The 51,025-nt window shown below is 62.3% G+C and carries 47 protein-coding genes and 2 pseudogenes; 26 read left to right on the top strand and 23 right to left on the bottom strand.

What is annotated here, in order from left to right; translation table 11 throughout:
• Together AC19YT_RS21410 and AC19YT_RS21415 are read left to right on the top strand one after the other, a co-directional pair.
• Positions 1-4,907, top strand: a 4,907-nt coding sequence (locus AC19YT_RS21410) for an immunoglobulin-like domain-containing protein (RefSeq protein ID WP_500610934.1), incomplete at its 5' end; no start/stop codon positions are given.
• A gap of 149 nt (positions 4,908-5,056) precedes the next feature.
• Positions 5,057-5,395, top strand: coding sequence for a tryptophan synthase subunit beta (locus AC19YT_RS21415; protein WP_095110086.1), 339 nt, complete (start codon positions 5,057-5,059; stop codon positions 5,393-5,395).
• A gap of 129 nt (positions 5,396-5,524) precedes the next feature.
• Here AC19YT_RS21415 and pdxY read toward each other — a convergent pair whose 3' ends face one another.
• Entirely contained in the window at positions 5,525-6,397 is an 873-nt protein-coding gene (gene pdxY / locus AC19YT_RS21420) for a pyridoxal kinase PdxY (protein WP_095110088.1), read from the bottom strand.
• A gap of 114 nt (positions 6,398-6,511) precedes the next feature.
• Here pdxY and AC19YT_RS21425 point away from each other — a divergent pair, with 114 nt between their 5' ends.
• Complete coding sequence (locus tag AC19YT_RS21425; protein ID WP_095110090.1) at positions 6,512-6,907, top strand: DUF3301 domain-containing protein; 396 nt, start codon at positions 6,512-6,514, stop codon at positions 6,905-6,907.
• 1 nt (position 6,908) lies between these two features.
• Here the strand turns inward: AC19YT_RS21425 and blaOXA are convergent, their stop codons facing one another.
• The 3 genes from blaOXA to zigA are packed head-to-tail and all read right to left on the bottom strand — an operon-like array spanning position 6,909 to position 9,995.
• Positions 6,909-7,715 (bottom strand): class D beta-lactamase, encoded by an 807-nt coding sequence (blaOXA, locus tag AC19YT_RS21430; RefSeq protein ID WP_500610935.1) that lies wholly within the window; start codon positions 7,713-7,715, stop codon positions 6,909-6,911.
• A gap of 54 nt (positions 7,716-7,769) precedes the next feature.
• On the bottom strand, positions 7,770-8,741 hold the full coding sequence (locus tag AC19YT_RS21435) for a CobW-like GTP-binding protein (protein ID WP_095110358.1): 972 nt from the start codon (positions 8,739-8,741) through the stop codon (positions 7,770-7,772).
• A 54-nt stretch (positions 8,742-8,795) separates the two neighbouring features.
• The gene (zigA, locus tag AC19YT_RS21440; protein WP_500610936.1) at positions 8,796-9,995 is read right to left on the bottom strand and encodes a zinc metallochaperone GTPase ZigA; all 1,200 of its coding nucleotides are present in this window, start codon (positions 9,993-9,995) and stop codon (positions 8,796-8,798) included.
• A gap of 158 nt (positions 9,996-10,153) precedes the next feature.
• On the opposite strand from zigA, the gene folE2 reads away from it, so the two are divergent.
• The 4 genes from folE2 to AC19YT_RS21460 are packed head-to-tail and all read left to right on the top strand — an operon-like array spanning position 10,154 to position 14,012.
• On the top strand, positions 10,154-11,050 hold the full coding sequence (gene folE2, locus AC19YT_RS21445; RefSeq protein WP_500610937.1) for a GTP cyclohydrolase FolE2: 897 nt from the start codon (positions 10,154-10,156) through the stop codon (positions 11,048-11,050).
• Positions 11,047-11,607 (top strand): gamma carbonic anhydrase family protein, encoded by a 561-nt coding sequence (locus AC19YT_RS21450; protein ID WP_095110098.1) that lies wholly within the window; start codon positions 11,047-11,049, stop codon positions 11,605-11,607. Before folE2 ends, AC19YT_RS21450 begins: the two co-directional genes overlap by 4 nt.
• A 2-nt stretch (positions 11,608-11,609) precedes the next feature.
• Positions 11,610-12,947: a dihydroorotase gene (locus AC19YT_RS21455; RefSeq protein ID WP_500610938.1), complete on the top strand. Its 1,338-nt coding sequence runs from the start codon at positions 11,610-11,612 to the stop codon at positions 12,945-12,947.
• A 39-nt stretch (positions 12,948-12,986) separates the two neighbouring features.
• Positions 12,987-14,012, top strand: coding sequence for a His/Gly/Thr/Pro-type tRNA ligase C-terminal domain-containing protein (locus AC19YT_RS21460; RefSeq protein ID WP_500610939.1), 1,026 nt, complete (start codon positions 12,987-12,989; stop codon positions 14,010-14,012).
• A gap of 39 nt (positions 14,013-14,051) precedes the next feature.
• Here AC19YT_RS21460 and AC19YT_RS21465 read toward each other — a convergent pair whose 3' ends face one another.
• A complete protein-coding gene (locus tag AC19YT_RS21465; protein ID WP_095110103.1) occupies positions 14,052-14,573 on the bottom strand; it encodes a DUF3617 domain-containing protein in 522 nt (173 codons plus the stop codon).
• Positions 14,574-14,704: 131 nt separating this feature from the next.
• On the opposite strand from AC19YT_RS21465, the gene cls reads away from it, so the two are divergent.
• Complete coding sequence (cls, locus tag AC19YT_RS21470) at positions 14,705-16,144, top strand: cardiolipin synthase (RefSeq protein WP_500599429.1); 1,440 nt, start codon at positions 14,705-14,707, stop codon at positions 16,142-16,144.
• Here the strand turns inward: cls and cfaB are convergent.
• From cfaB to bufA2, 4 genes are all read right to left on the bottom strand, one after another.
• Complete coding sequence (gene cfaB / locus AC19YT_RS21475; RefSeq protein WP_500610940.1) at positions 16,141-17,325, bottom strand: C17 cyclopropane fatty acid synthase CfaB; 1,185 nt, start codon at positions 17,323-17,325, stop codon at positions 16,141-16,143. The two genes, cls and cfaB, sit on opposite strands and share 4 nt — an antisense overlap.
• A gap of 87 nt (positions 17,326-17,412) precedes the next feature.
• Entirely contained in the window at positions 17,413-18,198 is a 786-nt protein-coding gene (locus tag AC19YT_RS21480; protein ID WP_500610941.1) for an HvfC/BufC N-terminal domain-containing protein, read from the bottom strand.
• On the bottom strand, positions 18,195-19,034 hold the full coding sequence (gene bufB, locus AC19YT_RS21485) for an MNIO family bufferin maturase (RefSeq protein ID WP_095110110.1): 840 nt from the start codon (positions 19,032-19,034) through the stop codon (positions 18,195-18,197). The genes AC19YT_RS21480 and bufB overlap by 4 nt, the downstream gene beginning before the upstream one ends.
• Positions 19,035-19,102: 68 nt before the next feature.
• Positions 19,103-19,357 (bottom strand): BufA2 family periplasmic bufferin-type metallophore, encoded by a 255-nt coding sequence (gene bufA2 / locus AC19YT_RS21490; protein WP_095110111.1) that lies wholly within the window; start codon positions 19,355-19,357, stop codon positions 19,103-19,105.
• 289 nt (positions 19,358-19,646) lie between these two features.
• Here bufA2 and AC19YT_RS21495 point away from each other — a divergent pair, with 289 nt between their 5' ends.
• From AC19YT_RS21495 to AC19YT_RS21520, 6 genes are read left to right on the top strand one after another with little or no spacing between them, the layout of a single operon-like run.
• A complete protein-coding gene (locus AC19YT_RS21495) occupies positions 19,647-20,270 on the top strand; it encodes a CDP-alcohol phosphatidyltransferase family protein (protein WP_095110112.1) in 624 nt (207 codons plus the stop codon).
• 10 nt (positions 20,271-20,280) lie between these two features.
• Positions 20,281-22,038: a bifunctional alpha/beta hydrolase/class I SAM-dependent methyltransferase gene (locus tag AC19YT_RS21500; protein WP_095110114.1), complete on the top strand. Its 1,758-nt coding sequence runs from the start codon at positions 20,281-20,283 to the stop codon at positions 22,036-22,038.
• A complete protein-coding gene (locus AC19YT_RS21505) occupies positions 22,035-23,372 on the top strand; it encodes a phosphatase PAP2/dual specificity phosphatase family protein (RefSeq protein WP_500610942.1) in 1,338 nt (445 codons plus the stop codon). Before AC19YT_RS21500 ends, AC19YT_RS21505 begins: the two co-directional genes overlap by 4 nt.
• Entirely contained in the window at positions 23,362-23,802 is a 441-nt protein-coding gene (locus AC19YT_RS21510; RefSeq protein ID WP_095110118.1) for a hypothetical protein, read from the top strand. The genes AC19YT_RS21505 and AC19YT_RS21510 overlap by 11 nt, the downstream gene beginning before the upstream one ends.
• 9 nt (positions 23,803-23,811) lie before the next feature.
• Positions 23,812-24,432 carry a lysophospholipid acyltransferase family protein gene (locus AC19YT_RS21515; RefSeq protein WP_500610943.1) on the top strand — a complete coding sequence of 207 codons (621 nt, stop codon included), beginning with the start codon at positions 23,812-23,814 and terminating at the stop codon, positions 24,430-24,432.
• Positions 24,433-25,365 carry a phosphatidate cytidylyltransferase gene (locus tag AC19YT_RS21520; RefSeq protein ID WP_095110121.1) on the top strand — a complete coding sequence of 311 codons (933 nt, stop codon included), beginning with the start codon at positions 24,433-24,435 and terminating at the stop codon, positions 25,363-25,365.
• Between the two features lie 76 nt (positions 25,366-25,441).
• Here the strand turns inward: AC19YT_RS21520 and AC19YT_RS21525 are convergent, their stop codons facing one another.
• The 6 genes and pseudogenes from AC19YT_RS21525 to AC19YT_RS21550 form a co-directional block, all read right to left on the bottom strand.
• On the bottom strand, positions 25,442-27,577 hold the full coding sequence (locus tag AC19YT_RS21525) for a hypothetical protein (protein ID WP_095110123.1): 2,136 nt from the start codon (positions 27,575-27,577) through the stop codon (positions 25,442-25,444).
• On the bottom strand, positions 27,564-28,766 hold the full coding sequence (locus tag AC19YT_RS21530) for a DUF3142 domain-containing protein (protein WP_500610944.1): 1,203 nt from the start codon (positions 28,764-28,766) through the stop codon (positions 27,564-27,566). Before AC19YT_RS21530 ends, AC19YT_RS21525 begins: the two co-directional genes overlap by 14 nt.
• 139 nt (positions 28,767-28,905) lie before the next feature.
• Entirely contained in the window at positions 28,906-30,072 is a 1,167-nt protein-coding gene (locus AC19YT_RS21535; protein WP_500610945.1) for an acyltransferase family protein, read from the bottom strand.
• Positions 30,069-30,872 (bottom strand): class I SAM-dependent methyltransferase, encoded by an 804-nt coding sequence (locus AC19YT_RS21540; protein ID WP_500610952.1) that lies wholly within the window; start codon positions 30,870-30,872, stop codon positions 30,069-30,071. The genes AC19YT_RS21535 and AC19YT_RS21540 overlap by 4 nt, the downstream gene beginning before the upstream one ends.
• 78 nt (positions 30,873-30,950) lie before the next feature.
• Positions 30,951-32,216, bottom strand: a pseudogene (locus AC19YT_RS21545) (glycosyltransferase); the annotation flags it as partial.
• Positions 32,216-33,793 carry a glycosyltransferase family 1 protein gene (locus AC19YT_RS21550; protein ID WP_500610946.1) on the bottom strand — a complete coding sequence of 526 codons (1,578 nt, stop codon included), beginning with the start codon at positions 33,791-33,793 and terminating at the stop codon, positions 32,216-32,218. The pseudogene AC19YT_RS21545 and the gene AC19YT_RS21550, both read right to left, overlap by 1 nt.
• 429 nt (positions 33,794-34,222) lie before the next feature.
• Here AC19YT_RS21550 and AC19YT_RS21555 point away from each other — a divergent pair, with 429 nt between their 5' ends.
• Genes AC19YT_RS21555 through AC19YT_RS21590 form a run of 8 tightly spaced genes read left to right on the top strand, consistent with a single transcriptional unit; the run spans position 34,223 to position 43,233 of the window.
• A complete protein-coding gene (locus AC19YT_RS21555; RefSeq protein WP_500610947.1) occupies positions 34,223-35,137 on the top strand; it encodes a GDP-mannose 4,6-dehydratase in 915 nt (304 codons plus the stop codon).
• Positions 35,134-36,105 (top strand): GDP-mannose 4,6-dehydratase, encoded by a 972-nt coding sequence (gene gmd, locus AC19YT_RS21560; RefSeq protein WP_500599412.1) that lies wholly within the window; start codon positions 35,134-35,136, stop codon positions 36,103-36,105. The genes AC19YT_RS21555 and gmd overlap by 4 nt, the downstream gene beginning before the upstream one ends.
• A gap of 3 nt (positions 36,106-36,108) precedes the next feature.
• The gene (locus AC19YT_RS21565; protein ID WP_500599410.1) at positions 36,109-37,551 is read left to right on the top strand and encodes a mannose-1-phosphate guanylyltransferase/mannose-6-phosphate isomerase; all 1,443 of its coding nucleotides are present in this window, start codon (positions 36,109-36,111) and stop codon (positions 37,549-37,551) included.
• Positions 37,552-38,349, top strand: coding sequence for an ABC transporter permease (locus AC19YT_RS21570; RefSeq protein WP_095110131.1), 798 nt, complete (start codon positions 37,552-37,554; stop codon positions 38,347-38,349). It begins immediately after the preceding gene.
• The gene (locus AC19YT_RS21575; protein WP_095110133.1) at positions 38,349-39,620 is read left to right on the top strand and encodes an ABC transporter ATP-binding protein; all 1,272 of its coding nucleotides are present in this window, start codon (positions 38,349-38,351) and stop codon (positions 39,618-39,620) included. Before AC19YT_RS21570 ends, AC19YT_RS21575 begins: the two co-directional genes overlap by 1 nt.
• Positions 39,617-40,990 (top strand): glycosyltransferase family 4 protein, encoded by a 1,374-nt coding sequence (locus AC19YT_RS21580; protein WP_095110135.1) that lies wholly within the window; start codon positions 39,617-39,619, stop codon positions 40,988-40,990. Before AC19YT_RS21575 ends, AC19YT_RS21580 begins: the two co-directional genes overlap by 4 nt.
• Positions 40,974-42,101, top strand: coding sequence for a glycosyltransferase family 4 protein (locus tag AC19YT_RS21585; RefSeq protein ID WP_500610948.1), 1,128 nt, complete (start codon positions 40,974-40,976; stop codon positions 42,099-42,101). The genes AC19YT_RS21580 and AC19YT_RS21585 overlap by 17 nt, the downstream gene beginning before the upstream one ends.
• Before the next feature lies 1 nt (position 42,102).
• A complete protein-coding gene (locus tag AC19YT_RS21590) occupies positions 42,103-43,233 on the top strand; it encodes a glycosyltransferase family 4 protein (RefSeq protein ID WP_095110138.1) in 1,131 nt (376 codons plus the stop codon).
• Between the two features lie 359 nt (positions 43,234-43,592).
• On the opposite strand, the gene AC19YT_RS21595 is transcribed toward AC19YT_RS21590, so the two are convergent.
• From AC19YT_RS21595 to AC19YT_RS21630, 8 genes and pseudogenes are all read right to left on the bottom strand, one after another.
• A complete protein-coding gene (locus AC19YT_RS21595) occupies positions 43,593-44,231 on the bottom strand; it encodes an antitoxin Xre/MbcA/ParS toxin-binding domain-containing protein (protein ID WP_080370514.1) in 639 nt (212 codons plus the stop codon).
• Positions 44,232-44,244: 13 nt separating this feature from the next.
• Positions 44,245-44,487 (bottom strand): hypothetical protein, encoded by a 243-nt coding sequence (locus AC19YT_RS21600; RefSeq protein ID WP_500610953.1) that lies wholly within the window; start codon positions 44,485-44,487, stop codon positions 44,245-44,247.
• A pseudogene (locus AC19YT_RS21605) lies at positions 44,459-44,584 on the bottom strand (TolC family protein); the annotation flags it as partial. The pseudogene AC19YT_RS21605 and the gene AC19YT_RS21600, both read right to left, overlap by 29 nt.
• A 99-nt stretch (positions 44,585-44,683) precedes the next feature.
• Positions 44,684-45,025 carry a hypothetical protein gene (locus AC19YT_RS21610; RefSeq protein ID WP_454841839.1) on the bottom strand — a complete coding sequence of 114 codons (342 nt, stop codon included), beginning with the start codon at positions 45,023-45,025 and terminating at the stop codon, positions 44,684-44,686.
• Between the two features lie 73 nt (positions 45,026-45,098).
• Entirely contained in the window at positions 45,099-46,037 is a 939-nt protein-coding gene (copD, locus tag AC19YT_RS21615; RefSeq protein ID WP_500610949.1) for a copper homeostasis membrane protein CopD, read from the bottom strand.
• 3 nt (positions 46,038-46,040) lie between these two features.
• Positions 46,041-46,424, bottom strand: coding sequence for a copper homeostasis periplasmic binding protein CopC (gene copC / locus AC19YT_RS21620; protein ID WP_052966037.1), 384 nt, complete (start codon positions 46,422-46,424; stop codon positions 46,041-46,043).
• A gap of 370 nt (positions 46,425-46,794) precedes the next feature.
• Complete coding sequence (locus AC19YT_RS21625; RefSeq protein WP_050683277.1) at positions 46,795-48,183, bottom strand: heavy metal sensor histidine kinase; 1,389 nt, start codon at positions 48,181-48,183, stop codon at positions 46,795-46,797.
• Positions 48,180-48,869 (bottom strand): heavy metal response regulator transcription factor, encoded by a 690-nt coding sequence (locus AC19YT_RS21630; RefSeq protein WP_050683278.1) that lies wholly within the window; start codon positions 48,867-48,869, stop codon positions 48,180-48,182. Before AC19YT_RS21630 ends, AC19YT_RS21625 begins: the two co-directional genes overlap by 4 nt.
• A 205-nt stretch (positions 48,870-49,074) precedes the next feature.
• On the opposite strand from AC19YT_RS21630, the gene AC19YT_RS21635 reads away from it, so the two are divergent.
• The 4 genes from AC19YT_RS21635 to AC19YT_RS21650 all read left to right on the top strand — a co-directional run bounded on the left by AC19YT_RS21635 (position 49,075) and on the right by AC19YT_RS21650 (position 50,905).
• Positions 49,075-49,428 (top strand): co-regulatory protein PtrA N-terminal domain-containing protein, encoded by a 354-nt coding sequence (locus AC19YT_RS21635; RefSeq protein ID WP_500610950.1) that lies wholly within the window; start codon positions 49,075-49,077, stop codon positions 49,426-49,428.
• A gap of 164 nt (positions 49,429-49,592) precedes the next feature.
• Entirely contained in the window at positions 49,593-50,129 is a 537-nt protein-coding gene (locus AC19YT_RS21640; protein WP_050683279.1) for a cupredoxin domain-containing protein, read from the top strand.
• Between the two features lie 93 nt (positions 50,130-50,222).
• Complete coding sequence (locus tag AC19YT_RS21645) at positions 50,223-50,474, top strand: DUF2933 domain-containing protein (RefSeq protein WP_050683280.1); 252 nt, start codon at positions 50,223-50,225, stop codon at positions 50,472-50,474.
• Positions 50,475-50,476: 2 nt separating this feature from the next.
• Entirely contained in the window at positions 50,477-50,905 is a 429-nt protein-coding gene (locus AC19YT_RS21650) for a YHS domain-containing protein (protein ID WP_500610951.1), read from the top strand.
• Positions 50,906-51,025: the final 120 nt, after the last annotated feature.

A 51,025-nucleotide genomic window follows, 5' to 3' on the forward strand; every position in this document is an offset into this window, starting at 1 on the left:
AAGTGGTCGCCACCCTGACTGTGGATAAAACCACCGTCACCGAAGGCGGCGACGTGACTTACACCGTCACGCTGACCAACAAAGCCGGCCTGCCGATGGAGAGCCATGGTCCGCTGACTTTCACCCTCAGCGACGGCACCAAAATCTCCGTCAAAGCAGGCGAAACCACCGGTACTGCGGTCGTCCAAACCACCAATGACGTGTTCACTGGCGGCCAACCGTCCCTGGTGAACAAACTGGTTGGGGTTGAAGGCGCCGATGACTTCGAGAAACTGACCCTCGATCCGAAAGAACACACCACCACCGTTACCGATCAGCCAACCGGCGAAGGCGACAAGGTGACTGTTTCGATCACTGGCGACGGCCCGGTCTTCGAGAACCAAGCACAGAAATTCACCGTTTCGGTCAGCCAAAAACTCGACCATGACCTCACCGTGACCCTGAAAAACGGCGCAGTCGTGGTTATCAAGGCTGGCGAGTTGAGCGTTCCGTACGAGCGTGCCGCGCAAGGCGATGACGTCTATAAAGACGGCGAAACCGTGCCGATGGGCATCCAGACCGCCACCGTTGCCGGCAAGTCCTTCGAGAACCTGGTGATCGGCAACGACACCTCGGTGAAGGTTAACGACACCGAAACCGAAGTCACTGCCAAGCTCACCGTGGACAAGTCCTCGGTGGCCGAAGGTGGTGCAGTGACTTACACCGTGACCCTGACCAACGCCGCCGGCATGCCGATGGCTAACCACGGCCCGCTGGAGTTCAAGCTCACCGACGGCACCATCGTGCGTATCCCGGCCAACGGCACCAGCGGCAGCGCTACTGTCTATGCCAAGGATGACGTGTTCACCGGCGGCCAACAGCCGATGGTCAACAAGCTGGAAACCGTCACTGGTGAGGGCGCGGATCGCTTCGAGAAACTGACCCTCGATCAAGCCACCAAAACCACCACGGTCACTGATGAACCGACCGGCCAGGGTGACAAGGTCACCGTCAGCATCACGGGCGATGGCCCTGTGTTTGAAAACCAGGCACAGAAATTCACCGTCAGCGTCAGCCAGAAACTGGATTACGACCTCACCGTGACCCTGAAAAACGGCGCAGTCGTGGTTATCAAGGCTGGCGAACTGAGCGTTCCTTACGAGCGTGCCGCGCAAGGCGACGACGTCTACAAAGACGGCGAAACCGTGCCGATGGGCATCCAGACCGCCACCGTTGCCGGCAAGTCCTTCGAGAACCTGGTGATCGGCAACGACACCTCGGTGAAGGTTAACGACACCGAAACCGAAGTCACTGCCAAGCTCACCGTGGACAAGTCCTCGGTGGCCGAAGGTGGTGCAGTGACTTACACCGTGACCCTGACCAACGCCGCCGGCATGCCGATGGCTAACCACGGCCCGCTGGAGTTCAAGCTCACCGACGGCACCATCGTGCGCATCCCGGCCAACGGCACCACGGGCTCAACCACGGTTACTGCCAAGGATGATGTCTACACCGGTGGCCAAGCGCCGATGGTCAACAAACTGGAAACCGTTACTGGCGAGGGCGCCGATCGCTTCGAGAAACTGACCCTCGACCAAGCCACCAAAACCACCACGGTCACCGATGAACCGGCCGGCCAGGGTGACCTGGTGACTGTCGGCATCTCCGGCGACACGTCGGTGGTTGAAGGCGGCACCGCCCATTACACCTTGACCCTGAGCGACAAGCCGCTGGCCGATGTCACGGTGACCCTGCGCTACAGCGGCACCGCGATCGATGGCACCGACTTCACCGGTGTGGTGACCGTCAAGATCCCGGCCAACAGCACCAGCGTCGGGTTCAACGTGGCGACCATCGATGACAAGCTCGTCGAGGGTTCCGAGAACTTCAAGGTCACCATCGACTCGGTCAGTGGCGGCAAGTTCGAGAACATCGGCATCGACGCGGGCAAGTCTTTTGTCGATACCGTCATCATCGACAACGACCACGCGCCTGTGGCCGTCGGTGGCCAGGTGACTGGCGTGGAAGACACCACGCTGACGCTCAAGTGGGGTGATTTCCAGGTCAGCGATGTCGATGGCGACAGCCCGCTGAGCATCACCATCACCGACCTGAACAACGCCGCCGGCAAGCTCACGCTCAACGGCGTGGCGGTCAGCGCAGGCCAGACCATCACCCAGGCGGATATCGCCGCGGGCAAGCTCAAGTTCACTCCGTCCGCGAACCAATCGGGTGCCGATGGCTACGGCGGCACCGGCGTGGGCAACAAGCAGGCCGACTACGCGCAGATCAAGTACAAGCCAAACGATGGCTTCAACCTGGGCAACGAAGTGACCCTCAAGGTCGACATCACGCCGCAGGCTGACGCCCCGACGCTGAACATCACCGGCAACAACGTGGCCTCCATCGGCCTGACCAAGGAAGTCTGGACCGGCCTCGCCGGCCTGGGCACCAACGGCAACGGCGCGCCTTCGGACACCCTCAAGTCGGTGATCGACGCCGCGGGTAAACCCAACAGCAGCACCCTGGTGACCAACGTGCAGTCCAGCGCCGATGTGGCGGCGGGCACCGCGTCGAAAACCTCGGGCTTGATCTTCCTGGAAGCGGGCAAGACCTACACCTTCTCCGGCACCGGCGACGACAGCCTGTTGGTGACCATTGGCGGGCAGAAAGTCGCCAGCGCCCTGTGGGGCAACGGCGGCGCGCTGACCGGCGAGTTCAAGCCAACCACCAGCGGCTACTACACCCTGGACGTCTACCACCATAACCAGAGCGGCGCGGGCAGCTATGACGTGAACCTGTCGATCAACGGCAGCACGCCGGTCGACTTGGGCAAGGCCAACCTGCCGATGTACCCGACGGTCACTGACCTGGTGAACGCCGGCGTGTCGGTTTCTGACCTGCACGGTGCCAATGGCGAGGGTTACTACGAGGGCTACAAACTCAACGAAGGCGCGGAAAACGGCCAGGTGAAGATCTCCCCGATCACCACCGCGCTGACCGACACCGACGGCTCCGAAAGCCTGAGTGTGAAAATCAGCGGCTTCCCCAAAGGCATGGTGCTCAGCGATGACGCCGGTCATACCTTCACCGTGGGCGACTCCGGCGAAGCCAACGTCACCGGTTGGAACCTGGGCGGCCTGACCCTGACGCCACCGCCGTACTACAACGGCAAGTTCGACCTGACCGTGACCTCGACCTCCACCGAGTCCCTCGGCGGTTCGGCCGTGAGCACCGGGACGATTCCGGTCACCGTGCACCCGGCGGTGTACAACCCGGTCATCGGCACCACCAACGACGACACCATCCCCGGCACCGATGGCAACGACATCATCGTCGCCGACATCGGTGGCCTGAACGTGGTGCAAGGCAAGAACTACAACATCGCGTTCATCATGGACACCTCGGGCAGCATGGACGACTCCATCGCCGCCGCCAAAACGTCCATGACCAACATGTTCAAGACGTTGCAGGACAGCCTGGGCAGCAGCACCTCGGGGACGGTGAACATCTTCCTGACCACCTTCTCCGACCAGGTCAATTCCAGCATCGCGATCAACCTGAAGGACCCACTGGCCCTGAGCAAACTGGGCGACATCATCAAGGGCATGTACGCCAACGGCGGCACGAACTATGAAGATGCGTTCAAGACCACGGCCAACTTCTTCCAAAGCACCATGGCCAAGGGCAACGCGGGTGCGGAAAACCTGACCTACTTCATCACCGACGGTAAGCCGACGTTCTACCAAACCGGCGAATCGCCCAACCCTATCGTGGCCGACTCCTACAGCGGCACCGATATGCGTCTGGACGACTACCTGAACGTGAACAACTACAAGTTGGGTGACACCGCCTACATCAACCTGGGCGGCACCAACTACGTGCTGGTCACCAGCAGCGGCAAGGTCAACAGCTACTCCCAGGACTGGAGAGGCAACTGGTACAAGGACAGCGGCAACCTGGGCACCATCCGCGCCCAGGGCGATGGCACCTATGAAATCTCGCGCCAGGCAGGCGCGGGCAGCAGCACCGACTACTGGACCGGTCAAGATTCGGCCAGCAGCTTCCTGTTGCTCAAAGGCTTGTCCACCGTCGAGGCGATTGGCCTGAACAACAGCATCAAGCCCGGTGACCTGAGCCCGTTCGACAGCGATAACAAACCGCAAACCAACATCAACCCGAACGACCTGGCCAACGCCATCCTCGGCCACACCGAGGCCACCCTGCCGGGTGCCGACAAGGTCAGTGGCGGCGATGGCAATGACATCATCTTCGGCGACCTGGTGAGCTTCGGCGGCATCTCCGGCGAGGGTTACCAGGCGATGCAGGCGTATGTCGCGCAGAAGTCCGGGGTGGACGTCAGCAAAGTCAGCGCCAGCAATGTGCACCAGTACGTCACCGAGCATTACAACGAGTTCGACGTCTCTGGCGCCCATGACGGCGCAGACAACCTGCTGGGTGGTGCCGGCAACGACATCCTGTTCGGCCAGGGCGGCAACGACTACCTGGACGGTGGCAAAGGCAACGACATCCTGCTCGGCGGCACGGGCAACGACACACTGATCGGCGGCCAGGGCAATGACATCCTGATCGGCGGTTCGGGTGCCGATACCTTCGTCTGGCGCGCGGGTGACACCGGCAACGATGTCATCAAGGACTTCAAGGCCGGTGAAGGTGACCGTATCGACCTGCGCGACCTGTTGCAGGGCGAAAGCGGCAGCACCATCGACAACTTCCTCAAGATCACCACCGTGGAAGGCGTCTCCACCCTGCAGGTCAGTTCCGAAGGCAAGCTCAATGATGCCGGCGGCATGGCCAACGCGGATGTGACGATCAAACTGGAAGGCAACAACTGGTCTAACGTGAACCTCAACTCACTGATTTCCGGTAACGACCCGACCATCAAGATCGACCACAACAACAACTGATCGAGCCCCTGCGGCCGCCCACCCGGGCGGTCGCCGGCTTCGCTCGCCGCGTCACGTCCGTGACGATCGGCGCTTTGCACCGCATACTCGCGTCCAGTTGGCCTATGCTGCTGACAGCACGACGCTGGTCCATACATGAGGGATGCTCAATGTTCTACGTGCAACGCGATGCTCAAGGGCAGTTGATCCGCGTGGAAGCCACCGCCTATGCCGAGGCGACGGAAACCCTGCCGGCCGACAACCACGAAATCCAGGACTGGTACGCCAACGAAGCCGTGGAAGTCAGCCTCAAGCAACTCAAACAGAGCGACCTGGACATGATCCGGGTACTCGACGACTTGATTCAGGTGCTGACCAGCAAGGGGGTGATTCGCGTCACCGACCTGCCGCCGGCGGCGCAGGCCAAATTGATGGACCGCACCCAGGCGCGGGAAGCCTTGGGTGGCCTGGGTGGCCTGATTAATGACGATGAAGCCGGGCTGATCTGACGGCCGCTACTGCATTGCAACACAACCCCTGTGGGAGCGAGCCTGCTCGCGATGCCTGTATCACCGCCAAACGTGGCGGGCCGATACACCGCTATCGCGAGCAGGCTCGCTCCCACTGTTTTTTGCGCGTTACAAACTGATCGCCGTCGCCTCGAACCGCACACGCGGATGGGCGATGCGGTCCTGGGCGCGTACCAGCTCCAGCTCATAGCTGGCGCAGGCCTGGGTTTCCAGCAGCACTTCATGCACCGCCGCCGCGGTGAACTCGAACGCCGCCAGCAAGCTGTCGCCCAGCAGCACCCGGGCGAGGAACAGCCCGGAGGTCAAATCCCCCACCCCCACCGGTTGGCGCGGAAACGCCAGCAGCGGCCGGCGCAGGTGCCAGTTGCCGTCGGCCGTCACCAGCAGCATTTCAAAACCGTCCGCGACCTTGCCCGGATAATCCAGATGCTTGACCAGCACCGCTTTAGGCCCGCGCGCCAACAGCGAGCGCGCCATCGCCAGGCAATCGAACAACGACTGCGGCTTGCGCCCGCAAAAGCTGTCCAGCTCCAGTTGGTTGGGGCACAGAAAATCGGCCATGGCCACCGCCTCTTCCAAGAGGAAATCGCTGACCTCGGCGGGCACGATGCAGCCCTTTTCCGGGTGGCCCATCACCGGGTCGCACAGGTACAACGCCTTGGGGTTGATCGCCTTGATCCGCGCCACGCCCGTGAGGATCGCCCGCCCCTGGGCCGCACTGCCCAGGTAGCCCGACAGCACTGCGTCGCAATGGCCCAATTCGCCAATGGCGGCGATGCCCTCCACCAGCGCGGGGATCTGCTGCGGCGCCAAAACTTCGCCCGCCCACTGGCCGTATTGGGTGTGGTTGGAGAACTGCACGGTGTTGAGCGGCCAGACATTCACCCCAACCCGCTGCATCGGGAACACCGCGGCACTGTTGCCGGCGTGGCCGAAGACTACGTGGGACTGGATAGCGAGCAAATGGGGCGTACGTTTCATGGGTAACTTCCGTAAACCGGTGACATTCAAGCCGCGCAGTATGCGACTAAACACAGCCTGTACGACAGAGCGCGCAGGCAGTTAAGCTGGCGGCAACTTGTTGGAGCGAACCACATGCTGACCCTGGGAAATATCTTCGTGCTGATGCTGCTGGCCACCGGCGGCGCCTGGCTGTGGCACAACCACGGCTTGCGCGAGCGCGCACTGGAGCGGGTCAAGCAGCATTGCGCCAAGCTCGACATCGAGCTGCTGGACGGCAACGTCGCCCTCAAGCGCATCGGCATCGTCAAGGACGCCAATGGCCGGCGGCGCCTGGCGCGCATCTACACCTTCGAGTTCACCGTCACCGGTGAAGCCCGCCACAACGGCACCATCACCCAATTTGGCGCCCACAGCGCGCACATCGAACTGGCGCCCTACCCGATCGTGGTCAAGGAACCGCCGCCGCCCAGCGCCGACGTCATCGAACTGAGCCAGTGGCGCCAGGAACACACCAAGTGGCGCCAGTGACTCAAGGCGCCAGCAGCCCCAGGGCCTTGAGGCTGGCCTTGCCCACCGCCACACGCTTGGGCGCGTCGGCCATGCCGTTGGGCATGTCGATGTTCAGCGCAAAGCTGTAGACCTTGCCGCCCTGCTCCACCCACCCCACCCACCAGCCCAGGCCAGGCGTGTAGCGGGTGTTCCACCCGGTCTTACCGTACAGCGTCCAACCCGGGCCTTTTTCCAACTCAGTGATTTCACGCACGCTGGCCTGCGCCTCGGCCGGGAACGGCAATTGCCCCTGGGCCAACGCCGCCAAAAAGCGCGCCTGCTCCACGGCGCTGATCTGCAACGGCCCATCGAGCCAAAAGGTCTCGACGCGGGTGCCAACCTCACCATTGCCATACCCCAATGCCCGCACACCCGCCTGCATGCGCGCCAGGCCTATGCGCCGGGCCAGTTCCTTGTACACCGCCAGGTTGGAGATTTTGATGGCCTCGCGCAGGCCCATGTCCTGCTCCCAACTCTTGATGAATTGCGGCTGGCCGCCGTAGGGCAGCACCTCGTCAACACTGCTCACCGCGCCGCTGGCCAGGCCGATCAGGCTGTTGGGGATCTTGAAGGTCGAGGCCGGGTAATACCGCGTGGCGGCGCGCTCGGCATCGACGCCGGTGAAGGTGGCGGCGCTGACGTCGTACAGCACGAACGTGCCCTTGACCTTGGCCGCCGCGAAAATCCCCGCCACTGCCGGGCTGGATTTGAACTCCAGCGCCTGCACGGACGTGGTGAACAACGCGGCAAGGATCAACAGCCCGCTTGCTACAAAGGACTTCGCCATGGGCAATCCTCAAAAATACGCAGAGGCGCACCTTACTCCAACCCTGGCGGGCGCTTAAAGCGGACCTAGCCGAATGGCCACCAGGGCACGAGTCAGCGCGACCGTATCTTGCTCCCGATCGAAAATCAGCTCGATGCGCGAGTCCTGGCGCCATTCGCTGGGCTGCCATGCCAGGTTTTCGCGGTCCAGTGCATTGGCCGACCTCCACCCCTGCGGGCTGTGGACAATCAACTTGGCCCGCCGCCACGCAAGCCCCGCCAACCAGGCGTCCAGCCCAGCGCAGTCAAATACCTGGCTCGGGTGCCAGCGCCAGCCAATGCTCCAGCCACCCTCCTGTTGCTGGCTGAGGCAGATCGGCACGTCCACCGCGCGCCAGATCGCCGGGAGCTGCGCCAGCCCTTGGGGCACCGCGAAATGTGCCAGGGGCGCGCCCGCTGTCGCCTGCCCACCAGGAAGCTCACTCAAGGCCAACGCCGCTTGGCGGGTCCAGCGCAGCGGTACAGAGGGCAATTGGCTGGCAATGCGCTGGCGATCAGCCTCCAGCAAGCCTTCGTCCTTGTTCAACACCAGCAACCCGGCGCTGCCCAGCGCTTGTTGCTGGGCGTCGGGCAGGGGTTTGCCGCGGGCCAACGCCTGGGCATCGAGCACCAGCACGCACGGCTGCACCGCCAACACGCCCTGCCACGGCGCCTCACGCAACTGGCGCAACAACTGCGCTGGGTGGCCCAGGCCCGAAGGCTCGATAAACAAGCGGTCCGGCCGTGCCTTACGCAGCAAGCGGCCCAGCCCCACCTGGAACGGTGCACCGTTCACACAGCACAAACAGCCCCCGGCGACTTCCCCCAGGGCCACGCCATCCTCATCCCGGGTCAGCAGGGCCGCGTCCAGGCCGATCTGGCCAAACTCGTTGATGAGCACCGCCCAGCGTTCATGGGCCGGGCGCTGGGCCATCAAGTGCCGGATCAGGCTGGTTTTGCCGGCACCCAAAGGCCCGGCAATCACGTGGGTGGGAATGTTCTGCAGCATGGCGTGCAACTGTCTGCGCAAGGGGAAGGGAGCCGATGCTACGCCCATCACGCCTCAGGCGTCGAACCAGGGGCCAAAGGGGTCGGCCAGTGACCGCCAACCCTCAACGCCCATGGCCATTTCAGCGTCATTGAGCAGGCAGTCATCCAACTCGGCATTGAGCCGAGCAAAATCGATGTGCTGGCCGATAAACACCAGCTCCTGGCGGCAATCGCCGGTTTCGGGCAACCAATTGGTCATGATCGCCGCCGTGCTTTCGGCGTCCTCGGGCCACTGCTCGCGCGGTACAAAACGCCACCAGCTACCGGCAAAGCCATGGCGCATCAAACCGCCAGCCTGGGACCAACTCGCCGCATCCTCGGGCTTGCTGGCCAGCCAGAAGAACCCCTTGGAGCGCAGCAATTTGCCATTGAGCCAGGGGCCCTCGATCAAGTCGTAGAAGCGCTGCGGATGGAACGGCCGCCGCGCCCGATAAACGCTGGAGGCAATGCCGTACTCCTCGGTTTCCGGCACGTGCTCGCCGCGCAGCTCCTTGAGCCACCCCGGCGCCAGGGCCGCGCGCTCAAAATCGAAACGCCCGGTGTCGAGGATTTTCCCCAACGCTACCGCGCCCATGACCATGGGCAGAATCTCGGCGTGGGTGTTGAGCCGGCGCAAAATCGCCATCAATTCCTCACGCTCATTCTGGCCAATCAGGTCGATCTTGCTGATGAGGATCACATCGGCGAACTCGACCTGCTCGATCAGCAGGTCGGTGATGGAGCGTTCGTCATCTTCCCCCAGGGTTTCGCCTCGGGAGGCGAGGCTGTCGGCGGCCTGGTAGTCCAGCAGGAAATTCAGGCCATCGACCACCGTGACCATGGTGTCCAGGCGCGCCAGATCCGCCAGGCTCTGGCCCTGTTCGTCGCGGAAGGTGAAGGTTTCCGCCACCGGCAGCGGCTCGGCGATGCCGGTGGATTCGATCAATAAGTAATCAAACCGCCCCTCGCGGGCCAGTTTGCTGACCTCTTCGAGCAGGTCTTCACGCAGGGTGCAGCAAATGCAGCCGTTGCTCATCTCCACGAGTTTTTCTTCGGCGCGGTTCAGGCTGACATCGCGCTGGACTTCGCTGCCATCGATGTTGATCTCGCTCATATCGTTGACGATCACCGCCACCCGCAGGTTGTCGCGGTTGCGCAGCACATGGTTGAGCAGCGTGCTCTTGCCGGCGCCGAGAAAGCCGGACAGCACGGTAACGGGGAGGCGGTGGGGCATGGGGTGTTCCTCATCGGGGCGGCCGGTCGGCGTACAGGGATGACACGTGCGCGGCGCAGGAAAGGCTAAACGTTACTTCATAACAGTAAGAAATTTTCCACCGAATGGAAAGTTATAATGTAACATTCGCAAATTCCCGCCACGACGGACCTCCCCCCATGAACGCGCTGACTCTGCCGGATATCGCCGCGCAGGCCTCACGCCAAGCCTTGCCACTGGACTGGGTAGGCATGTGCGGCATTGCCCTTCCCGTGGTGTTCGACGGCCAGCGCATCAGCGCCAGGGCCGACGCGGGCGTGAGCCTGGACGACGGCCAAGCGCGAGGCATTCACATGTCGCGCCTGTACCTGGCCCTGGAAATGCTCGAACAGCAAACCCTTTCCCCCGCGCTGTTGCGTGAAGTTTTGCAGCGGTTTCTCGATAGCCACACCGGTTTATCCAACGCCGCGTCTTTGCGCATTCACCTCGACTTACTGCTCAAACGGCCCGCACTGGTCAGCCCCTTGGCCGGTTGGAAAACCTACCCGGTGGTCATCGAAGCGCGGCTAGAAAACGCAATGTTCCACGTGGAACTAAAAATCGACGTGGTTTACTCCTCCACTTGCCCCTGTTCGGCGGCGTTGTCGCGGCAGTTGATCCAGCAGCAGTTCGTCGACGACTTCGCGCAAAAGCCCCTGCACCACGCCGATGTTCTCGCGTGGCTCGGCTCCACCCAGGGCATTCTCGCCACGCCCCACAGCCAGCGCAGCACCGCCCGTTTGCACCTGCGCCTGGGCGATTACCTCGACGGCCTGCCGCTGATCGCCCTTATCAACGACGCCGAAGCCGCCCTCGGCACCGCGGTGCAAACCGCAGTGAAACGCGCCGACGAGCAAGCCTTCGCCCTGGCCAACGGGCAAAACCTGATGTTCTGCGAAGACGCCGCGCGGCGCCTGCACCTGGCGCTGAAGCGCTCGCCCGGGGTCAACGGTTTTCGCCTGCGGGTAACCCACGCCGAAAGCCTGCACGCCCACGACGCCGTGGCCGAAAGCCGCTGGAATTGGGGCGCGCCATGATCCGCAAAAACCCGTCCGGCGATTTGCCGGTGATTGCCGAATCCGCCTACGTGGACAAGACCGCGATCATCTGCGGCAAAGTGGTGATCGGCGAAAACGTCTTCGTCGGCCCCTATGCCGTGATCCGCGCCGACGAAGTGGACGCCCAAGGCGCCATGGACCCGATCACCATCGGCGCCAACTCCAACATCCAGGACGGCGTGGTGATCCACTCTAAATCCGGCGCGGCGGTGACCATCGGCCAGTTCACCTCTATCGCCCACCGCTCCATCGTTCACGGCCCGTGCTCGGTGGGCGACCGGGTGTTCATCGGTTTCAACAGCGTGCTGTTCAACTGCGCCGTGGCCGACGGCTGCGTGGTGCGGCACAACTCGGTGGTCGATGGCCGCGACCTGCCACCGGACTTCTACGTGCCCTCCACCACCCGCATCGGGCCCAATACCGACCTCTCGCAGTTCGCACCGGTCAGCGTCAGCGCCTCGGAGTTCTCCGAAGACGTGGCGCGCACCAACGTCGATCTGGTGCGCGGCTACAAAGCCCTGCAGAACGAGTTTTGACCATGGCCAGCGTGCTGATCCGCAACGCCAGGTTGGTCAACGAGGGCTGCGAATTCGACGCCGACTTGTGGGTGGATCACGGCCGCATCGTGAAAATCGCCCGCAGCATCAGCGGCGCAAACGCCCAGGTGGAAATCGACGCCCAGGGCCAATGGCTGCTACCGGGGATGATCGACGACCAGGTGCACTTTCGCGAACCGGGCGCGCCCGACAAAGGCAGCTTCTACAGCGAGTCGCGGGCCGCCGTGGCCGGGGGCATCACCAGCTACATGGACATGCCCAACACCGCGCCCGCCACCCTGAGCCTGGCCGCCCTGGACGACAAAAAGCGCCGCGCCGCCCTGCACTCGGTGGCCAACTACGGTTTCCACTTTGGTGTCAGCCACGACAACCTCGACACCGTGGCCGCCCTCGACCCGTGCACGGTGGCCGGGGTGAAGGTGTTCATGGGCGCCTCCACCGGGCAGATGCTGGTGGACGACCCCCAAGTGCTGGAGCGCCTATTCGCCAACGTGCCCACTGTGCTGCTGGCCCACTGCGAGCACACGCCGAGCATCCAGGCCAACGAGGCGAACCTGCGGGCGCTGTTCGGCGAGCGCATCCCCGCCGCCGCGCACCCGTTGGTCCGCAACGCTGAGGCGTGCTTTCGCTCCTCGTCCCTGGCGGTGGACCTGGCCAAGCGCCACGGCACCCGGTTGCACGTGCTGCACCTGACCACCGCCCGCGAGCTGGCGCTGTTCGAGGACAAACCCCTGGCCCACAAACGCATCACCGCGGAGGTGTGCCTGCACCATTTGCTGTTCGACGACCGCGACTACCCGCGCCTGGGCAACCTCATCAAATGCAACCCAGCGATCAAAAGCCTCGCCGACCGCGATGCCCTGCGCCAGGCACTGCTCAGTGATCGCCTCGATGTGATCGGCAGCGACCACGCGCCCCACACTTGGGCGCAGAAGCAACTACCCTATTTTGATGCGCCGGCCGGGCTACCCTTGGTACAACACGCCCTGCCCGCGCTGCTGGAATTGGTGGCCGATGGCCTGTTGCCGCTGACCACACTCGTCGCCAAAACCAGCCACCGCGTGGCGGATCTGTTCCGGATTCCCGATCGCGGTTACCTGCGTGAAGGCTACTGGGCCGACCTGGTACTGATCCGGGCCGAGCCCACACCCGTGGCGTTGGCCGACCAGCCGATCCTTGCCCAGTGCGGCTGGACGCCTTTCGCCGGGCGAACGTTTCGCCATCGCGTGGCCACCACGCTGGTAAGCGGGCAAATTGCCTGGCATGACAACCGAATCCATGACGGCTGTCAGGGTTTGCCTTTGCGGTTCATGGGTTAAATCCGTTCTACCGACCACCGTTACCGAGCGCCTTAGACCATGATCCGCATCACCCTGCCAGACGGCTCCTTGTGTGAATACGATCAGCCCCTTTCCGTGTTTGAGGTGGCGGCCAGCATCAGCCTGCCCCTGGCCCGCGCAGCGGTGGCCGGGCGGGTGGACGGCGTGCAAGTGCACAGTGCATTCATGATCGAGGGCGACGCCCGCGTCAGCATCATCACCCCACGCGAGCCCGAGGGGCTGGAGATCCTGCGCCACTCCTGCGCGCTGCTGCTGGCCATGGCCGTCAAGCAGCTGTACCCGCACGCACGCTTGCGCGCCGGGGCGGTGCTGGGGGATGGGTTTTCCTATGAATTCGCCTGCGACCAGGCCCTGGACGACGCCGCGCTGACCGCCCTGCAAGCGCGTATGCAGGCCCTGGCGGCCACCAACCACGCCTTTCACCGCGAACCGACAAGCCGCGAGCAGGCCTTGGCGTTGTTCCGCCAGCGCCGTGAGCCGTACTTCGTGGAGCAACTGCACGCCCTGGCGGATGACGCACAGGTGACGCTGTATCGGCTCGTCGATTTCATCGCGCCCCACCCCGGCCCGCTGATTCCATCGAGTACGATCCTGCAAGCCTTCAGCCTCACCCACCTGCGCAGCCTGCATTCGGCCAGCGGCGTACTGCACCGCATCTACGGCACTTGCTGGCCGTCGCCGGCGGAACTGCACACCTGGAGCCGCCCGCCGCTAGCCGTGGTGCTGAGCATCAACGAGGACCAAGCCGAGTACGCCCAAGGGATAGTCGAGGCCCTGCGCCGCGCCGGCATCCAGGCCAAGGGCGACCTGCGCGACGAGAACATCAGCCACAAACTGCGCGAACACCGTGCCCTGCACGTGCCCTACCTGCTGGTGGTGGGCGAGAAGGAGCAGAACGCCGGGTTCGTCAGCGTGCGCAGCCACGAGGGCGAAGATTTGGGGCGCATGAGTGTGGAGGGCTTTGTGCAGCGGCTCGCAGGCGGGGGCGGCCGCGCGAGAGTGTGCGGCGCGCCTGAACCGCTGTGTCGCGCGGAGGATTTTTAGGGCTGCTGCACAACCCCGGCTGCCCCACGGCGGCGAACATCAGGCGCGGGGTTTGACCGCCCCGCATTCCTGCCCCAACCAAACGGCGCGGGTGTCGAGGCTGCCTTTTTGCTGTTGGCCGACAGCGTTGAAGGTGCCGCTGACTTTAGTGGTGAACTCCCGGTCGCTGAGGAAATGCGCCACGCCCGTGCCCTGGGCCTTGGGGCAACTGAAGCGGAACTTCCACTGCTGGCCGTTACGCTCGGTCACTTGCTGCTGGCAGCCCGATTGCGGGTCTTGCAGCGGAATGCTGTCGGTTTTTACCTGTTCAGGGGTCAGGCACACGCGGATGCCTTTGCCGCCCATGGTGATGCCCTGTTTCTCCAGCATCGCCTGCTGCTCGGGGGTCATCTGGTTCTTTAATTGGCCAAGGATCAACTGCAAATCCGGCAGGTTCTGGTCGTCGACCTTCATGTTGCTGGAGGTCAACTCCCACAAACCTGGTTGCAGCATCTGCGCCTGGGCGGCGACAGGAAGCGACAAGCCAACAGCCATGGCCAAACCCAGCAGACGAACGTTCATCGCATGACTCCTAGAAGATAGTGGCCGTTAGACGCCGGCCACGGGCTTAGGTTGCACGGCCAATTAAATAGCGACATCGGCCGTGGAACATGGTCTGTTAGGCATTGAATCTTCAGGAGCAAGGTTGCCCCATGGATTACTTCGGCCCGCATGTGTTCGGCTATCTGATCGCGATCATTCACCTTCTGGGGATGATCGCCGCGATCCACGCCGTGTTGACCGTCAGGACCGCCCAAGGCGCCATTGCCTGGGCCATGTCGCTGTTGTTCATTCCCTATTTCACCCTGGTGCCCTACCTGATTTTTGGCCGCAGCACCTTCGACGCCTACATCAAGGCGCGGCGCCAGGCCAACACCGAAATGCACAAAGCCATCATCGCCCTCAACTGGCGCCCCTGGATCGAAGAAGCCCTCGCCGCCCGTGCCTCGAACGCCTACGCCTCGCTGCGGGCGATGCCCAAGCTTGGGCGTATGCCATGCCTGGCGAACAACCAGGTGCGCCTGCTCATCAATGGCGAGGCGACCTTCGCGGCGATTTTCGAGGCCATCGGCCAGGCCCGCGAAGCGGTGTTGATCCAGTTTTTCATCATCCACGACGACCGCCTCGGCCGGCGCCTGCAAGCCCTGCTCCGGAAAAAAGCCGCCGAGGGCGTCGCGGTGTACCTGCTCTACGACCGCATCGGCAGCCATTCCCTGCCCCACGCCTATGTGCAGCCGCTGCGCGATGCCGGGGTGCAAGTCAAAGCCTTCGCCACCCGCAGCGGTTGGCTCAACCGCTTCCAGGTCAACTTTCGCAACCACCGCAAAATTGTGGTGGTCGACGGCGTGCTGGGTTTTGTCGGCGGCCACAACGTGGGGGATGAGTACCTGGGGCAAAAACCGCCCCTGGCACCCTGGCGCGACACCCACGTGCAGGTCAGCGGCCCGGTGGTGGCGTGCCTGCAAGAGTCGTTCGCCGAAGACTGGTTCTGGGCCGCGCGGCAACTGCCGCCGCTGATCCTGCCCCAGGCCTACCCGGATGACGGCGTGCTCTGCCAGGTGCTGGCCAGCGGCCCAGCGGATGACTTTGAAACCTGCTCGCTGTTTTTCGTCGAAGCCATCCACGCCGCCACCACGCGGGTGTGGATCACCAGCCCCTACTTCATCCCCGATGAAGCAGTGTTCGCGGCGCTGCGCCTGGCCGTGCTGCGCGGCGTCGATGTGCGCCTGCTACTGCCGTCGCGCCCGGATCACCGGGTGGTGTACGCGGCCTCCAGCCTGTTCGCCTTTGAAGCGGTGCGCGCCGGGGTGCGGGTGTTCCGCTACCTGCCGGGGTTCCTGCACCAGAAAGTGGTGCTGGTGGACGACGAAATCAGCGCCATCGGCAGCGCCAACCTGGATAACCGTTCGTTTCGCCTGAACTTTGAAGTGATGCTGCTAACCGTCGACCCGGCGTTCGCCAGCGAGGTGGAACACATGCTCAACGAGGACTTCGCCCAGGCCCGGGAAATCGCCAAGGAAGAAAGCCGGGAAACCCACCGCCTACAACAACTGGGCATGCGGGTCGCCCGGCTGATTTCGCCGATTCTCTAGCGGTAGATGTCGTCGCGGGTCCACGGCAATTCATGGCCGCCGTCGGCGTGGGGTTTGACGGCGAGGATCTGGTGCAGGTTGATCCAGCCCTTGGCGAAGGCATAGGCGCACCCGGCCAGGTACAGGCGCCAAATACGCAGCGCCTGTTCCGGCACTTGCCGGGTGGCGGCTTCCAGGTTGTCTTCCAGGCGTTCGCTCCAGTGGTCCAGGGTGCGTGCGTAGTGCAGGCGCAGGCTTTCAACGTCAACGATTTCCAGCCCCGCCTCGCTGATTTCGGCGCTTATCATCGCCAGGTGCGGCAGCTCGCCATTGGGAAACACGTAGCGCTCGATGAACTCACCCGCGCCCCTCCCTACTGGCCGGCCGTCGGTGTGTTTGGCGGTGATGCCGTGGTTCATCACCAACCCGCCCTCGCGCACCGCGCCGAACAAAGTGCGGCAGTACTGCGCCAGGTTAGCGTGGCCGACGTGCTCGAACATGCCAACACTGACCACTTTGTCGAAGCGACCGTCCTGGGGCAGGTCGCGGTAATCGAGCAGCTTGAGTTCGACCTGGCCTTGCAGGCCTTCGGCCGCCACCCGTTCTTGGGCCATGCTCAGTTGCTCTTTGCTCAGAGTGATGCCGAACACCTGGGCGCCGAATTCCCGCGCGGCGAACCGCGCCAACCCGCCCCAACCGCAGCCTACGTCCAGCAGGTAATCGCCCGGTTGCAGGCGCAGCTTGCGGCACAGGTGGCGGAACTTGGCCTGTTGGGCTTGCTCCAGGCTTTCGCTGCCGGTTTCAAAGTAGGCGCAGGAGTAGGCCATGTCGCTGTCCAGCCACAGCTGATAGAAGGCGTTGGACAGGTCGTAGTGATAGGAAATGGCCGCCGCGTCGGTGGCCTTGTCGTGGTGGCTGCGCACGGGTTGGCCATGTTCGTCTTCGGCCACCAGGGCCTGGCTCCACTCGTCGCAAACGCGGATCACCTCATTGATCGAGCCTTCGAGTTCCAGCTTGCCTTCGACGAACGCGGCCCCGAGCAGGTCCAGGCTGGGGTGGTTGAATTGGGTCACCAACTGCGGGTCCTTGACCACGATAGTGACGCTGGGCTCCGGGCCCAGGTTGAATTCGTGGCCATCCCAGAGCCTAAGGCGCAGCGGTAACTGCAGATTCTGCAAGGCCGGCGGTAGTTGCGCGAGCATGGCAAACCTCCCTTGTGTCAGACACCTGAAAAATGAGGGTAGACCATCCGGAAAAAACAGCGGCTCACGAACTGGCCGCAAACCGGGTCAGACTCTGCGTTGCAGCAGGCCATCGTGCACCCACTGCTTGAGCCACGTTGCCGCTTGCAGCGGGGCCTCCTCGCTATAGGTGACTGCCAATTCGCAGCACAGTTCGGAAAAACTCCAGCGCCCCTCGACCATCGCACAAAAGGCCCACGCCTCAGGCGCGGGAAGGCTGCGGTACTGGCAGTGGCGCTCGGCGCGCCACACCAGGCAGGTTTCGGCGGTGGGCAAACGATGGCTGCCGGGAAACTCGGTTTGCGCCTTCACCGCTTGCCACAAGGCGAGGCTGTTGTAGTGGCATTCAAGCAGTTGCACGCTGGGGTGGCGCTGTACCCGCAGGCCCGGCCATTCGACAGGCGGCAAGCGAGCCATCTGTTCCAGGGTCAAGGGCATGCCGTTGTGCGCGTCGAAGGCCAAGGTAAAAGCCCACTCCAATTGCGCCAACTCCGCCAGCGGCGCGCCCTGCTCGGGCACCAGGTGGCGGCTGATGAATTGTGCGAACCCCCGGCCCAGCCAGCGCAGGCTGAAGTGCGCCGACGGCGACTGGCGCACGTAGGCCAGGGCCAGTCGATCGAACTCTTCGTCCCCCAGCCAATGGTGAACGGTCGGATAGTCGCCGCGCAGCACCTCCAGCAACCGCGCCTGGTAGGCGTTGTGGTAAATCGCCAGCCCCCCGCTCACGTCCAGGCTCGGGCCGCCGATCAGGCTGCCAATCAGCGCCGGGGCGGCCGTTGCCGATTGGCCCAGCAGGTACTGTTCAAAAGCCTGTTGCCATTCGTTCAAGCTCATTGCGATCTCCCCGCCAATGCCGCTTGCCCCAGTTCACGGGCGGTTTGCAGTTCTGCCAGCAATTCTTCGAAGGGCGGGAAATGGTCGTCGCGCTCCAGCAACGTGGCCACCGGCCCCAGGTGCGCAAGGGTGCGTTGGTAGAGCGCCCACACCGGGTCGCTGACCGGCGCGTCGTGGGTGTCGATCACGTAGTCGCCATAGTCGCTGTGGCCCGCCAGGTGCAGTTGGCGGATGCGGTGGGCCGGCAAGGCCTGGATAAACGCCCAAGGGTCAAACCCATGGTTGCGGGAGCTGACGTAGACGTTGTTGACGTCCAGCAGCAGCTCACAGCCACTGAGGTCACTGAGGGCGGCGAGAAACGCCCACTCGCTGAACTCGTCGGCGCCTGCACGCACATAGCTGGAAACGTTCTCCAGCACCAAGGGCCGCTGCAACACGTCCTGCACCTGGCGCACCCGCGCGGCGACGTAGTGCAGGCTTTCTTCGGTGTAGGGCAGCGGCAGCAGGTCATGCAATTGGTGCGCGTCGCCACGGCTCCAGCACAGGTGATCGGACACCCAGGCCGGCCGCACGCGCTCAGCCAGGTGCTGGAGGCGATCGAGGTAATCGCGGTCCAGGGCATGGGGCCCGCCAATGGACAAGGACACACCGTGCATCACCACGGGGTAGCGCTCGACGATGGCGTCCAGGTAGTACAAGGCCTTGCCACCCTGGACCATGTAGTTTTCGGAGACGATCTCGAACCAGTCCACCGGCGGCGATTGCTCCAGTATCTGCGCGTAGTAGGCACTGCGCAGGCCCAGACCGTAGCCCGGACCTGGAAGGGAAACAGACATGGGGGGAATTCCTTGAATAAAAAAGGCGCAGGGGCGGATTCGCCGCTGCGCCACCACCGAGGTGTGGGTTACTCGCCGACTTTGCCACCGGCTGCGTCGCACTCTGCCTTGGTCATGCTCTTGAAGCCCTGGCCTTTGCAAGCTGCCTGGCCTTTGCAGGAGATGTCGCCGGTCTTGCAGTCGTTCATGCCTTTGCAGGAGGTCACACCGTAGCAATGCACCTTGGCGTCGTCAGCAGCCTGAGCTTGGGTGGCGACACCGGCAAATAGCGTGGCAGCAGCGAAGGCGAGAGCGGCGCCAGTAGCGGTGGTTTTGATGGTCATGGGGTGAATCCTCGATAAGACGTTGGGAAATCGACCGAACCCAATGTTCGGTTGCGACAGAGCTCTAGAGAGAAGCCCTATCCGCCCGTTACAGGCCCCTGAAAAAATGTGTTCCACGTGGAACGCTCCGAATGCTCTGTGGCTTGAATGCCGTGTGGATCTGCCTTTTCCTCGCCAGCGAGCGTCGTACTGACAGCCCGCCACCGTTGGTAGTTTTTAAACACCGCGTGCCGGGCATTTGTGGCAATAATCCACGCTCGTTTGCGCAAGACAAGGAAAGGTCAAACCCATGCTCTCCATCTACCAACTCAAGCCCCGCTTCCAGAACCTGCTGCGCCCCTTGGTACAACGCCTGTACGACAACGGCACCACCGCCAATCAGGTCACGGTGCTGGCCGCAGTGGTGTCGGTGCTGATCGGCGTGCTGATTGCCTGCTTTGCCGATCACCTGTGGCTGTTCGCCCTGGTGCCGCTGTGGATGATTGTGCGCATGGCGCTCAACGCCGTGGATGGCATGCTCGCCCGCGAATTCGGCCAGCAATCGCCCTTGGGCGCGTACCTCAATGAACTGTGCGACGTGGTGGCCGATGCCGCGCTGATCTTGCCGTTCGCCTGGGTGCCTGGGGTCAGCCCGATGCTGGTGGTGGCAGTCGCGCTGTTGGCGGCGTTCGTCGAATACGCCGGTGTGCTTGGCCCGATGGTGGGTGCCAGCCGCCGCTATGACGGGCCCACGGGCAAAAGCGACCGCGCTTTTCTCTTCGGCTTCATGGCCACCGCCATCGCCCTCGGCTGGTACTCCACCGGTTGGCTCAATGGCCTGTTGCTGGCAATTGCCGGCCTGTCGGTCGTGACGCTGGTCAAACGGGTCCGCGAGGGCCTCAAAGAAGCTTCCCAAGCCAAGCCTTGCGCATAAGGACATCGCCATGCGTGACACCCAACAGTTGACCTTCACCACCCACGACGGCGTAGAGCTGTTCTACCGCCATTGGCCCGCGATCACCCAGGAACCCGGGCAACCGCGCCAAGCGGTGATGTTGTTCCACCGTGGCCACGAACACTCGGGGCGCATCGCCCACCTGGTGCAGGAACTCGACCTGCCCGGGTTCGACTTTTTCGCCTGGGACGCCCGCGGCCATGGCCAGTCCCCTGGCGCCCGTGGCGACAGCCCAAGCTTCGCCACCAGCGTGCGCGACGTGCAGACCTTCTGCGATCACCTGGGCGCCAGCCACGGTATTGGCGAAGAAAACATCGCCGTGATCGCGCAAAGCGTCGGCGCGGTGATCGCTGCCACTTGGGTGCACGACTACGCGCCGCGTATCCGCGCCCAAGTGCTGGCCTCGCCGGCCTTCAAGGTCAAGTTGTATGTGCCCTTCGCTCGCCCGGGCCTGGCGTTGATGCGCAAATTGCGCGGCAACTTCTTCGTCAACAGTTACGTCAAGGCGCGCTTCCTCAGCCACGACCCGGAGCGCGTCGCAAGCTACGACAGCGACCCGCTCATCACCAAGGCGATCTCGGTGAATGTGCTGCTGGGCCTGTACGAGGCCGCCGACCGAGTGGTCGCCGACGCCCAGGCGATTCAGGTGCCCACCCAGTTGCTGATTTCCGGCAGCGATTTCGTCGTGCACCGCAAACCCCAGGAGCAATTCTTCCAGCGCCTGGGCAGCCTGCAAAAAGAGCAGCACATCCTCCCCGGTTTTTTCCACGACACCCTCGGCGAGCGCGACCGCGCCTCGGCGGTGGCCAGTGCGCGGCGCTTTATCCTGCACAACTTCGCCCGCCCGCTGAGCCGCCCCAGCCTGCTGGACGCCGACCGCGTTGGCGTGTTGTGCGCCGAGTCCGAAGCCCTGGCCGCGCCCCTGCCCCACAACTCACTGCGCGACCTGTACTGGCGCATGACCCGCGCCAGCATGGGCCTGGGCAGCAAGCTGTCGGCCGGGGTGAAGCTGGGTTTTGACACCGGTTTCGACTCCGGCAGCACCCTGGATTACGTCTACCGCAACCGCCCCACCGGGCACACCGCCCTGGGCCGGATGATCGACCAGAACTACCTCAACTCCATCGGCTGGCGCGGCATCCGCCAACGCAAGTTGCACGTCGAAGAACTGCTACGCCTGGCCATGCAACGCCTGCGCGACGCCGGGCAAGCCGTGCGCATCGTCGATATCGCCGCCGGCCACGGCCGCTACATCCTTGAAGCCTTGCAGGGTGTAAGCCCGTTGCCCGAATCGATCCTGTTGCGCGACTACAGCGACATCAACGTGCGCGACGGCAGCGCGCTGATCGAAGAAAAAGGCCTGGGCACCATCGCCCGCTTCATCAAGGCCGACGCCTTCGACCGCGCCGACCTCGCGGCCCTGGAGCCCAAGCCAAGCCTGGCGGTGGTTTCCGGTTTGTATGAGTTGTTCGCCGATAACGCCATGGTCGGCCAGTCACTGGCCGGGCTCGGCGACGCGGTGCCGGTGGGCGGTTACCTGGTGTACACCGGCCAGCCGTGGCACCCGCAACTGGAGCTGATCGCCCGTGCCCTGACCAGCCACCGCCAGGGCCAGGCCTGGGTAATGCGCCGCCGCAGCCAGGCGGAAATGGACCAATTGGTCGAAGCCGCAGGCTTTCGCAAACTCACCATGCGCGTCGATGAATGGGGGATTTTCAGCGTGTCCCTGGCACAGCGGGTGCAATGATGGGCGCCACTGCCCGCGAACCCGGGCTGTTCAAACCGGCGCTGCTGTGGCTGCTGCTGTTGGCGCCGCTGTTCTTCACCACCTACGGTTTCGCCACGTGGGTCACCGCCCAGCGCAGCGATGTGCCGAGCCTGGTGTTCGCCTGGGAAAGCCATATGCCGTTCTGGGCCTGGACCATCGTGCCCTACTGGTCCATCGACCTGCTTTACGGCTTTTCCCTGCTGCTGCCCAACAGCCGTGCCGAACTCAAGCGCCACGCCTTGCGCCTGCTCAGCGCGCAAGCCATCGCGGTGAGTTGCTTTTTGCTCTGGCCGTTGCGCTTCACCTTCCAGCGCCCGGAACTGGACGGCGTGTTCGGTTGGTTGTTCGACGTGCTCACGGGGTTCGACAAGCCGTTCAACCAGGCGCCGTCCCTGCACATCGCCCTGCTGGTGGTGCTGTGGGTGTGCTTTGCGCGCCACACCCAAGGGCTGTGGCGGTGGCTGGTGCATGGCTGGTTCGCGTTGATCGGCGTCTCGGTGCTGACCACTTACCAACACCACTTCGTCGACGTGCCCACCGGCGCCCTCGCCGGTTGGCTGTGCGTGTGGCTGTGGCCGCTGGACCGGCCCAGCCCACTGGCGCGCCTGCGCCTGAGCGCAGCCCCGCAGCGGCGCCGGTTGGCCGTGCGCTATGCCCTGGGCGCGGCGCTGTTCGGTGCGCTGGCGGGGTTGCTCGGCGGCTGGGGCCTGTGGCTGATCTGGCCCGCCGTGGCCTTGCTGCTGGTGGCGCTGAACTACGCCGCGCTCGGCGCCGAAGGCTTTCAGAAAGACGCCGATGGCAACTTGAGCGCCGCCGTGCGCTGGCTGCTGGCGCCGTACCTGGCCGCGGTGTGGATCAATTCGCGGCTATGGACCCGCGCCCATCCGCAACCCGATGAAGTGGTCGATGGCGTGTGGCTGGGGCGCATTCCCACCCCGGCAGAGCTGGAAGCCAGCCCCTTCAGCGCGGTGCTGGACCTGTGCGCCGAGGCCTCGCTGCCGGCCCGTGGCGTAGCTTATTGCAGCGTGCCGGTGCTGGACCTGACGCCGCCCAGCGTCGAGCAGTGCCTGAGCGCCGCGCAAGCCATCGACCGCTTGCGCCAACAGGGCCCGCTGTTGGTGTGCTGCGCCCTGGGCTACTCGCGCAGTGCCACCGCGGTGGCGGCTTGGCTGCTATTCAGTGGCCGTGCCGTCAGCGTCGAAGCGGCGCTGATCCAGTTGCAACGCGCCCGCCCGCAGGTGGTGCTGCACGCCGCCCATCGCCAGGTGCTTGCGCAGTTTGCCGCGCAGTTGGAGAAACCCCATGGCCACTGACATGACCCTGTTCAGCGTTGCCGCCCTGCTGCGCCAAGGCAGAGGCTTGGATCACCTGGCCACGGCGCTGACGGTACTGGCCGTGGCCGGCGCGTTGGCCCAGGCCTGGCTCGCGCCGCCCAACCCTTGGCTGCTGGCCTGGAGCGCGGCGCTGCTGGTGCTGGGCTTGCTGGAGAAGTACTGGGCCCTGCGCGTGGCCTTCGACGCCGAGTTGTTCCAGCGCCTGGCGGACGACCCGCAAGCGCTGGCGGAAAAAACCCGCGACCTCGATCAAGCCTTGGTCAGCCTCGGCCTGCTCGCCCCCACCCGCACCGCGCGGCCATGGCCCGAACGCACGCGGGGCGCTCTGGCGCTGCTGCGGCGCCAGGCCCTGGCGGTCGGTGCGCAAGCCCTGCTCACACTGGGTTTGCTTGTGTCTTTTGCCGGATAAGGAATGCCCATGCTCGAACCTCTGGTCGCTACCCTCATCACCTCCGCTGCACGCACCGTCACGGGCGCGCGCAGCCTGTGGCTCGGTTGCGCGCCGACGCCGGTGCAACGCATCTACTTCGCCAACCACAGCAGCCACGGCGATTTCGTCCTGCTCTGGGCCTCGCTGCCGCCGGCCCTGCGCCGCGCCACGCGGCCAGTAGCAGGCAGCGATTACTGGCTCAAGAGCCCGTTGCGCCGCTACATCATCAACCGGGTGTTCCACGGTGTGCTGGTGGACCGCGACCGCAAGGACGCCACCAGCAGCCCGCTACAACCCATGCTCGATGCCCTGGAAAACGGCGATTCGCTGATTATCTTCCCCGAGGGCACCCGCAACCTGGAGGACGGCTTGCTGCCGTTCAAGAGTGGCCTCTACCACCTCACCCAGGCCTATCCCCAGGCCGAACTGGTGCCAGTGTGGATCGCCAACCTCAACCGCGTCATGCCCAAGGGCCGCGTGCTGCCCCTGCCACTGCTGTGCACCCTGAGTTTTGGCGCGCCGCTGGCCCTGGGCGAAGACGAAAGCAAAGAGCAGTTTCTGGCCCGCAGCCGCGATTCGCTGCTAGCCCTGGCCCCGGAGCAGGCGTAAATGGATAAGCAAACCCAACTGTTGTTCGCCGGCATCGGCGTGATTCTGCTGCTGGCCTCGTTGATCGGCGGCCTGCTGAAACTGCGCAACCGTGGCACGCCCAACCCGGTGATCGACAACCTCAACGCCCGCATCAACGCCTGGTGGGTGATGGTGCTGGTGATCGGCATCGCCTTCTGGCTGGGCACCAGTGCGGTGATCCTGTTGTTCTACGCGGTGTCGTTCTACGCCCTGCGCGAATTCATGACCCTCACCCCCACCCGGCGCAGCGATTACCCGGCGCTGGTGGCCGCGTTCTACCTGGCCCTGCCGCTGCAATACCTGCTGATCTACTTCGACTGGTACGGCTTGTTTTCGATCTTCATTCCGGTCTACGTGTTCCTGCTGCTGCCGATCCTCGCGTCCCTGGGCGGTGACAGCACGCACTTTTTGGAACGCGCGTCGAAGGTGCAGTGGGGGCTGATGATCGCCGTGTTCTGCGTGTCATTCGTGCCCGCGCTGTTGACCCTGGACATCGCCGGCTACGAGGGCCGCAACCTGCTGCTGATCGCCTACCTGGTGATCGTGGTGCAGCTCTCGGATGTGCTCCAGTACGTGTGCGGCAAGCTGTTTGGCAAACGCAAGATCGCCCCGCGGTTGTCGCCGTCGAAAACCGTCGAAGGCTTTGTCGGCGGCGTGCTGCTGGCGTCGCTGATCGGCGCGGCGTTGTGGTGGATCACCCCGTTCAACCCGTGGCAATCGTTCCTCATCGCCCTGCTTATCAACCTGCTGGGGTTCGCCGGGGGCATTGTGATGTCCGCGATCAAGCGCGACCGCGGGGTGAAGGACTGGGGCCACATGATCGAGGGCCACGGCGGTATGCTCGACCGCCTCGACTCGGTGTGCTTCGCCGCACCGATCTTCTTTCATCTGGTGCGCTATTGGTGGACTTGAGGGCGTTATCGCGAGCGGGCTCGCTCCCACAGCGGCCATACAACCCTGTGGGAGCGACCCCGCTCGCGAAGGGGCCTCAAGCCTTACGCCGCCGGCTGATTAGCCACAGCCCCGCCGCGACGAACACCCCTACACCACCGTAGGTCACCCAGGTTTTGTACGGCCGCAGTTGCGCGCGCACCTCGCCGACGGCCTGGGTCACGTAGCGCTGGTTGATCCCGCTGAAATCCGGGGCCTGGCATTGGGAGCCGAAGTTCTCCGCCCACCACACGTAAGGCCCTTGGGCCACGTAGCGGCGGTAGTAGGTTTTCTCCTGTTCGCTGCCGCGGGTCCAGGTGGCTGCGTGGCATAGCACGGCGGCAAAGGCCTGGCTGGTGTGGGGCAGGAAGTCGGCGGCGCGGTTGGCCAGGTCGGCGGCGACCCAGCGGTAGTGGTAGCGCTCGTCCGGTTGGGCGGCGCTGGCCTGATGGCGCTGTACTTCGCCGGCACTGACAAAATCCCCGGCCACGAGCGCGTCGCCGCCCAGGCTGAAGCCGCCATCGAGCGAGGCGAAGTCCGGGGCCATTTCATAGCCCAAAAACTCCATCCCGTGGTCCCGCGCCAAAGTGCCCGCCCAGTAGTACGCCGGGGCGCGGCTGCCAGGCAGCCAACTGGACTCGGCCTCGCGCCGCAACTCGCCATAACCTTGGGCCGCACCGCGCACCTCAAGGTCGGCGAAGTAGGCCAGTGCCTCGTCGAAGCGCCCTTCGCGCATCATCCGCCGCCCCAATAAGTTACGCAGGCGCGCCGCCACCGGCAGCGGCACGTAGTTGGCGCGGTCCTCGTCACTCAATTGCGGCGGCGCCGGCACCTGGGCATCAACGTACTGCTTGAGTTCATCGAGGGTCAGCACCCGCTCGGCCACGGTGGCGGCGTCGAACCAATAGACATCCTGGCTGCGATAGAGCTGCTCGAAGGCTTGCAGGTAATCGCCGCGCTCCAGGGCCAGGATCGCGCTCTCGCCTTCCACCCGGCAGCGCGGTTGCAGCGATTCCAGGTCGCCATCCGGCCCGCGTTGCAGGCCCCACGACTCTTCCTGGGGGAAGGCCTTGGCCGCTTGCGCATAGGCGCTGGCGGCGGCGCTTTTATCGCCGGCGCGCAACGCCAGTTTGGCCCGCAGCCACCAGGCCAGGCCGCTGTCGCCAGCGTGTTCGAGGAAGGCCTGGGTTTGGGCGTAGTCGCCCTGCTGGTAGTTCAACGCCGCGAGGCGATCGGCGTTTTCCAGGCTGCCCTGGGTGCTGTTTTGCAGCAGCTTGATGAGGTTTTTTTCGCCGCTGGGTTGGTCGCCGAACGACCAGCCCAAGCGGCTGATAAGGGATGCCGTGAGCAGGGTCTGCACCGGTTTGCCCTGGAGTTGCTGGGCCAATTGCTCGGAGGGCAAGGCACGCAGTTCGCTTGCCACTTGCTTGAGGGAGCTGTAGCCCACCGCTGAGCCGTGCAGGTTTTGCGCGGCGTACAGGCCGATGGCGCCGTTCCAGTCGCCACTGGCCTTGGCCACGCGGGCCTGTTCACCGAGGCTGGCCACGCCCAGTTCCAGCGGGTCGCTCAGGCCTTCGATGCTCATCTGCCGGGCCTGTTCGAACGCCTGGATGGCTTGGCTGCGCAACTGGGCGCGGTGCAGGGGTTCGCTGTCATCGAGGCTCAAGGCATACAGCGCGCGGCCCAGGGAATAAGCGGCCCAGGTGCTGCGCAGCGGGCGCAACTCGCTGGGCAGCGCCAGCACTTTGCGCAGGTAGGCGGCGGCCAGTTCATGGTCGCCGGCGGCGAACGCCACGGCGCCGGCGGTGTAGAAGCTCAATTCATAGGGCAGGCCCGCGCCTTGCGCCTCGACTTCGCGGGCATCGCTCAATTGCCGCAAGCGGCCCACCAATGCCTGCTGCGGCGGGGTCAGGCCCAATTGCTCGGCCTTGTCCCGCGCAGCCTGGTCGGTGGGCGCGGCGTAGTAGCTTTCGTCGGGGTTGTAGGTCAGGGCACTGGCGTCCTTCAACCCGGGGATGCGTTGGCCCAAACGGGTGATTTCATTGCCGAACTCGGTTTCGGGCAATTGCCCCAGCGTCGCGCCGCGGTTGTCCAGCAGGCGCATGGGGAAGTCCGGCCCGCAGGCCAGCGCCGTGCCCAGCGGTAGGCTGAGGCTCAGGCACAGCAGGTGACGCGGCCATTTAGAGACGAACATGTGAAGCTCCTTGATCGATTTTTGTACAGCGGGCCCAGCCGATAGCGCGCGAGGCGCCTGCTGGCAAACGGCCTTGTTGCAGACGGGTAAAGACAAGTTGTCCGGGGTTTCGTTGCACGGCGTAGCCGGCCAGGGCATCCACCGCCTCGCATTCGCCGACCGCCAGTTCCAGGCGTTCGGGCAAGGGGCTGTCGAGGTTGCCGTCGTTGCCCAGGCGAATGTCATAGAGCCCGGCGCGCTCGCTCAGGTGCAGTTGCAGCGGGCTGTGCAAGGCATCGCCCCGCGCCACGGCGCGCAGGGTCGCCAAGCTCCAGGCGCGGCGATCCCCGGCCAGCGGCAGGCGGAACCAAATCAACCCCGCCAGATGGGCCGGCGGTGCCTGGCGCAGTTGCGCGGCGAGGGCGGCCAGTTGCACGGGGTCGGCCATTAATTCGCGGCGCTGACCAGCGCGCTCCAGAGGCACTTCGCTTTCCACCAGCGGGGCGCCGCTGCCGCTGGTCAGCAGGCCCACACCGTAGGCGGGCAAGGCCAGGTAGAAGGGTTTGTCGGTCACGCGGCTCCAGCCTGCGGCCCAGGTTTTCGCCTGGGCCGGGTCGAACAGCCCCAGCTCTGGGCGGCTCACGGCGTGCACTTGCAGCACGCTGCTGTCCACGCTGTGCAGCAACGCCGGCAGGTCGGGGCTGGCCAGCCACGCGGGCAGCGCGGTGATGCTCAGCTTCAACCTGGGCGGCAGGCTGGCGCGCAGGCCCTGGAGAAACGCCCCGTAGCCCGCCAGCCGCGCATTGCCGGCGTCGTGGTCGATTTCCACGCCCGTCACGTTCAGGCCCAAGGCTTGCCAGTCGGCCAGCAGTTGCTGGATGTGCGCGGTGATGTCCTGAGAATCAAGCGCCGGCAACTGGCCGTCGAGGCGGATCACCGCAATCAGCGGGCGGCCATCGCGCTTGAGCAGCGCACCCTCGACCCGCGCCCGCCGCCAGCCGTCCCCGGGGAAGGCTTGCAGCGCCAGCACGCGCAGGGTGGAAAAGTCATCACGGGTGTGGGCCAGCGCCTCGTCGTGGGCAGCGGTCCATTGCCGTTGCCAGACGTAGAGCTGTTGGTCCAGGGGCGGTGCGTCTACAGGGCTGCACGCCCCGAGCAAGGCAAACAGCGCCGCCAGGGCGGGGCCGCGAAGGAAAAGGGAGGTGAACATAGGGGCCTTGAGCGAAAAAAAAAACACCCTCAGGGAGCGAACCTGCTCGCGACAGCGATGCTCCAGTCACATCAGCATCAATGCACCGGGGCCATCGCGAGCAGGCTCGCTCCCACAACTGCTGGCGAGGCCCGCCAGCCTACTCAGGCATAGGCTGGCGAGCAATGGCGGCGGCGTTTTCTTCGCCCTGGCGGCGGCTTTCGAGGCGTTTGACCAACCGCGAGCCACGGTTGCGCATGGGCAGTTCGACGAGGCGGTAGCTCAGTTCGCTGAGCACCACGATCAACCCCAGCGCCAGGCCCAGCAGCAGCCACGGGTAGGCGTAAGGGTTGGGCCCGCCCGCCTCTTGCAGGCGAAAGCACACTTCGCGCAGGAAGAAGTACACCGGCACGTGGATCAGGTAGATGCCATAGGAGCGGCTGCCGACCCAGGTCAGCAGGTCTTTGAGTTTGCCCCGTGGGAACAGGTAGTCGCGGTTGTAGGACGCGACCCACACCAGCACCCCACAGATCACTGCAATCGCGCCAATCCGGTATTCCGGCAGCAAGCGCTTGGCCGCCAACAGGCCCAGCACGCCGCTGGCCAGCACCAGCAGCGCCAGCCCCAGCCAACCGCGGCGCAGGAAGGTCGGCTCCAGGCGTTGGTAACTCGGCTTGGCGCTCCAAATCGCCAGCAGCACGCCCAACGCCAAGGCATCGGTGCGCACGGCCATCAGCAGTGAGCCCCGTTCGATGAACAATTGCGCTAGCACCAACACCGCCAAGGCCCAGGCCAGGCGCTGGCGAAACAGCAGGATCAGCAGCGGGAACAGCAGGTAGAACTGTTCCTCCAGCGCCAGGCTCCAGTAGACGAAACTGGCGCCGTACTCGTAATTGAACAGCGCATCGGCAAAGCGGAAGTTGGCGTAGTGCAGCAGCCCCGCCAGGGTCGCCTGCACGTTGGCATGCAACGAGCCGAATGCGCCGGAGCGGTTGAACAGCAGCGCCGCCAGCAGGATAACCACCAGCCACAGCCACGCCGCCGGCAGCAGGCGGAACACCCGGCGAATCCAGAAGCTGCGCGCCTGCTGCCAGAACGCCTGGCGCGTGGTGCAGCCCTGCAAGGTGGGGATCAGGCTGCGGGCGATGACGAACCCGGAGATGGCGAAAAACAGGTCCACGCCCCACCAGAATTGCGCGCGCGGATCGAGGGCTTCGAGCCAGGACGCGGTACCGAGGAACAGGTTGTCGCGCATGTGGTGCAGCACCACGCCCAGCACCGCGATGCCTCGCAGCACCTCGATGTCCATGATCCGCTTGAGGCTCATGACGCGGCCTCGGGCTTGCGGGCAATGATGACCTGGCTCTTGGGCATGAACTCATCGAGCAACTGCTTGACCGCCAAGCCGTTGGGCTGGTCGAGCAAACCCTGCCAAGCCTGCGCCCAGCCTTCCATCAGCGGCGGGTAGGGCGCGTGGATGCGGTCGCGCACCGCGCCGCTCAAGTCCTTGCCGGCGGCCCGTTCGCTGGCCCAGAAGAAGATCATCCCCATGACCCAGAAGAACCCGCAGGATTGGCGATGTTCGATCACCAACCCGGCATCTTCGATCAACGCCGCAAAGCGCTCGCGGGAGAAGATCTGGATATGGTTCGGCGACTGGTAATAGCCCGGCGGCGCGATGCCTTTTTGCAGGTGCTCGCCCACCGGGTCCGGGACGCTGATTAAAAACTGCGCACCCGGGCGGCCCATGCGCACCAGTTCGGCCATAAAGGCTTCTGGCTCGTCGACATGCTCCAGCACCTCGGTGCACACCACTTTGCTCGCGCAGCCGTCGCTCAGGGGCAACGGCAAGCTGTTGCTGACCAGGCCCAGGCACGGCGCCCGGGCTTCGCTGGCCACCCGTTGCGCCAGCTCATGGACCTTGTCGAATTCGCTGTCGGTGAAAATCACCGACGCGCCCTGGCGCACCGCGAACAGCACCGAACCGCCCTCCCCACAACCGACGTCGAGCAGGGTGTCGTCCGGGGTGATGGCAAAGCCCTTGAGCAACTCGCCTGTGTCGTTCTGATACCAGCCGTCGAGCACCGCGTCTTGCAGGCCCACGTCACGCGGCGAAGGGTCGTCCATGACGATCGGCCCGCCGCTGGCAAGGCGTAGGCGCTCGGCGGCGACCAGGTCAGGCGGGTGGCCGTGGGTCTTGTGGCGATCCAGCAACTGGGCGAAGAACGGCGCCAGCCGTTCGGCGGCGGTGGCCTGGCTACAAAAATGTTCGAGGCTACGCACCGCGTGCTCGGACATCTGCCCATAGCGTTCGCCGTCGCCCGTGGCCACTTGGTAGCTGGCACGAAACGCCCGGCAGATCGACTCCCAATTGGCGGTGTAGCGCAAGGTGCGATAGGCCGAGCGGGGGTCGTGGGGCCACGCGGTGAGTTCTTCGGTGGAGTCGATGATGAAAGCGTTGTCGGGGTCGATGTAGTCGATCATCGCCGTGTTACGCGGCGCCACGGCCGGTTTACCGCACGACATGAACTCCATCAGCGGCAGGCACTGGCCTTCGCCGTAGGAGGTGTTCACCACGTAGCTGGTGGCTTGTACCAGGCGCTCGTAGTCCGCGTCGGCGAGGTAGCCGTAGATCAGCACGATGCGGCAGCGGTACGGCTGGTTCCGGTAGAGGTGATGGAGGATGCCGGTCAGCGCCTGCTCGGCGTCGTGGTGGGTGAGCTTGAGCACCAGGGTGGCGTCTTCCACGTCTCGAAAACTGGTGCAGAAGGCGCTGAGCATGTCTTCCCAGTTTTTGCGCCCGTCGCAGGGGTTGAACACCGAGGTGTAGACCACGCCATCCAGCACCAACTCGCGCGTTTGCGCAGGTGCCGTGAAGTCGATGCCGGGGCCGCTGCGAATCGCGGCCGGGGCGAAGGCTTGCAGGTCGAGCTGGCGGCTGTCCACCAGCAGGCCCTTGAGGGTCAGGCGCACCTGGCGGGCCTGGGGCTGGCAGTCGAGTTGCCGGCCACGGGCGGCGAAACGGTCCCAGACCGGCGCCGGGATCGCGCAGATCGGGTAGTCGGCGCCCATGGCGTCGCGCACAGCCTTGACCGTGTAGGTGGAGTGGGTGATCGCCGCGCCGGTGGAGCGCAGCACGATGCGCCAGTCATTGCGCGGGTCGGCGTACCAGCTCTCGTTGGGAATGGTGCTGAATTCCCAGGCGAACACCGGCAGGGTCGGGCACGCGTAGTGGGTCATGGTGCGGTGCGGCGGCGAAAACGACAGGAACACGCAGTCCTCGCCCCGGGCCTGGCACTCGGCGTAGAGGCGGTCGACTTCTTCGTCCGGGTCGGTGACTTCCACCACTGTGCCCAAGCGTTCGAGCACCGGGCGGTACTCCTTGAGCACGAAGTAGTAGCTGTATTCCGAACGCCCCAGGTTCTGGGCGATGGTGCGTTGGTTGGTTTCCGAATGAATGAGGATCAGCATCAGGCTTGCTCCGCCGCGTGGCGGGCCGCAGCCGTCGCCGGTTCGTCCGCCAGGGGCAGGTTGAAGAAGATCGCCGCGCGCTGCTGCAACACCGTCACCGCGCAGTACGCCTGCATCCGCGCCTGGGCGGCGGCGGCCATTTGCGCGTAGGCATCAGGCTGGGTACGGGCCAGGCGATAGCTGGCCTGGAAGGCGTTTTTCAGTGCGCCCCAGTCCGGGCGGTGGCGGCGTGTGCGGTTGAGCTGGCGGGTGTCGTGGGGCCACAACGCCGGCTCTTCGCTCGAGGGCACCACAAAGGCCACGCTGTCGTCGATGTAATCGCCCAAAGCGCTGTGGGCCGGCGCAATGGCCGGCACGCCGCCAGCCATAAACGCCATCAACGGTAGGCACACCGCCTCGGCGCGTGAGGCGTTCACGTAGAAACTGGCGGCGTTTTGAAGCTGGGCCTGTTGCGCCGCGTCCAGTTCGCCGTACATGACCATGACCCGGCAGGAAAATGGCGACAGCTGCGTCAGCACGGTGAGCAGCGGCGTGTAGCACGCCGCCAGCGGGCAGCCTTCGATACGCAGGATCAGCGTTGCATCCGCCGTATCGCGAAAAGCCCAGCAAAACGCGCTGATAAGTTGCGGCCAGTTGTTCTGGCCTTCCTGCGGGTTGAACGTGCTGACGTAGACCACGCCGCTGACGTCGGTTTGCACCCAGTGCTGGGTGTCGGGCAAATCCAGCACCGGCACTTGCGGCTCAGGCACCGGCAGCGGTGCGGCGACGCTGGGCAGGTGTTTTGCCAGGGCTTGGTGCAGGGTATCGGGCAGCAGGTCGCGCACGCCTTCCCAGTACCAGTGGCCCAGGTAACGGCGGTCGTCGCTGGGGCTCGGCGCCACCTCGCGGCCCAAGCGGTGCAACAGCCATAGGCGCAGGTAATGGCGGGCAATGACCACGCGCCGGCGCGGGGTCAGCGGCGGCGGCAGCAAGGCATCCAGGCGCGCCTGCTCTTGGGCGGTAATCTCCACCGGCAACTCGGGCAACAGGGAATCAACCGACAGCCCCAGCGTACGGGTGTCCAACAGGCAACCTTTGACCTGGATCGGCGAATCGGTTTTGACCGGCGCGGGCAACGGTTGATCGGCCAGTTGCGGCCACTGCATGGCGGGCAGCACCAGGATCGGGAAGTCCTCGCCCATGGCCTTGCGCACGGTGCCGGCGGTGTGTTCCGACAGAGTGATGGCACGGCCATGACGGCCCAGGAGCTGCCGCCAGTCGTGGGCGGGGTCGTCGTCCCATGGCTCGTCAGGGATCGAATCGAACTCCCAGGCGACGACGCACAGCGTCGGGCAACGCAGGTCGGCGGCGGTTTCGTGCACGGGGGCGAAGGACAGGAACAGGCCATCCTGGCCTTGCTCCTGCAACTGCCGGTACAGCGGATCGACCTCGGCCGTCGACTGCACCACATGCACCCGCCCCAGGCGTTCGAGCACAGGTTGGCAAGCCTTGAGGACGAGGTCGTAAGGGTATTGCGTGTGGCCGGCAACCGATGGGATGGCGCCGATCTGTGTGTGCGAGAAAAGAATGAAATTCATGGCATCCCACGATGAAACCGCGATCCGGCGGTTTCACTCAATGAGGGTAGAACCCACGAGCCGGCCCTGATGCTTCAATGCCCGGTCCGAAGTTTTTCTACCCGTCTACGTTCTTGTTTTATTGGTCAGCTTTCCGTTGCCGGAGGGCAGCCACGCCGATCACTGGATAATGGCGATGAGGCGCATTCTAAACACATCCGTTCGGGGTACGCGAACCGCCACGGGGCATTTAGCGAACGACTCTGGGGAGAACCCGACGGTCACAAAGGGACTTGTTGAAATTGCTGGCCAATTGGCACAGATTGACGGGAAAACAAATACAACAATAACCTCACCTGCCGTATTTTCTGGGCAAAACCTCAGAATTTCGCGGTTTTTCCCAGCAAAGACTGGGTAAGGTCGAAGTTTGCTAATGGAGGGGGTTGCCGTTTGAAAAAGCGTCTGTTCGTTACGGGTCTTAGCGGATTCGTAGGACGTCACATCCAATCTCGTCTGATTCGTCCTGATTCAGTGTGGGATCTTTTACCCGCCCCTTCTGACTATGATATTTCCGACGAAAGGACCCTGGAAAACCTGTGGCCGCACATGCCGGACGCCGTCATTCACCTGGCCGGCCAGACCTTCGTGCCCGAGGCCTTTCGTGACCCGGCCGCGACCCTCAAGGTCAACCTGCTCGGCACCCTGAACCTGCTACAAGCCCTCAAGGCCCGAGGCTTTACCGGCACCTTCCTGTACGTCAGTTCGGGCGATGTCTACGGCCAGGTCAGCGAAACCGCCCTGCCCATCGACGAACAGCAGCCGCCCTGCCCGCGCAACCCCTACGCGGTGAGCAAAGTGGCCGCCGAGTTCCTCTGCCTGCAATGGGGCATCAGCGAAGGCTGGCCAATGCTGGTGGCGCGCCCGTTCAACCATATCGGCAGCGGCCAGAGCGACAGTTTCGTGGTCGCTAGTGCGGCCCGCCAGATCGCGCGAATCCAGCAGGGCTTGCAGGCCCCACGCCTGGAAGTGGGCGATATCGATGTCACCCGCGACTTTCTCGATGTCAGCGACGTGGTATCGGCCTACCTGGCGATGCTGCAAAGCGCCGCCCCGGGGCATATCTACAATGTCTGCTCCGGCCGCGAGCAGAGCATCAGGGACTTGATCGAACAACTCGCCGCCCTCGCCGACGTCGAGATCGAACTGGTCCAAGACCCTGCGCGCCTGCGCCGCGCAGAACAACGTCGCGTCTGTGGCAACCCTGCCAGGCTGCAACAGGCCACAGACTGGACGCCGCTCACCACTACACAACAATCCCTGCGGGCGATCCTGTCCGACTGGGAGTCACGGGTACGACAAGAATGACAAAAAGTGCACTGATAACAGGGATTACCGGGCAAGACGGGGCCTATCTGGCCAAGCTTCTGCTCGACAAGGGATATAAGGTCCACGGTTTTGTCGCCCGTCGCAGCAGCGACTCACGCTGGCGCCTGCGGGAAATGGGCGTCGAGGAGCAGATCATCTACCTGGACGGCGACATGGCCGACGCCTGCTCCGTGCAGCGTGCCGTCATCAAGGCCGCGCCCGATGAGGTCTACAACCTGGCGGCGCAGAGTTTCGTCGCCGCATCCTGGGACCAACCCGTGACCACCGGCATCGTCGATGGCCTGGGCGTGACCCACTTGCTGGAAGCGATCCGCCAGTTCAGCCCCCACAGCCGTTTCTACCAGGCTTCCACCAGCGAGATGTTTGGCCTGATCCAGGCCGAGCATCAGGACGAAAGCACACCGTTCTACCCGCGCAGCCCTTACGGCGTGGCCAAGCTGTATGGCCACTGGATCACCGTGAACTACCGCGAGAGCTTCAAGCTGCACGCCAGCAGCGGGATTCTGTTCAACCACGAATCGCCCCTGCGCGGCATCGAGTTCGTCACCCGCAAAGTCACCGACGCCGCCGCGCGGATCAAGCAAGGCAAGCAGCAGGAGTTGCGCCTGGGCAACATCGATGCGCGCCGCGACTGGGGCTTTGCCGGCGACTACGTCGAGGCCATGTGGCTGATGCTGCAACAGGAGCAACCGGACGACTTCGTCGTGGCCACGGGCGTCACCACCACGGTGCGCGACATGTGCCAACTGGCGTTCGATCACGTGGGCCTCAATTACCGCGATTACGTCAAGGTCGACCCGGCGCTGTTTCGCCCAGCCGAGGTGGATGTGCTGCTGGGTAACCCGGCCAAGGCCCAGCGGATACTGGGCTGGAAGCCCAAGACCGATCTTCAGACCCTGATCTGCATGATGATGGATGCAGACATGAAACGCGTCGCCAAGGAGTAAGGCATGCTGATTCCCGTGATTCTTTCCGGCGGCGCCGGAACCCGTTTGTGGCCGGTTTCCCGCGAGGGCCATCCCAAGCCGTTCATGGTGCTGCCCGACGGCCAGACCCTGCTGGGCAAAACCTACCGCCGCGCCGCCAAGCTGCTGACCGGCAGTGGCCATATCGTCACCGTGACCAACCGCGACTACTACTTCCAGAGCAAGGACCACTACCAAGCGGCCAAGCTGGAGCGCCATCGCGGCCACTTCCTGCTGGAACCGGCCGGGCGCAATACCGCGCCGGCCATCGCAGCGGCGGCGCTGGCGATCCAGGCGCTGCATGGCGACGACGCAATCATGGTGGTCATGCCCGCCGACCATTTGATCCAGAACGAGCACGCCTTCGCCCAAGCCGTGGAACACGCCACCCAATTGGCCCGGGCCGGGCACCTGGTGACCTTCGGCGTGGTGCCCACGGCCCCGGAAACCGGTTTTGGCTACATCCAGGCCGGCGCCAGCCTGGACGCCCAGGGCGCCACGAAAGTGCAGCGTTTCGTAGAAAAACCCGACCTGGCCACCGCCCGCGATTACCTGGAAAGCGGCGACTTTTTGTGGAACTCCGGGATGTTCTGCTTCAGCGTCGCGACCCTGCTCGACGAACTGCACACCCACGCCCCCGCGCTGCTGGAGCAGGGCCGCGTCTGCCTGGCAGCAAGCGCCCCGGTGGACGCGGGTGGCTGCCTGCAGCAAGAGTTATCCACAGACGAATTCGCCCAGATGCCGGACATTTCCATCGACTACGCCTTGATGGAGCTGTCGGACAAGGTCGCCGTGGTGCCCGCCGCATTCGACTGGAGCGATATCGGCTCCTGGAACGCGGTCAGTGCCCTGGTGCCGGCCGATGCGCAGAACAACCGCAGCACCAGCGAGGCGCTGTTCATCGACAGCCACGGCAACTTCGTACAAAGCGAAGGCCGGGTGGTGGCCGCGGTGGGTGTGGATAACTTGATCGTCGTCGATACGCCCGACGCCATACTCGTCGCCCACGCCGACCGCGCGCAGGATGTGCGCCGCGTGGCCAAGCAGCTCAAGGCGCAGAACCACGAAACCTATCGCCTGCACCGCACCGTTAGCCGCCCGTGGGGCAGCTACACCGTGCTGGAGGAAGGCCCGGGCTTCAAGATCAAGCGCATCGTGGTCAAGCCCGGCGCGTCGCTGTCCCTGCAAATGCACCATCACCGCAACGAACACTGGGTGGTGGTCAAGGGCACGGCCAAGGTCACCAACAACGGCGACGGCGCCCACCTGGTCAACAGCAACGAGTCCACGTTCATCGCCGCCGGCCACAAGCACCGCCTCGCCAACCCGGGGGTGATCGACCTGGTCATCATCGAGGTGCAAAGCGGTGAGTACCTGGGCGAAGACGACATCGTGCGTTTTGAAGATCAATACGGCAGGACGGACTGAATGCTGCTTAACCTTTACCGCTCGCTGTGGAGCTACCGCGATTTCATCCTCGGCAGCGTCAAGCGCGAGTTCCAGTCGCGCTATCGCAACTCGCTGTTCGGCGCGCTGTGGACGGTGCTCAACCCGCTGTCGATGATCGTCGTCTACACGGTGATCTTCTCTCAGGTAATGCGCGCGCGCCTGCCCGGCGTGGACGACACCATGGCCTACAGCATCTACCTGTGCGCGGGGTTGCTGACCTGGGGCCTGTTCGGCGAAATCACCCAGCGCAGCCAGAACATGTTCCTGGAAAACGCCAACCTGCTGAAGAAGATCAGCTTCCCGCGCATCTGCCTGCCGGTAATCGTGCTGTGCAACGCGGCGGTCAACTTCGCCATCATCCTGGGCCTGTTCCTGGGTTTCCTGCTGATAACCGGGCGCTGGCCCGGCCTGCCGTTGCTGGCGCTGATCCCGCTGCTGGCGCTGCAAGTGATGTTCGCCGCGGGGCTGGGGATGATCCTGGGGGTGCTGAACGTGTTCTTTCGCGATGTCGGGCAACTGTTCGGCATTTGCCTGCAATTCTGGTTCTGGTTCACCCCCATCGTGTACCCGCTGGCGATTCTGCCGGAGTCTATCCAGCGCCTGCTGGCCCTCAACCCCCTGACCGCGCTGATGAACAGCTACCAGAACCTGTTCGTCTACGGCCAGTGGCCGGTGTGGAATTCGCTGCTGCCGACCCTGGTGATCGGTGTGTTGTTCTGCGTGATAGGCATGCGCCTGTTCCGCCAACGGGTGGGCGAAATGGTGGATGAACTCTGATGGCAGACGTCGCGATTCGCGTAACCGGCCTGGGCAAGGCCTATAAGCAATACCCCAACCGCTGGAGCCGCTTGCTGGAGTGGATCGTGCCCTTCAGCGCCCAGCGTCATCGCCAGCACTGGATCATGCAGGGCGTCGATTTCGAGATCGCCCGGGGCCAAGCCGTGGGCATCGTCGGCGCCAACGGCGCCGGCAAAAGCACCCTGCTCAAGATGATTACCGGCACCACCCAACCCACCTGCGGCAAGATCGAGGTCAAGGGCCGGGTCGCGGCCCTGCTGGAGCTGGGCATGGGTTTCCACCCCGATTTCACCGGCCGGCAGAATGCCTTTATGGCGGGCCAGTTACTGGGCATGCAGGTCGAAGAAATCGAAACCCTGATGCCCGGCATCGAAAGCTTTGCCGAGATCGGCGAGGCCATCGACCAACCGGTGCGCACCTATTCCAGCGGCATGCAGATGCGCCTGGCCTTCAGCGTGGCCACGGCCCGGCGCCCGGACATCCTGATCGTCGACGAAGCCCTGTCGGTGGGCGATGCCTACTTCCAGCACAAGAGCTTCGAGCGCATCCGCCAGTACCGCCAGGCCGGCTCCACGCTGCTGATCGTGTCCCACGACCGTGCGGCGATCCAGTCGATCTGCGACAGCGCGATCCTGCTCAAGGACGGGCACATGGTGCTGCACAGCCACCCGTTGGAAGTGCTGGACTACTACCACGCCATGATGGCCGAGCGCGAAGGCCAGATCGTCAAGCAGGAAGCCCTGGACACCGGCGAGGTGCGCACCATCTCCGGCACCGGCGAAGCGGGCATCCTCAATGTGCGCCTGCTCAATGCGGATGGTCGCGCGGTGGAAGTCACCGAAGTCGGCCAGCCTGTGGTGCTGCAAGTGGAGGTCGAAGTACGCCAGGACATCGAACGCATGGTCCTGGGCTTCATGATTAAGGACCGCCTCGGCCAGGCCATGTATGGCATCAACACCCATCGCCTCGACCAGCCGCTGACCGACCTGGCGGCGGGCGAAAAAATCACCTACCGCTTCGCCTTCGATATGCGCCTGGGCACTGGCAACTACTCCGTGAGCCTGAGCCTGTCGCGCCTGGACTCGCACCTGGACCGCAACTTCGAGTGGCGCGACTACGGCTTGGTGTTCCACGTTATCAACAACCGTCGCGAAGACTTCGTCGGCTGCTCCTGGCTCGATGCCCAGGCCAGCATCCAGCGAGGCGACGGCCAGCCCAACGCATCGATTACCTCGCAGGCCACGCCATGACGCGCCTGTTGATCGAATGTACCTACGTGTTCGAGCACCCCAAGGTCAACTCGGGCATCCAACGCGTGGTGCGCAACGTCATCCGGCAACTGCCGGCCAGCACCGACGCGGCGGAGTACATCCCCGTGGCGATGTTCAACGGCAAGTTGTACCGCGTGCTCAGCTTGACGCCACTCAACGCCCGCTACCTCGATGGCCTGACCGGGTTGGGCGTGCGCCTGGAGCATGGCGCGCAGCGCTTCCAGCAGCTGTATCGAGCCGCCGAGCGGCGCCTGGCCGGGCAATCGCGTTGGGTCAAGCGCGCCGCCTATGTGGCGTATCGGCTCAGCTCGATGGCCTGCTTCGGCGCGCCGCTGCGCCTGATCCGCAGGATCCACGCCCACGAACTGCCCAAGCGCTGCGTGCCCTTGCCGCACCGGCCGGGGGATCAACTGGTGTTGCTCGATTCCTCCTGGCACGCGGACTTCTTCCCCCTGGCCGAACAGCTCAAGCGCGACGGCGTGGGGATCGTCTCGGTGATCTACGACCTGATCCCCGTCACCCACCCGCAGTTCTACGACGCAGGGCTGGTGAACATGTTCAACCACTGGTTCGACTGGATCACCCGCACCGCCGACGGCTACATCGCCATCTCCAAAACCGTGCGTGACCAATTGCGCGCAGAACTGGCCACGCGCCTGGGCCCGGAACAGGCCGCGCAGCGTTGGTTCGACTACTTCCACCTAGGCTCTGAACTGGACCTCAGTGGCGACGGCAGCACCGTCGAGCCGCGCTTGCTGGCGCTGTTCACCGACCCGGCGCCGGTGTTCCTGATGGTCAGCACCATCGAGCCACGCAAAAACCACGATTACCTGCTCGACGCCTTCGACCGCGCCTGGGCCCAGGGCTCCAATGCACGCCTGTGCATCGCCGGGCGCGTCGGCTGGAAATGCGACGCGCTGCTGGAACGGGTGCGCCGTCACCCTCAACTCAACCGTCGTTTGTTCATGTTCAACGACCTCTCGGACACCAGCCTGGAACACGCCTACTCCCATGCCACGGCGCTGGTATTCCCCTCCCACGTCGAAGGCTTCGGCCTGCCGTTGGTGGAAGCCATGCAACGCGGCCTACCGGCCATGGGCAGCGACATCCCGGTGTTCCGCGAGATTGGTGGCGATTTCATGGCCTATTTCGACCTCGCCCAACCGCAAAGCCTGGCCGACCTCGTCACGCAAATGGAAACCAGCGGCCAATTCCCCGCCCCCCGCGCCGTGGGCGACTGGCAGTGGCTGGGCTGGCGCGAGGCCAGTGCGCAGTTCGTCGAGCACATTCAGCGCAATCTGGAAAAGGCCCCGGCGCCGCCGCAGAGGCAACATGCAGATTGCCCTTAACGCCCGCATTCTTCAGGCCCCGCGCACGGGTATCGGCCACTACGTGGCCGAACTGACCAGCGCCCTGCGTGCCGACCCGCAGATTTCGCTTTCGCTGTTCGATGGCTGGGGCTGGAGCCCAAACCTGCCTGCTGCTGCGCTGCCCGGTTACTCGCGCCTCAGCCCGCTGCTGCGTCGGTTGCCAGGGGCGTACCAGGCGCGGCGCTGGTTGGAGCAACAGCGCTTCGACCGCCAGCCGCAACCCATCGACCTCTACCATGAACCCAGCCTGTGGCCTTTTGAATTCAAGGGCCCGACCATCATCACCCTGCACGACCTGACCCACCTGCACTACCCCGCGACCCAACCGGCGGCGCGCCTGCGGGAAATCGAGCGGCGCCTGGGCCGGGGCGTGGAGCAAGCACGGCTGGTGCTCACTGACTCGCAGTTTGTCGCGCACGAAGCGCAACGCCACTTTGGCTTGCCCGCGCAGCGCTTCATCGTGGCGCCGCTGGGGGTGGCGGCGCGCTTTCACCCCCGCAGCGCTCAGGCGCTCGAACCGCTGCTGCAAGGCTTGGGCGTCGAGCCCGGTGGCTACTTTTTGTGCGTCGGCACCTTGGAGCCGCGCAAAAACCTGGTTCAGGCGTTGCGGGCCCACACCCTGTTGCCTGAAGCCCTGCGCCAGCGGTTTCCGTTGTTGATCGTCGGCATGGCCGGCTGGAAGAACCGCGACCTCACCCATGAGCTGCAAAAGGCCCTGGCCAGCGGCCATGTGCGCCTGATGGGCTACTTACCCGACGAACAGGTCGCGCACCTGGTGGCCGGCGCCCGCGCCCTGGTTTTCCCCTCGCTGTACGAGGGCTTCGGCCTGCCGGTGGTGGAAGCCATGGCCAGCGGCACACCGGTAATCCTCACCCGACGTTCGGCCATGCCGGAAGTCGCCGGCAACGCCGGCACCTATATCGAACCCGATGATGTGCAGAGCCTGCGCGATGCGCTGCGGCTCTTGATCGACGACTGCGCCTACTGGCAACACTGCCGGGAAGCGGGGTTGCAGCAGGCGAAGCTTTTTTCCTGGGAACGTTGTGCGCAGATCACCGCGCGCGCGTATCGCCAGGCTTTAGGAGGTTGAAATGCGTGTACTCCATTTTTTCAAAACCTATTTGCCCGACTCTGTGGGCGGCATCGAACAGGTCATTTATCAACTCTGTGAAAGCGGCGCACGCGAGGGTATTCAAGGCCAGGTGCTGACCTTGAGCACCGACCCGCACCCGGCGGTGATAAAGATCGGCCACCACGAAGTCCATCGCGCACGCCTGGATTGGCAACTGGCCTCTACCGGGTTCTCCACCAGCGTGTTCAAGCAGTTCCGCGAGATGGCTGCCGAAGCGGACGTGGTCAATTACCACTTCCCGTGGCCGTTCATGGACCTGGTGCATTTTGCCAGCGGCCTGAAGAAACCCACCGTGGTGACCTATCACTCAGACATCGTGCGCCAGCGTCATCTGCTGCGCCTGTATCGGCCACTGATGAACCGCTTCCTGGCCAGCGCCGACCGCATCGTCACCGCTTCGCCCAACTACCTGCACACCAGCGAGGTGCTGCAAAACTTCCGGGACAAAACCCGGGTCATTCCCTATGGCTTGGATAAGTCAGGTTATCCACAGCCCGAGCCCGAACGCCTGGCGCGGTGGCGGCAGTTGCTGGGGGAGCGGTTTTTCCTCTTTGTCGGAGTGATGCGTTACTACAAAGGCCTGCACATCCTGCTCGATGCCCTCAAGGACGTGGACTACCCGGTGGTGATCGTCGGCGCCGGGCCACTGGAAGCCGAGCTGCACGCCCAGGCCAAAACCCTGGGGTTGCGCAACCTGCACTTCCTCGGGCGGCTGGGGGATGAAGACAAAGTAGCGCTGCTGCAACTGAGCTACGCCATCGTGTTCCCTTCGCACCTGCGCTCCGAAGCCTTCGGCATTTCGTTGCTGGAAGGGGCGATGTACGGCAAGCCAATGATTTCCAGCGAAATCGGTACCGGCACCAGCTACATCAACATCGACGGCGAAACCGGCCTGGTGGTCCCGCCCAGTCATCCACAGGCCTTTCGCGAAGCGATGCGCACCCTGTGGACAAACCCGCAATTGGCCGCCGAAATGGGCCAACGCGCCGAAGCCCGCTATCGCCAGCTATTTACCGCTGACGACATGGGCCGCAAGTGGACGGCGTTATACGAAGAATTACTGGCAGAAAAGGCGTTGTCTTACGCCTGACGGCACCACAGGGCGGTGATCGGCGTTGCACCTGGCGCCCAACAACATAGTTTGACACACGAACATCAATAAAATCAGTCACTTACAGGGCCAGCAGAGTTCCCCAGATGACAACATAACTTGACACAACCCATGGCGATATTCGAATGACAGGATGAGTTTATAACAACATAGTTTGACACTACCCGCCGGAGCCCTTTTTAAAATCGAGATTGCTGCCGAACAAAATATTTTGACACCAGCGACTCAGTGAATTCAGGGGTAAGCGGCTTAACGGAGCACGCCAGCTGAATGAATATTTTGACAAAAAATGCCCGTTGCAGTCGCGTACCCGCTTGTTCTACTTAGCTACGATTGGATCAAAATGACAGGCCCTCAGCTACCTGAATCAGCATTTCTTCGACCCGATGTGTGCCGTGGGTTGTAGTGAGCATCGCAGTTGGACTTTTGCCCGAAAAACGAGATTTTGGTTTGGAAAGCCATTGTTTGGCCTTCCCTGCGTCCCCGAAGATCACCTCGGCCATGGCGATAATGTGTACAAAGCGGAACAGTCGATCGCTCTCATCCACCGTTAAGAGCTGATTGCTGACCAATTTTGTTTTGAGCGTTTTGAGCGGAATGATTCTGTCGCGCTCTTCCGGACTTATGGTTCCAACGTCGCAAAGCGACATGATCATGCTGGCCGAAAGGCCAGCTACGATCATGTCGTGAATGTCCTGATCAGAGGCGTTTGAGGGGATATTAAGAGATGCCTCCAGCCTGATGCGGTAGGCATGATAAGCATCATCACGCAGGACTCCAGCAAACACGGACTGCACTGATGTTGTGCCGCGCGTAGGCGTCAACACTATTGTGCCATTCGCTACCGTAATCGTCAGATCGTCCCCAACACCTACCCCCATTTTGACAAGCAATTCTGGAGGTAAATCAACAATGACATCGCCGCTACCGTCCTCAGTATTCTGGCATTTGACTATCCAACGCTCGCTTTCACTCATGATCGTCCAGCTCTCATTTCGTCGTTATAGAAGACACATCTTTATGCTCGCGCGCAGAGCTGATCTCGTCATTGGGTAATCGTGCATAGAGGTAATTTTTGCTGGTTATTGCGACGAGCGGCTGCGCCCTCCGGCGCATCGGCAAAGATGCCAGCGAAAAACTCGACTGCACGCCCGCCGTATCACTTTCGAGCGCTACATCGGACGGAAATGGGTCTGCGACAGCCATTGTTTTCAGCCAGCTGCAAAGTTTCATCGAGTGTCAATGCGGCAGCGAGGCTCGGCAATGCCAATACGCTTGCCGCCAGGCCGGCCACGAGGTACCACCCTGTGCAATAGCACTTGGAGTTCATGTTCACGATTCCTGTGATGGTCCACTGCGCGCTTCATAAGACATGCACGCAAATATGCCATCCCGCTAACGCGGAATGAGGCTCAGTGTGGTACAGGAATCAAGTGCGGGGCGGTCGCCACACCCCTGACGGGGTTTGTGCTGGAAGGGAATCTAGGGAGAAGGATAGTACGAGGGCGCTGGATAAGGTGATAGGAGGCTTGATGATGGAGACTTGCAGCATGCCACCAGTCTTGCACTCCTGACCTGGCTTACAGGGTTTGCCGTGCTCGGTGGGACTTTTCATATCATGGCAGCAGTCTTGACCCATGCCGTCCATCATCGCCATGCCCATGGCTTTCATAGGACAGAGCTCAATCGGCGCCTGAACACCTGCCATCCCGCTGAGGAGGAGCGCCAGGCTAATCAGAAAAATCAGGCAAAACTGTAGGTAGCGTTTCATGGGCTGGAGTGTAGCCGGTGGAAATGGCCCTTAAACTCATCTTCTAGACTCCTTAGTCGGCTGTCACCAACCTCTATCCCGCGCTCATTTCCATTTCCGGACTTAAAGTGCCTAACCATGCGACAAGACAAATTATGACGACTGCCATTGAAAACTCGAGTGTCATGCTGCGGCGCAAAGCATTGACCGCGGCAGAGTATTCTCCATTTCGAACTGACCGCTCCAATACCGGACTTAGGTGAAAGCGGTTCAGCGTGGCTAACACGATCATCCCGGCAAAGAGCAGGACCTTCAAAAACAGCAGTACACCGTACGTAGTGAGCATCACTTCATCGAGATTTGGACCGATGACAAACAGGTAATTCACTACGCCTGTGATACTTATGATCACTACGATTACAGCGCCGGCCGATTCAAAACCAGTCAGCACCCGTGCAAGCATTCGTGCTTCTTGTTCGCCCTTTAGCGATTTCAACCGCAGCAGTAGAGCGAATGCCAATAGAGCACCCAACCAGCCACCTGCGGCTAAAAGATGGAATATATCGGTGATGAAATGCCAGTAGCGTCGGCTGCCTTCATCCATGGCGCCGTGCCCTGTCCAAGCCAACGTCGCCAACGCAATCGCTCCGCATACGGTGACGACCCAGAGACTGGGTGTCGGAAATCGCTTGTTCAACGCGACGCCAATAATTGCCATCACCAAGGCAGCTATTCGGACCATCCAGGTCAACCCGACGTCGGTCCCCATGAGGACCATTTCAAAAATATGGTGATGTAGCTCCATAAGCTCCGATACACCGCTCATTGCTTTCGCAAGCAACAACATGGCGGCAAGGGATAGAGCTACACCTGCAACAGAAGTACCGTAAAGAAGCGACTCAAAATTCAAGACCGTGCCCGATACTCTTTCCTTTCCCCTGAGGCTGTACAAGCCGAAAATTGCCAATCCGAATAACAACATCAGGTCGAAATAAAGAGCAAAGCGAACCACAATATTTATTGAGTCGCTCATAAATCATTTCACTTTAAATGAGAAGTTGCCGGTGATCGGGTGAGTGTCCGAGGAGACAGCACGCCATTCGACTTTGTAGGTACCAGTGGTCAAAGGTGCTGCCGGTGTAATCACCATCGTTTTCGGATCACCGCCACCAGCGACGGCGGCCTTAACACCCATTGGGGAGTTCGGCATGCCTGGCATATCGGTCATGATCAGTTTTGCACCGGAAAACTGAGTGGTGAGATTCTCAGAAAAGTGCAGCTCAATTTTCGAAGGAGCCGCCGCATCCGAGCCTTCTGTCGGAGTGGAAGAAAGGAGTTTTGGATGTGCTTGAGCAACTGCACTCAGAAGCAAACCAGCGGTAAGTGCAACAGCTACGGTCGTAGTTTTAAGGAATGACATGCAAGACTCCTCACAGCAAGAGCTGTTGATTCGAGGTTTGTTTGGGAATATCTAGTTTTTACTTTTCGATTCTTGTTAAAACCACTGATGATTAGCTAGTAGCCTCCGTATTCTAGGGCAGGTTGAACACGAGAAACTCACTAGGCCCCAACGTCACAGTGCAAGAACACGATGCCACACGAACGCAAACTGTTCGATTACATTTCAGTCAGCTTGACGCGGGTGCTTGGCCGCGAATTGGCGGGCGTAGCGGGATTTAAAGACGAGACCGCGTGCCCGCGATACCAGGGTTTTCACTCATTCAAAAATAACGAAAGTGGACGCTGAGCGCAGGCTGAGAGATCGCCGTTGATCACAAATGCGCCGTTGATCAGCTGACCTTCAAGTCAACACTAGGAAACTCTAGATGGAAGGCCGTTTTTCCACTAAAGGACGTACACCATATCTTGCCATCATGCGCTTCAATTATTGATCGTGTAATCGACAGACCTAGCCCAGCGTTGCTTGGACTGCCTTCTCGTCGAGCTGGGTCCACGCGGTAAAAGCGATCGAACAGCTTTTCAAGGTGTTCGGGAGCAATGGGCTCTCCATGGTTCTCCACAACGACCAATACCGACATCTCCTTCTGCTGAATATCGACACTGATGGACTTCCCTTCATAGGTGTAGCGCAGCGCATTTGAGAGCAGATTAGAAATGGCTCTGTGGAGCATAAGAACATCGCCTCGAACACTGCCCCGTCCTGAAACCGTGAGCTCAATGCCTCGCTCATCTGCCAACAGGCGGTAGTATTCGAGCAATTTCTCTACGACTTCCACCAGGTCTATCGGTTTGTTCTCGTGCGTGATCAGACCATTGTCAGACTTCGCCAGAAAAAGCATGTCATCGATCATTCGCCCCATACGCTTCAAATCATCAAGATTTGAGTACAGATTGTCTTCGTAGTCCTCGATATTCCTTTTTCTAGAAAGCACCACTTCGGTGTGGGTCATCAAGTTGCTGACGGGGGTCCGCAACTCGTGAGCAATGTCCGCAGAGAAATTCGATAAGCGAACAAACGCATCGTCGAGCCTGGACAACATTGCGTTGAATGACAGCACCATTTGCTGAAGTTCTTTGGGAACCGGTGCTAATGGAATACGTTCTTTGAGTGATTTAGCTGACATTGAGGCCGCGACCTGAGTGACTTGGCGAATTGGCCGCAGGCCACTGCTTGCGACCATCCAGCCCAGCGCCGCACTGACCAGCGCGCTGATCACCAGCCCTATCCAAAACCATCGCTCAAGCGTCTCGAAAAAGGACATATGCTGAGTAACGTCAAAGATCAACATGACGGTCAATGGCTTGTCTTGTCCCGTCACAATGGCTTGTGCCGTCACTCCACGGAACATCTGCCCTTGATCTCGCCACTCCCAGACGTTGTTGTTTGGGATTGTGCGGAATTCCTCCGGAACATCGACGGGACCGGGATCAGCAAACAGTAGTTTGCCGCCACCATCGATTATCAGGGCAGTCAAATCACGGTGAGCGCCAAGCAGCGCCTCCAGCTCAGGCTTAACATCACTGAATTGATCAATGCTGTTCAACCCCGTCAGAATTCTTTGAGTCGAATGGAGTTTTTCGTTCAGCGCCTGCTGATCCAGCATCTTGAAGTGATGCCGGCTGAGGTTATTGAAACTGAGTCCGGCAACGGTGAGAACGGCCGTTACCGCAAGCATGAACATAAGACTCATGCGAGCTGTCAGGGACATTCGGTTCATTTCGACTCCGAATCAGGTGCGTCAAGCATGTAACCCATTCCCCTTGAGGTATGAATCAACTTGACCTCAAAGTCGTCATCTATCTTGGCCCTCAACCTCCTCACTGCAACCTCGATAACGTTGGTATCGCTGTCGAAGTTCATATCCCAAACCTGGGAGGCGATAAGTGACTTTGGCAGCACCTCCCCTCGACGTCGTAGCAACAGCTCAAGCAACGCAAACTCTTTGGCCGTAAGGTCTATGCGTTTACCTCCACGAATGGCCCGACGCTTGAGCAGGTCCACCTCCAGATCAGCCAATTTCATGTAGGTTTGCGACGGAGCGCCGTTACCCCGACGCAGCAACGTTCTGACACGGGCCAGCAATTCAGAAAATGCGAAGGGTTTGATCAGGTAATCATCTGCCCCGAGTTCAAGTCCTTTCACTCGATCCTCAACGCGGTCTCGCGCTGTGAGGAAGAGCACGGGAACGTCTTTCCCGGATGCACGAACCTTCTGAAGGACTTCCCAGCCATCCAGCTCGGGCATCATGACGTCGAGAATCAGCAGATCATAGTTCTCGCTCAAAGCGTGCTGAAGCGCCTCTTTGCCATTGGTAAAGCGATCAACATTGAACCCCGCCTCTGTGAGTCCTTGCTGCAAATAGATACCTATTTTTGGTTCGTCTTCAGCGACAAGAAGTCTCATGAGGGTCGTTCTCAGATAATGGTGCAGCGGAGTCTGCAACGAAAACCGGCAGCCAACCAGCAACTGACAGAAAAGTAATATTGGCTTCAGGTTGATGTCAGCGAGCGCTGTCTAGGGTTCAAACATGAGTACTTCCTAGTGCTCGACCGACTCTTCAGCATGAAACGTATGGGAGCCGGAAATCAATTCCATAAGGAGCTGCCCCATGAATCGCCTAAAAATGCTGTTTTTTGTGAGCTCGATACTCGTCTCAGCTTCTGTATGGGCTGAAAGTGGCGGAGACCGGGTGATAGAGCGTATGGAAGGCCTGCGCGACAGGGCTGAAGCCGTACTGATTCAAGCTGAAAAAGCCCCTGAAGGAAAACGTCATGTCCACATGGCCGAGCATATGAAGATGCTCGGCGACATCATGAGCCAACTCCATAAAGATCATCCAGACGCCTCAATGTCACCCCAGCAGCACCTGGCCTGGATGGAAAAACACGACAAAATTGTCGACGACGTTCTGAGTCAAATGCAACGCGAGCACAAGCTGATGCTTTCAGAGAACCACCAGTGAGCAACTCGCTGGAAAGAGCTTTTTAAACAGTCTTGTTGAATGCGGCGTCATCTGGACGCCGTATTTATTTCGAAAACTGACGGAAATGTAATGTTCAGGTCAGTTAACTGGCAGCTCCGCATCATTAGCATAGCCGGTGCTTCCCACTTACTCCCGAGGTCACCATGAAAGCTAAGCTCGTTACCCCAGTCATCGCAGCAATCACCCTGCTATTCGGTGCAACGGCCATGGCCGGCGTAGGTCATGGGAAAGAGGACATCGGTCGTCCTGGAGTCGCCTCTGAGGTTACCCGTACGGTGGAGGTTGAGATGGGTGATCTTTTCTTCAAGCCTGAAAGCATCGACGTAAAACCTGGTGAAACCATTCGATTTGTCCTTCGCAATGAGGGTTTGATGCTGCACGAGTTCAACATCGGCAAAGCCGCTGCTCATGCAGCGCACCAAAAAGAAATGGTAAGCATGCTCCAGAACGGGACGCTGACCCCCACTGGTACCGGGAAAGCGATGAGCGACATGGGCCACAGCATGGGTGGAATGAAGATGGTCGGAATGGAACACAACGACCCGAACAGCATCCTGATCGAGCCAGGCGCAACCCAGGAGTTAATCTGGACCTTCAACAACAGCACTGGGCTTCAGTTTGCCTGCAACATGCCGGCGCATTATCAATCGGGGATGGTCGGTCAGTTTGACCTGAAATAAGCCAGAGCTGGCTGCTAACACCGCTTCGATACAAGAGTTGGCTACGCTCTGTCGCAGAGATCACAGCAATGCTCACACAGTGGGGTATAGATCATGAATAACCATCAGCATCCGGATGGAAACACCACCGCACCATTTTGGAAGCGCAAAACAGGCGTTGTACTGATCATGCTTATTGCGATTGGTGCCTTTTACGTTTTGCGGGAGCATTTCAGCCACGTTTATCCATTTTGGCCTTATCTGATTCTGTTGATCTGTCCATTGATGCATTTTTTTGGACATGGACATGGCGGACATAGCCATGGCGATCAGACAGCAACCAACAAGGACGAAAAAGGGAAATAGCCATGCCTACCATATCGAGCCACCACGAACACAGTCACGCCCATGCTGCTCCGCTCAATGACGATGATCTGCGTGATCCGGTGTGCGGAATGGCAGTCACTTCACCAAGTAAATTTGGTGAGTCTTATCAGGGACAGGCATATCAATTTTGTAGCCTGAAATGCCAGGAGAAGTTTCGAGCTGATCCTGAACGCTACAGCGGGAATGTTTCGAGCGCCGAATCCCGCGCCACCACTCCAGAGTCTGCGGTACAAACAGGCACTGAATTTACCTGTCCGATGCACCCGGAAATACGCCAGCCCGGACCAGGCAACTGCCCTAAATGTGGCATGACATTAGAGCCAGTCATGCCCGCGCTCGATGAAGAAGAAAATCCTGAACTCCGTGATTTCGCCCGACGCTTTTGGTGGTCGCTGCCATTAACAGCCTGAATTCATAGAATAAGCGCAACGCTTGAAACGAGAGGCAGAGAGCCAGCCACCGGTAGAATCCAGGCTCTCACACCGAAGGATTCAAGCGCAGATGACTACGCATTACCGGCAGCTGACTCA

The sequence above is a fragment of the Pseudomonas sp. MF08875 genome, assembly GCF_059862525.1.

Excerpts from the sequence above, each read along its gene's own strand:
- AC19YT_RS21415 (WP_095110086.1), top strand. The coding sequence starts at position 5,057 with ATGTTCTACGTGCAACGCGATGCTCAAGGGCAGTTGATCCGCGTGGAA.
- pdxY (WP_095110088.1), bottom strand. The coding sequence starts at position 6,397 with ATGAAACGTACGCCCCATTTGCTCGCTATCCAGTCCCACGTAGTCTTC.
- AC19YT_RS21425 (WP_095110090.1), top strand. The coding sequence starts at position 6,512 with ATGCTGACCCTGGGAAATATCTTCGTGCTGATGCTGCTGGCCACCGGC.
- blaOXA (WP_500610935.1), bottom strand. The coding sequence starts at position 7,715 with ATGGCGAAGTCCTTTGTAGCAAGCGGGCTGTTGATCCTTGCCGCGTTG.
- AC19YT_RS21435 (WP_095110358.1), bottom strand. The coding sequence starts at position 8,741 with ATGCTGCAGAACATTCCCACCCACGTGATTGCCGGGCCTTTGGGTGCC.
- zigA (WP_500610936.1), bottom strand. The coding sequence starts at position 9,995 with ATGCCCCACCGCCTCCCCGTTACCGTGCTGTCCGGCTTTCTCGGCGCC.
- folE2 (WP_500610937.1), top strand. The coding sequence starts at position 10,154 with ATGAACGCGCTGACTCTGCCGGATATCGCCGCGCAGGCCTCACGCCAA.
- AC19YT_RS21450 (WP_095110098.1), top strand. The coding sequence starts at position 11,047 with ATGATCCGCAAAAACCCGTCCGGCGATTTGCCGGTGATTGCCGAATCC.
- AC19YT_RS21455 (WP_500610938.1), top strand. The coding sequence starts at position 11,610 with ATGGCCAGCGTGCTGATCCGCAACGCCAGGTTGGTCAACGAGGGCTGC.
- AC19YT_RS21460 (WP_500610939.1), top strand. The coding sequence starts at position 12,987 with ATGATCCGCATCACCCTGCCAGACGGCTCCTTGTGTGAATACGATCAG.
- AC19YT_RS21465 (WP_095110103.1), bottom strand. The coding sequence starts at position 14,573 with ATGAACGTTCGTCTGCTGGGTTTGGCCATGGCTGTTGGCTTGTCGCTT.
- cls (WP_500599429.1), top strand. The coding sequence starts at position 14,705 with ATGGATTACTTCGGCCCGCATGTGTTCGGCTATCTGATCGCGATCATT.
- cfaB (WP_500610940.1), bottom strand. The coding sequence starts at position 17,325 with ATGCTCGCGCAACTACCGCCGGCCTTGCAGAATCTGCAGTTACCGCTG.
- AC19YT_RS21480 (WP_500610941.1), bottom strand. The coding sequence starts at position 18,198 with ATGAGCTTGAACGAATGGCAACAGGCTTTTGAACAGTACCTGCTGGGC.
- bufB (WP_095110110.1), bottom strand. The coding sequence starts at position 19,034 with ATGTCTGTTTCCCTTCCAGGTCCGGGCTACGGTCTGGGCCTGCGCAGT.
- bufA2 (WP_095110111.1), bottom strand. The coding sequence starts at position 19,357 with ATGACCATCAAAACCACCGCTACTGGCGCCGCTCTCGCCTTCGCTGCT.
- AC19YT_RS21495 (WP_095110112.1), top strand. The coding sequence starts at position 19,647 with ATGCTCTCCATCTACCAACTCAAGCCCCGCTTCCAGAACCTGCTGCGC.
- AC19YT_RS21500 (WP_095110114.1), top strand. The coding sequence starts at position 20,281 with ATGCGTGACACCCAACAGTTGACCTTCACCACCCACGACGGCGTAGAG.
- AC19YT_RS21505 (WP_500610942.1), top strand. The coding sequence starts at position 22,035 with ATGATGGGCGCCACTGCCCGCGAACCCGGGCTGTTCAAACCGGCGCTG.
- AC19YT_RS21510 (WP_095110118.1), top strand. The coding sequence starts at position 23,362 with ATGGCCACTGACATGACCCTGTTCAGCGTTGCCGCCCTGCTGCGCCAA.
- AC19YT_RS21515 (WP_500610943.1), top strand. The coding sequence starts at position 23,812 with ATGCTCGAACCTCTGGTCGCTACCCTCATCACCTCCGCTGCACGCACC.
- AC19YT_RS21520 (WP_095110121.1), top strand. The coding sequence starts at position 24,433 with ATGGATAAGCAAACCCAACTGTTGTTCGCCGGCATCGGCGTGATTCTG.
- AC19YT_RS21525 (WP_095110123.1), bottom strand. The coding sequence starts at position 27,577 with ATGTTCGTCTCTAAATGGCCGCGTCACCTGCTGTGCCTGAGCCTCAGC.
- AC19YT_RS21530 (WP_500610944.1), bottom strand. The coding sequence starts at position 28,766 with ATGTTCACCTCCCTTTTCCTTCGCGGCCCCGCCCTGGCGGCGCTGTTT.
- AC19YT_RS21535 (WP_500610945.1), bottom strand. The coding sequence starts at position 30,072 with ATGAGCCTCAAGCGGATCATGGACATCGAGGTGCTGCGAGGCATCGCG.
- AC19YT_RS21540 (WP_500610952.1), bottom strand. The coding sequence starts at position 30,872 with ATGGACGACCCTTCGCCGCGTGACGTGGGCCTGCAAGACGCGGTGCTC.
- AC19YT_RS21550 (WP_500610946.1), bottom strand. The coding sequence starts at position 33,793 with ATGAATTTCATTCTTTTCTCGCACACACAGATCGGCGCCATCCCATCG.
- gmd (WP_500599412.1), top strand. The coding sequence starts at position 35,134 with ATGACAAAAAGTGCACTGATAACAGGGATTACCGGGCAAGACGGGGCC.
- AC19YT_RS21565 (WP_500599410.1), top strand. The coding sequence starts at position 36,109 with ATGCTGATTCCCGTGATTCTTTCCGGCGGCGCCGGAACCCGTTTGTGG.
- AC19YT_RS21570 (WP_095110131.1), top strand. The coding sequence starts at position 37,552 with ATGCTGCTTAACCTTTACCGCTCGCTGTGGAGCTACCGCGATTTCATC.
- AC19YT_RS21575 (WP_095110133.1), top strand. The coding sequence starts at position 38,349 with ATGGCAGACGTCGCGATTCGCGTAACCGGCCTGGGCAAGGCCTATAAG.
- AC19YT_RS21580 (WP_095110135.1), top strand. The coding sequence starts at position 39,617 with ATGACGCGCCTGTTGATCGAATGTACCTACGTGTTCGAGCACCCCAAG.
- AC19YT_RS21585 (WP_500610948.1), top strand. The coding sequence starts at position 40,974 with ATGCAGATTGCCCTTAACGCCCGCATTCTTCAGGCCCCGCGCACGGGT.
- AC19YT_RS21590 (WP_095110138.1), top strand. The coding sequence starts at position 42,103 with ATGCGTGTACTCCATTTTTTCAAAACCTATTTGCCCGACTCTGTGGGC.
- AC19YT_RS21595 (WP_080370514.1), bottom strand. The coding sequence starts at position 44,231 with ATGAGTGAAAGCGAGCGTTGGATAGTCAAATGCCAGAATACTGAGGAC.
- AC19YT_RS21600 (WP_500610953.1), bottom strand. The coding sequence starts at position 44,487 with ATGAAACTTTGCAGCTGGCTGAAAACAATGGCTGTCGCAGACCCATTT.
- AC19YT_RS21610 (WP_454841839.1), bottom strand. The coding sequence starts at position 45,025 with ATGAAACGCTACCTACAGTTTTGCCTGATTTTTCTGATTAGCCTGGCG.
- copD (WP_500610949.1), bottom strand. The coding sequence starts at position 46,037 with ATGAGCGACTCAATAAATATTGTGGTTCGCTTTGCTCTTTATTTCGAC.
- copC (WP_052966037.1), bottom strand. The coding sequence starts at position 46,424 with ATGTCATTCCTTAAAACTACGACCGTAGCTGTTGCACTTACCGCTGGT.
- AC19YT_RS21625 (WP_050683277.1), bottom strand. The coding sequence starts at position 48,183 with ATGAACCGAATGTCCCTGACAGCTCGCATGAGTCTTATGTTCATGCTT.
- AC19YT_RS21630 (WP_050683278.1), bottom strand. The coding sequence starts at position 48,869 with ATGAGACTTCTTGTCGCTGAAGACGAACCAAAAATAGGTATCTATTTG.
- AC19YT_RS21635 (WP_500610950.1), top strand. The coding sequence starts at position 49,075 with ATGAATCGCCTAAAAATGCTGTTTTTTGTGAGCTCGATACTCGTCTCA.
- AC19YT_RS21640 (WP_050683279.1), top strand. The coding sequence starts at position 49,593 with ATGAAAGCTAAGCTCGTTACCCCAGTCATCGCAGCAATCACCCTGCTA.
- AC19YT_RS21645 (WP_050683280.1), top strand. The coding sequence starts at position 50,223 with ATGAATAACCATCAGCATCCGGATGGAAACACCACCGCACCATTTTGG.
- AC19YT_RS21650 (WP_500610951.1), top strand. The coding sequence starts at position 50,477 with ATGCCTACCATATCGAGCCACCACGAACACAGTCACGCCCATGCTGCT.